This is a genomic window from Aliirhizobium cellulosilyticum, from assembly GCF_014198105.1.
Taxonomy (GTDB): domain Bacteria; phylum Pseudomonadota; class Alphaproteobacteria; order Rhizobiales; family Rhizobiaceae; genus Neorhizobium; species Neorhizobium cellulosilyticum.
In genome coordinates, this window is the sequence record NZ_JACIGW010000010.1 from 57,672 (window position 1) to 115,342 (window position 57,671).

The following is a 57,671-nucleotide window of genomic DNA, read 5'->3' on the forward strand; positions in this document are numbered from 1 at the left end:
CGCTGATCGTTGGCGTCTTTTCGCTCGGCCTGCGCCTGCTCGGCACCGATGTGCAATGGACCTATCTCCTGATCGGCGTCCTCATCATCGTCGCCGTCGCAGCCGACCAATGGATCAGAAAGGCTTCACGCTGATGACCGACACACGCAAACCCATCCTCACTGGTCGCAATCTCGTCAAGCGTTACGGTCGTGTCACCGCCATCGATAATGCCGATTTCGATCTCTATCCCGGCGAAATCCTCGCCGTGATCGGCGACAACGGCGCCGGAAAGTCGTCGCTGATCAAGGCGATTTCCGGTGCGATCCGCCCCGACGAGGGCGAGATCCGCATGGACGGAGAACTCGTCCATTTCGCCTCGCCGATCGAGGCCCGCAAAGCCGGTATCGAAACCGTCTACCAGAACCTCGCGCTGTCGCCGGCGCTTTCGATCGCCGACAACATGTTTCTCGGCCGCGAAATCCGCAAGCCCGGCTTCATGGGTAAGGTTCTGCGCAAACTCGACCACGGCGCCATGGAAAAGATGGCGCGTGAAAAGCTCTCCGAGCTTGGGCTGATGACCATCCAGAACATCAACCAGGCCGTGGAAACGCTGTCTGGCGGTCAGCGCCAGGGCGTGGCGGTGGCGCGGGCAGCGGCCTTCGGTTCCAAGGTCATCATCCTTGATGAGCCGACGGCAGCACTCGGCGTCAAGGAAAGCCGGCGTGTGCTGGAGCTGATCCTCGACGTGCGCTCGCGTGGCATTCCGATCGTGCTGATTTCCCACAACATGCCGCATGTCTTCGAGATCGCCGACCGCATCCACATCCATAGGCTGGGAAAACGTCTTACCGTCATCAATCCCAAGGATTATACGATGTCGGACGCCGTCGCCTTCATGACCGGCGCAAAGGCGCCGGAGCCGCTTGCCGCATGACAATGACCACCGAAGAGATCGCCCGCACACTCATCAACCGTGCGGGCGATAAGCGACGTTTTATCGTCGCGATTGCCGGCCCGCCGGGTGCCGGAAAATCCACGCTCGCCGACGCACTTGTAGTGGCGTTGCAGGCGCTTTGCGAAAGCGCCGAAGTCCTACCGATGGATGGCTTTCACATGGACAATGGTGTCCTGCAGGAAAAGGGCCTGCTCTCCCGTAAAGGCGCGCCTGAAACGTTCGACGTACGCGGCTTTCTCGACATCATTCGCTCGGTCAGGGTGGCGGAAGGAGAAGTGCTGGTGCCGGTATTCGATCGATCCCGGGAACTCGCCATCACCGCATCGCGCGTCATCGAAGTTTCGACGCGGTTCGTTCTTGTCGAGGGAAACTACCTGCTTCTCGATCGCGCTCCCTGGTCGGCGCTGGACGGCGAATTCGACTACGAGATCCTCATCTCTCCCCCCGTCGCGACACTCGAGGAACGGCTTATGGATCGCTGGCGCGGTTACGGATTGAGCGAAGAGGCGGCCCGGGCAAAAACGCAAGGGAACGACCTGAAAAACGGTGCCTTGGTCAGAGACCATTGCCGTGGAGCCGATATAATTCTGGCCGATTAAACGAAAAAGCCTGCCGCGGGAGGAGGTGCGGCAGGCTTTTCGAAAAGATTTGAACAGCGACTGGGAGGAGGAGTGTCGCTGCTCGATCAGGCGCCCTTGGGAGGAGGAGTAGGTCGCCTGAAAATCAGAGGTCTGCGGGAGGAGGAGCATCGCTCTGATGTAGTCATCATACAGGTGAACCGATTCTTTAGAAGCGATATTGCTGCAGCGGAGCTATGCGCTAAGCGCCTAGCTAACGACACTACGACTCTTCAATGCTCACAAATGTGGCAATAGCCAGAGCCGCCGCAGCATCGGTTCGCTTCCAGCACGACAAGACCAGCAAATTAAGGCCGATTTGCAGTATCGGTAGACGCGATCGACTACTCGATCGTGCTGTCTCAAAGAGCAGAACCAATTCCTCCGACAACCGGCATACCGATATCCAGACATGGAAAAGGGCGCGACGATGCGCACCCTTTTTTTTAAGAATGTCCCGATCGACTTGTACTATACGCTGAAAGCCGCGCCGATCAGCGCCTTCGTATAATCGGCCTTTGGGGCCTCGAAGATCGCATCCGTTTCGCCCTGTTCGACGATCTCGCCGTTTTTCATCACGATCACATAGTCCGAGATGGCTTTGACCACCGACAGGTCGTGACTTATGAAGACGTAGGAGAGATTGTGATCGGCCTGCAGCTTGCGCAGCAAATCGATCACCTGCCCCTGAACCGACCGGTCGAGAGCCGATGTCGGCTCATCGAGGATGACGACACGCGGCTTGAGGATCATCGCGCGGGCAATCGCAATACGCTGCCGCTGGCCGCCGGAGAATTCGTGCGGATAGCGGTTGCGTGCTGCCGGATCGAGGCCGACCTCCTGAAGCGCCGCGATGGCGCGCCGGTCGCGATCGGCCTTGCTCAAGCCAGGCTCGTGGACAAGCAGGCCTTCGGTGATAACCTCACCGACAGTCTGGCGCGGCGAAAGCGAACCGTAGGGATCCTGGAAGACGAGCTGCATCTCCTTGCGCAGCGAACGCATCTGGCGGCGATCGTGCCGCGAGATGTCCTGTTTGCCGAAGCGGTATGCACCGTCGCTCGGCAGGAGCCTTAAAAGCGCGCGCCCGAGCGTCGATTTTCCGGAACCCGATTCGCCGACGACACCGATCGTCTGGCCTTCCTGCAGTCTCACGGTGACGCCATTGACGGCACGGAAGGTACGCGGACCTTTGGACAGAAACCCTTTGCCGATATCGAAATCGACGACCACGTCCCGGCCCTCGAGAATTATCGGGGCATTGTCTGCCGGCGGCGCCTTGCGGCCATGCGGCTCGGCATCGATCAGCATGCGGGTATAGGAAGAGGTCGGGTTCTCGAAGATCTGCTCCGTCGTTCCCTGCTCCACCACTTCGCCGCGGCGCATGACGACGACGCGTTCGGCAAAATGGCGCACTATACCGAGATCGTGGGTGATCAGCACGATTGCCATGCCGAACCGCTCCTGCAGCGAGCGCAGGAGTTTCAGGATCTGCGCCTGGATCGTCACGTCCAGAGCGGTGGTCGGCTCATCTGCGATCAGCACGTCCGGCTCGTTGGCGAGTGCCATGGCGATCATCACGCGCTGGCGCTGGCCGCCGGAAAGCTCGTGCGGATAACTGTCGATCCGGCGCGCCGGATCGGGAATGCCGACCAGCTCCAGCAGTTCCAGCACGCGGGCGCGCGCCTGCGCCCCTGAGCCGCCACGGTGATAGAGGATCGGCTCGGCAATCTGCCGGCCGATCGTATAGAGCGGATCGAGCGAAGTCATCGGCTCCTGGAAGATCATGGTGATCTTGGCACCGCGCACCTTGTTCAGCTCGCTCTTCGGCAGACCGACAAGCTCCTTGCCGCGATATTTCGCCGAACCGGTCACGCCGCCGTTCTTGGCGAGCAGGCCCATGATACCCATCATGGTCTGGCTCTTGCCGGAACCGCTTTCGCCTACGACGGCGAGTGTTTCACCGGCCTTGATATCGAAACCGATGCCCTTGACCGCATTCACGGTCCCGTCCGGCGTCGAGAAATCGACTTTTAAATCGCGGATGGAAAGGATGTTTTCTTCTGTCCCGGTCATATCAGCGGTCCTTCGGGTCAAGTGCATCGCGCAGGCCATCGCCGATGAAGTTCAGCGAGAAGAGCGTTGCCACGAAGAAGATGGACGGGAAGATCAACAGCCACGGAGCCGACTGGATATTGCTTGCTCCTTCGGAGATCAGCGCCCCCCAGCTCGTCAGCGGCGCCTGAACCCCAAGGCCGAGGAAGGAAAGAAAACTCTCGAGAAGGATCACTTTCGGCACGACGACGGTAACGAAGACGATGACCGGGCCGATCGTGTTCGGAATGATATGCCGGCGGATGATCTGCCAGTCGCTCAATCCGAGTGCCTGGGCGGCACCGACGAATTCCCGACGCTTCAATGCCAGTGTCTGACCGCGCACGATACGGGCCATGTCCAGCCATTCCACCGCGCCGATGACGAGGAAGATGAGGATGAAGGAACGGCCGAAAAAGACGACGAGCACCACGACCAGAAAGACGAAAGGCAGCGAATAGAGGATCTCGACGAAGCGCATCATCACATTGTCGACGCGACCGCCGAGATAACCCGATGTCGCGCCATAGAGCACGCCGATGCCGAGCGAGACGAGACTGGCAAGCAGGCCGACAGCAATCGAAATCTGGCCGCCGAGCATGACGCGGGCAAGCATGTCACGACCGTTAGGGTCCGTGCCGAAGAAGAAATACTCGCGGCTGACATTGCCTTCGACCTTCAGCTCGCGCCCGTCGTTTTCGGTTGCGACGACCTTGGTGTTTTTGAACTCGTTGGCACGGTCGAAATAGCGGGTTGCGCGCGGATCGATCGGGTTTTCGGCGCTCAATGTTGCGGTAAATGTCTGTCCTTCAACATTGAACTCATCGAGATTGACGCGGGCGCGGGTGGCAACGCCACGCATCGCATCTTCCAGCGACGCCTCATCCGGCCGTGGCTCAAGGCTCGGGCCGACGGAGACGTAGGAGGAATAAACCTGGTCATAGCTGTGCGGCACGAAGAACGGGCCGATGTAGGAAAACAGCGCGATCAGCACCATCATCACGCAGCCGGCCATCGCAGCCTTGTTGCGACGGAAGCGAAGGGCTGCCAGCTGAAACAGGCTGCGGCTTTTGTTGTCCGGGCTTTCCGGCTGCGCGGGCGCAGGATTAGTGACGATATCAGTCATGGCGAACCCTCGGATCGAGCAGGCCGTAAATGAGATCGACCACGAGATTGAAAACGATGACGAAGATGGCGATCAGCACGACCGTGCCCATGACCAGCGTATAATCGCGGTTGAGCGCGCCGAGCACGAAATAGCGGCCGATGCCGGGAATGGTGAAGATCGTCTCGACCACGGCGGAACCGGTCATCAGCGCCGCAGCGCAGGGCGCGAGATAGGAGACGACCGGCAGAAGCGCGCCGCGCATGGCATGGGTGATGACGACGATCCGCGGCGGCAAACCGTAGGCCCGAGCTGTGCGGATATGGTCGGCATGCAGCGCCTCGATCATCGAGCCGCGGGTAAGACGAGCAAAAACGGCAAGCTGCGGCAGCGCCAAGGCGATCATCGGCAGGAGCAAATAACGGAACGAACCGTCACCCCAGCCGCCGGCCGGCAGCAGCGAGAAGACGATAGCGAAGATCAGCGTCAGAACCGGGCCAACGACGAAATTCGGAATTGTCGTGCCGACGGTCGCGAGGGACATGATGGAGAAATCGAGCACGCTGTTCTGGCGAAGGGCAGCAATCGTGCCAAGCGTGACGCCGCCGACCAGAGCCAGGAGAAGCGCGAAAAAGCCGAGTTCCATAGAATAGGGCAGGCCCTTGCTGATCAGTTCGGCGACCGTGTTGTCCTTGTAGATGTAGCTCGGGCCGAAATCGCCCTGAACGGCATTGGATATGTAGGTTACATATTGCCGCCACAGGGGCTGGTCGAGCTGATAGGTCCGCATGATGTTTTCCATCGTTGCGGGCGGAAGCGGGCGCTCCAGATTGAACGGGCCACCTGGCGCAAAGCGCATCAGGAAGAAGGAAATGGTGACGACGATAAACAGCGTCGGTACGGCGCTCGCAAGGCGGCGCAGGACAAAAGCCAGCATGCGGGTGTCTCCTGCAAAACGGCGCCCGCGGTTAGGCGGGCGCCGTCTCGGATGATGGATGTTATTCGGAAACGCTGAGGAAGCGGCTCAGGTGCTCGTTGGCAGCATTGTCCTCCCAGCCGGAAACGCGGTTGGACACGAGCCAGAGATCAGCCTGGGTAAGCAGAGGCGCGACCGGCTGGTCACGCGATAGAAGCGCTTCGGCTTCGTGCAGCAGCTTGGAGCGGGCTTCCGGGTTCTCTTCCGCATAGGACTTCTGCATCAGAGCGTCGAATTCCGGGTTGTTGTACTTGCCGTAATTGAAGGTCTTGTTGGTCGACAGGTTCAGCGCCAGGAAGTTTTCGGCATCCGCATAGTCGGCAACCCAGCCGGCGCGGGCAACGTTGAACTTGCCGCCTTCCTGCAGGTAAGCGTAGTGCGACGAGACGTCGAGATTGGTCATCGTCACCTTGGCTTTGAAAGTGTTCTTCCACATGTCGGCGACGGCGGTGGCGACACGCTCGTGGTTCGGGTTGGTATTGTAGCGGATCTCGATTTCGAGCGGCTTGCCGCCTTCACCGTAACCAGCTTCCTTCATCAGTTCGAGCGCCTTGTCCTCGCGATCAAGCTGCGAAAGTGTGGCGAAATCGGCCTTGGACGGCTCACCGTAGCTTGCCATGCCCGGGGGGACCAGCGAATAGGCCGGGATCTGCGAGCCGCTGTAGATTTCCTTGGCGAGAAAGTCACGATCGACAGCCATCGAAAGTGCCTGACGAACGCGCACGTCGTCATAGGGTGCCTGACTGCCGTCGAAGGCGTAGTAGTAGGTGGCCAGCGTCGGGGAAACGTGGACTTGATCCTTGTAGGTGCCGCGCAGGCGCTCGATCTGGTCGGCCGAGAAATTGAAGACGAGATCCATTTCCTTCGCTTCGAAGCGACGGACGGACGCAGCCTGGTCGTCGATCGGATAGAAGATCACCTTGTCGAGCTTGGTGTTGGCAGCGTCCCAATGGTTCTCGTTCTTCTCGACCACGAGGCTATCATTTGGCACATGGCTGACCAGCTTGAAGGCGCCGTTAGACACCATCACACCCGGCTTGACGAAGTCGGCACCGTTTTTCTCGACACTTGCTTTGGAAACGGGCAGCGCGGTCTGGTGGGCCAGCAGCTCAAGGAAGAACGGGGTCGGGCGCTCGAGCGTGATCTGGAAAGTCTTGTCGTCGACGGCCTTGACGCCGAGGGTAGCGACCTCAGCCTTGCCGTTGTTGATCGCTTCGGCATTCTTGATCGGGTAGAGAATATTGGCGTATTTCGCTGCCGTCTTCGGATCTTCTACACGCTTGAAGGAAAACTCAAAGTCCTGCGCAGTAACGGGTGTACCATCCGACCACTTTGCATTTTCGCGCAGCTTAAACGTGTAGGTTACACCGTCATCAGACAGTGTCCAGCTCTCGGCAGCGCCCGGGATAATCTTGCCAGCAGCATCGTAAATCGTCAGACCTTCGTAAAGATCCTTGAGGATGAAGGCTTCGATATTGATCGAGGTCTGCGCCTGATCGAGCGTCTGGGGCTCGCCGGCATTGCCGCGATGAAGCACTGCCTCGGCGAAGGCCGGAGCGCTGGCGAAGAGCACTGACCCCAGCAGCGCGGCCGCAGAAAGTTTGAGAAGACGAGAAGACATGATCGGTATCCTTTCCCAGTTTATTCCGGATCAGTTGCGGGAATGAATGACAGAAAGGCATGGACTGCAAGGCTTTTCTCATCGCGTCACAGTCGAAGGAGACAACTGTGGCACGCAAGAAAAACGTCAAGGTTGCATAAGAGAAATGTGAACTTGATGAAAGCCATCCGCCATATTCATCTCGTCCGATGAGCCGCCAGGACCATTAGAGACATCTTACGTACAGGGAAGATATGCCGAAGATAGCGTTTCTCTCGCATTGGGTGAGTTGGCGAAATTTTATTGCTCATGGGTGTATGCAGCGATCTTCGGCGGCGGCATTTGCAGTCAGCCAAAGGACACTTTTTGCGTGTGTACCGTACCTACATTGGCAACACAAAAAGAACCGTTACTCCACAATGTTATGATCTGGCGGAATGGCTTGATAGGTGTTCGCTATCGCGTAACCGATCTCGTTTATTGACGGGCAGGCTTCGTGTTGCGACATTTTCTCGCATCCCCCAATGATCTTACCATCGGGGAATGGATGCCGGAGACCGTCGAGGAGGACAGGTTTGCGGCATATGCCGGGAGGCCACGTCCATGACCATGCGAAATTCCGCTGGTGAGATCGCCCAGCGGTCACGCGACATCATCCGTGACCGGAAGCATCTGGAAGGGCCGATGCTGCCCATTCTGCACGCGCTTCAGGCGGAGTTCGGTTACATACCGGATATCGTCAAGCCAGTCATCGCCGATGAACTCAACCTCTCCCGTGCGGAAGTCCATGGCGTCGTCACCTTCTATCCCGAATTTCGTGAACATCCGGGTGGACGGCATGTTCTGAAAATCTGCCGAGCCGAAGCCTGTCAATCGGTGGGCTGTGATAATCTCGCGGATCGCGTTCGCCAGTTGCTGGGGATTGATTTTCACCAGACGACGCCTGACGGAGCGGTGATGCTCGAACCGGTCTATTGCTTGGGTCTGTGCGCCTGCGGTCCTGCCGCCATGCTGGATGGCGAGGTTTATGGCCGGGTCGACGAGCACTGTCTTTCCGAAATTGTTGGGAGGCTGGGCCGATGACGGTAACGATCTTCGTCCCTCGCGATGCCGCATCCCTGGCGCTCGGAGCCGAGAAGGTTGCAGCGGCAATCACAAGCGAAATCGCTGCCCGCAGTATTGACGCCAGGATCGTGCGCAACGGCTCTCGCGGCATGTTCTGGCTCGAACCGCTGGTGGAGGTGCGCACCGATCACGGTCGCGTCGCTTACGGGCCGGTGAAAGCCTCGGATATAAAAGACCTTTTCGACGCCGGTTTTCTCTCCGGCAAGGCCCATCCTCTCTGTCTTGGGCTGACGAAGGAAATCCCCTTCCTGCGTCAGCAGACCCGCCTGACCTTCTCCCGCTGCGGCGTGACCGATCCGCTGTCACTCGATGATTATCGCCATTATCAGGGGCTGAAGGGACTGGAACAGGCTATCGCGATGCCGCGGGCCGAGATTGGGGCTCAGGTCACCGAAAGCGGGCTGCGAGGGCGCGGCGGTGCCGGTTTCCCTACCGGCATCAAGTGGAAGACTGTGATGGAGGCGGTGGCGCCTCAAAAATATATCGTCTGCAATGCCGACGAGGGCGACAGCGCCACCTTTGCCGACCGGATGATCATGGAAGGCGATCCCTTTGTGCTGATCGAGGGCATGGTGATCGCCGGCATCGCGACCGGTGCGACCAGGGGATACATCTATACCCGCTCCGAATATCCGCATGCGATCACCACGATGAGCGAGGCAATCGGCATCGCCCGGGCAGCTGGCATTCTCGGTCTCTCGGTGCTTGGGTCTGATCATGCCTTCGACATCGAGATACGCGCAGGCGCAGGCGCCTATGTCTGCGGCGAGGAAACCGCACTGCTCAACTCGCTGGAGGGAAAACGCGGCATCGTTCGCGTAAAGCCGCCTTTGCCGGCCCTGCAAGGTTTTCTCGGTCGCCCGACGGTGGTCAACAACGTTATCTCGCTTGCCTCCATCCCGGTCATCATGCATCGCGGCGCTGCTTTCTATCGGGATTTCGGCATGGGACGCTCACGCGGCACGATCCCGATCCAGATCGCCGGCAATGTTAAATATGGGGGCCTGTTCGAGACAGCTTTCGGCCTGTCGCTCGGCGAGATCATCGATCATATCGGCGGCGGCACTGCGACGGGGCGACCGGTGAAAGCCGTGCAGGTGGGCGGCCCGCTCGGCGCCTATTTTCCGCGCGCACTATTCGACACACCGTTCGATTACGAAGCCTTTGCCGCGAAGGACGGGCTGATCGGCCATGCCGGCATCACCGTGTTCGACGATACCGTCGACATGCTGAAACAGGCGCGCTTCGCCATGGAATTCTGCGCCATCGAAAGCTGCGGCAAGTGCACGCCCTGCCGGATCGGCTCCACTCGTGGCGTCGAAACGATAGACAGGATCAGGCAGGGTATCGAGCCGGAAAAGAACAAGGCGCTGCTCGTCGATCTCTGCAACACGATGAAGTTCGGTTCGCTCTGCGCACTTGGCGGTTTCACTCCTTATCCGGTGATGAGCGCGATGACGCATTTCCCGGAGGATTTTTCGCCGGCTCCATTGGTGGAGGCCGCGGAGTGATGAGGTTGGACTTGTTCTTTTCAGCGTCGCTTACTCTCACCAGCTGGACATTAGGAATGCCTATTTCCAGCAAGGAGGCGCATCATGTCTCTCATCCATGAAATCGACTACGGCACGCCTGCATCCCGCTCTGAAAGACAGGTAACACTCACCATCGACGGCCGCGCCATAACCGTGCCGGAAGGCACGTCGATCATGCGGGCCTCGATGGAGGCGGGCATTCAGATCCCGAAACTCTGCGCTACCGACATGGTCGACGCCTTCGGTTCCTGCCGCCTCTGCCTGGTGGAGGTCGAGGGGCGCAACGGCACGCCGTCCTCCTGCACCACGCCTGTCGCACCGAACATGGTCGTCCATACCCAGACCAACCGCCTGAAGGATATCCGCCGCGGCGTGATGGAGCTTTATATCTCCGATCATCCGCTCGACTGCCTCACCTGTGCTGCCAATGGCGACTGCGAACTGCAGGACATGGCGGGTGCGGTCGGCCTACGCGACGTTCGTTACGGCTACGAGGGCGACAATCATGTACTCGCGCGCAACGACGGTGCCATCAACGCGAAATGGATGCCGAAGGACGAATCCAACCCCTATTTCACCTATGACCCGTCGAAATGTATCGTCTGTTCGCGTTGCGTACGCGCATGCGAGGAAGTGCAGGGCACGTTCGCACTGACGATCGAGGGGCGCGGTTTCGAAAGCCGTGTCTCGCCCGGTGCGCACGAGCATTTTCTCGAATCCGAATGCGTCTCCTGCGGCGCCTGCGTGCAGGCCTGTCCCACCGCGACGCTGACGGAAAAGTCGGTGATCGCAATCGGTCAGCCGGAGCATTCAGCCGTGACCACCTGCGCCTATTGCGGAGTTGGCTGCTCCTTCAAGGCGGAAATGCGCGGCGAGGAACTGGTGCGCATGGTGCCATGGAAGGAGGGTCAGGCCAATCGTGGCCACTCCTGCGTCAAGGGCCGGTTTGCCTATGGTTATGCCAGCCACAAAGACCGCATCCTCAACCCGATGATCCGCGAGAGGATTTCCGATCCATGGCGGGAGGTGACCTGGGAAGAGGCGTTTTCCCATATCGCCACCGAGTTCCGGCGTATCCAGTACCAGTATGGCCGTGACGCTATCGGCGGCATTACCTCGTCGCGTTGCACCAACGAGGAAACCTTTCTTGTCCAGAAACTGGTGCGCGCCGGTTTTGGCAACAACAATGTCGATACCTGCGCCCGCGTCTGCCATTCGCCGACGGGCTACGGTCTCGGACAGGCTTTCGGCACGTCCGCCGGCACGCAGAATTTCGATTCGATCGAGCAGTCCGATGTGGTGATCGTTATCGGCGCCAACCCCACCGACGGTCATCCGGTCTTCGGCTCGCGGCTGAAAAAGCGACTGCGGCAGGGTGCAAAGCTGATCGTCATCGATCCGCGCCGCATCGATCTGGTGAGGACGCCGCATGTGGAAGCGGCCTACCACCTGCCTCTCAAACCCGGCACCAATGTCGCAGTCATGACGGCACTGGCGCATGTCATCGTCACCGAGGGCCTGGCTGCGGAGGCGTTTATTCGTGAGCGCTGTGATTGGTCGGAATTCGAAGACTGGGCGGCCTTCGTTTCCGAAGAAAACCATAGCCCGGAAGCAACCGAAAGCTTTACCGGCGTTCCGGCCGATCTTCTGCGCGGTGCCGCCCGGCTGTTTGCCACCGGCGGCAATGGCGCGATCTATTACGGCCTAGGCGTTACCGAACACAGCCAGGGTTCGACGACCGTAATGGCGATCGCCAACCTTGCCATGGCAACGGGCAATATCGGCCGGCCGGGCGTCGGCGTGAACCCGCTGCGCGGCCAGAACAATGTTCAGGGTTCCTGCGACATGGGCTCGTTTCCGCATGAACTTCCGGGCTATCGCCATATATCGGACGATGCCACGCGCGACACATTCGAAAAACTCTGGGGTGTGACGCTAAACAACGAGCCCGGCCTGCGCATTCCCAACATGCTGGATGCAGCCGTCGAAGGCACGTTCAAGGGCATCTACATTCAGGGCGAGGATATTCTGCAGTCCGACCCTGATACCAGACATGTCTCGGCCGGGCTCGAAGCCATGGAATGCGTTGTTGTGCACGACCTTTTCCTCAACGAAACGGCCAATTACGCCCATGTCTTTCTGCCGGGCTCGACCTTCCTCGAGAAGGATGGAACCTTCACCAATGCCGAACGCCGCATCAACCGCGTACGCAGGGTGATGACCCCGAAGAACGGCCTTGCCGATTGGGAGGTGACCCAGAAGCTTGCACAGGCGATGGGGCTGAACTGGAACTATGCCCATCCATCCGAAATCATGGATGAGATCGCCGCAACGACGCCGAGCTTCGGGCTGGTTTCCTACGACTATCTCGACAAAATGGGCTCGGTACAGTGGCCGTGCAACGAGGCCCATCCTAAAGGTTCGCCGATCATGCATGTCGACGGTTTCGTGCGCGGCAAGGGCAAATTCATTCGCACCGAATATGTGGCGACCGACGAGCGCACCGGACCACGCTTCCCGCTGCTGCTCACCACCGGGCGTATCCTGTCCCAATACAATGTCGGGGCGCAGACGCGTCGGACAGAAAACGTCATCTGGCACGCAGAGGACCGGCTGGAGATCCATCCGCATGACGCAGAGCAACGCGGCATCAAGGATGGCGACTGGATCAAGCTTGCAAGCCGCTCGGGCGATACCACGCTTCGGGCACAGATTACCGACCGGGTCTCGCCGGGCGTCGTCTATACGACCTTCCACCACCCGGATACGCAGGCCAATGTCATCACGACCGATTTCTCCGATTGGGCAACCAACTGTCCTGAATATAAGGTGACGGCAGTACAGGTTTCCCCGTCCAACGGCCCGACGCAATGGCAGGAGGACTACAATGATCTGTCCAACCGCTCACGTCGCATCGCAGGCAAAATACAGGCAGCGGAGTAGAGCCGGTCAGGATCGCACCGAATCCCTGTCATAACCTCGGAAATCCTTCGCCTTGCGGATAAAAAGGAGCTCATCGATGTCGCATGATCAGGGGCGGGAAAAGCTGATCAGAATGGCAAATCAGATCGCCACTTTCTTCATGTCACAGCCGGAAACCGACAGAGCAAAAGGCGTTGCCACCCACATTAACAGGTTCTGGGAGCCACGGATGCGCAGGCATCTGTTCGAATGCCTGGATGAAGGTGCGGACGGACTGATGCCGCTGGTGATCGAAGCGTCAACCTTGATCCACCGACCATCTTCGCAGGCAAAACCCGGGACAAGCAGCGGCATTGCAAAGCCACTATAAGGCTGGATTGCGAGGTTGAAACGCTTTGCGCCATATCCATGGTGGCGAGGCTTGGCAATTTAGCAGCTCGTGATTAAGCAGAACAGGATTTTTCTTGACATCCCAGGTCTTCTTTTCCAAAAGAAGATAGCGTTGGTCATGTTTGACAGGTCTACCGGAAATGCTCGTCTGCAGCTGCAACTACATCACGGACAAGGAAATCAAGGACGTCATCGTCCAGCTTCTTGACGAAGACTGTTGGCAGCTCATCGTTCCGGCGAAAGTCTATCATGCCATGAGCAAACGCGGTCGCTGTTGCGGCTGTTTCCCCAACGTCGTGGATCTGATTATCCGCACGACGGAGGAATATCATGCCCTGCGTCACTCGACGGAGGACGAAGTCGTTATATATTTGTCTCGCTTGAAGCAGTTCCATGAGGAAAACAGGAGAGCGGACATTGAAAGGCGACAAAAGGGTCATCGAGCGGCTTAACGAGGCTTTGTTCCTCGAACTTGGGGCCGTTAATCAATACTGGCTTCACTATCGTCTTCTGAGCGACTGGGGTTTCACCAAGCTCGCAAAGAAGGAACGTGCCGAATCCATCGAGGAGATGCAGCATGCCGATCGTCTGATCGATCGCATCATCTTCCTTGAGGGCCATCCCAATCTCCAGACGGTTGCGCCGCTGCGTATCGGCCAGAATGTCAAGGAAGTATTGGAAGCCGATCTTGCCGGCGAATACGACGCCCGCACGGCCTACAAAGCCTCCCGTGATCTCTGTCATGAGGCAGGCGACTACGTTTCCATGAAGCTGTTCGAAGAACTGCTGATGGATGAGGAAGGTCATATCGACTTCCTCGAAACGCAGCTCGACCTGCTGACCAAGATCGGTGAGGAACGTTACGGCCAGCTCAACGCGGAATCGGCCGACGCTGCAGAGTGAATGATCAAAGACCCGGCTTTCGGGCCGGGTCTTCTCTCGTCATTTGTTGTTCGTGTTAGCGCCGGAACTCAGGCCGCTGCCAGATGTGAAAATTCCGCAACCACCTGATCATAGACCTGCCGTTTGAACGGCACGATCAGTCCGGGAAGGTCGGCCATCGGCTTCCAGTCCCAGGCGTCGAACTCCGGCGAATGACCGCCCGGCGGCGGATTGATGGCGATCTCGCTCTCATCACCCTCGAAGCGGAAGGCAAACCAGCGTTGGGTCTGCCCGCGATATTTGCCCTTGAGCCCGATACCGATCAGATGCGCCGGCAGATCGTAATTGATCCAGTCTTTCGATTGCGCAAGCAGGGTCACCGTCTTCATGCCGGTTTCTTCGTAAAGCTCGCGATAGGCAGCAGGAAGCGCGTCTTCTCCCTTGTCGATGCCGCCTTGCGGCATCTGCCAGAGCTGCGGCGAGCCGTCATATTCGCTGTTGCCCTCGGAGATCCGCCGGCCGGCCCAGACCAGTCCGTCACGGTTGAGCACCATGATGCCCACGCAGGGCCGATACGGCAGGTCTTCAGCCTTCACCGTACCACTCTTCCCGGCCCCGTCTTTCTTGGCCATGCTTCATTCTCCATCAGGGTTCGCTTTTATCGCGTACAATCGCTGATACGCCAACGATCTCGATGCCACGCTGCGTCGCTTCTTCGCTCCACTTCCTTACAGCATCGATGCTCTCGTCGTAAGCGGCGGCAATGCCGATTGCCGTCCCCTGCCGGTCCGCGATGCGGCCGAGTTCATCGAGCTTGCGAAGAATGGCCTGGGTCTGCACCTGTCCGTCGAGCACGACATCGGCAAAGGCATGAGGCAGCTTGACGGCATCGGATACGGAATTCGTCTTTGAAAGAGAAGACGTCCCGTCATCGAGGAAAAGGAGCCCACGCTTCGCCACGTCCTGCAGCACCGGCCGCAGCGCCTTTTCATCCGAAAGGTAACGTGCGCCCTGATAATTGACGATGCCGGTATAATTGGTGACCCGCGCCATGGCCTGGTGGAGGCGCGCGAGATTGTCCTTGGCGGAGTTCGCTGTCAGCAGAGTACCTGGCCCCGGATCGTTCGCCGGATAATCGAAAGGTTCGAACGGAACCTGCAGCAATATCTCATGCCCCTTGCGCCGCGCTTCCTGCATCCAGCGCTGCAGGCTGTTGCCGCTCGCTGCAAATGCAAGCGTCACACCCGCCGGCAGTTGCTGCACCGCCTTCTGGCTGCCGGTCTGGCTGAGGCCGAGGCCGCTGATGACGATGGCAACACGCGCGCCCCTCTCGCCTGACCATGGCCTTGCATATTGGTCCATCGGACGCAGACCGTCGGCGCCGATGATCGGCAGCTTTCCGTCCTCGGTTTCTTCGACAAGATCTGGGTTCGGCTGGCCTGCTACGCGCGGGTCCTGGCCCATCCGCTGGGCATCGATGACCTGCGGCCCGGACCGGTCACGCGGCGTATATTTGGTAACGTAGTTTCCGTCGCCCGTGGGGATGCGCTCGATATTGGCGCCTGACGGGGTCCGCTCGGACGATGTGCCCGATTGCGCGGAACGAGCCTCCGCCTCTGTCGAAGGTGCGGATTTATCGCCGGAAGGCGTTTGCTCGATATTGGCGGCAACCTGCCTGAGTCCGTCGTCTTCGCGAATGACATAGATGGAGAGAGCGATAACGCCGACAAGGACCACACCGCCGCAGAGAATGGCCTTGTAACCACTCAACGAACGTTTCGTTTTCGGCGGCCGCCCTTGTCCCAAGGGTGCATGGAGATCAGTACCCACGCTAATATCCGTGCTATCCCGCGGTCTTGAAAAATCCGGGAGAGCCGTTCAGGCTCCCCCGGCACTGTTCTTACTTCTTGACGGCTGCCGCAGCCTTGTCCGGGCTTGCCGGGAAGCTCGGATCCGTCTTGGTGCCATGGAGAAGATCCAGGGCATAGTTCAGCTGGATGTCATCCTTGGCTTCCGGCGGCACATAGGCTGCGGAACCGGAGCCTTCTTCCGTCTCGGCATTGCCCTGGATATGGCCCTTGAGGCTGGATTCGCCTTCTGCCTTCAACTTGCCCTGCAGTTCCGGCGGGAGCGGCTGCTCGACCTTGATGTCCGGGTTGATGCCCGTACCCTGGATCGATTTGCCGGACGGCGTGTAATAGAGCGCAGTCGTCAGACGCAGCGCACCGGCATCACCGAGCGGGATGATCGTCTGGACGGAGCCCTTGCCGAAGGACCGAGTACCGACGACGGTTGCACGCTTAAGATCCTGAAGTGCACCGGCAACGATTTCCGACGCAGAAGCCGAACCGCCATTGATCAGCACGATGACCGGCTTGCCGTCGGTCAGATCGCCCGGACCGGCGTTGAAGCGGCGGGTTTCGTCGGCATTGCGGCCGCGGGTGGAAACAACTTCGCCACGCTCCAAGAAGGCGTCCGATACATTGATCGCCTGATCCAGAAGACCGCCCGGGTTGAGACGCAGGTCGAGAACGTAACCCTTCAACTTGTCGGCCGGAACATCGGCCTTGATCTTCAGGATTGCCTTTTCGAGATCATCATATGTCTTTTCGGTGAAGGAAATGACGCGAACATAACCGACATCCCCGCCTTCCACGCGGGACTTGACCGCACGCACGGCGATAACGTCGCGAACCACGGTGATTTCGAGCGGCTTGTCGGCGCCCTGACGGATGACAGTGAGTTTGATCGGCGTATTGACCGCGCCGCGCATCTTCTCGACGGCATCCTCAAGCTTCAGGCCACGGATGGACTGACCATCGATTTCGGAGATGAAGTCACCGGCAAGAATGCCGGCCTTGGAAGCGGGCGTGTCGTCGATCGGCGCGATGACCTTGACCAGTTCGTTTTCCATCGTCACTTCGATGCCAAGACCGCCGAATTCTCCGCGGGTCTGTGTCCGCATGTCTTCGGCATCCTTGGCATTCATGAAGCTCGAATGCGGATCGAGCGAGGTCAGCATGCCGTTGATGGCGTTTTCGACCAGCTTTTCCTCATCCGGCGCCGTCACATATTGAGCGCGAACGCGTTCGAAGACGTCACCAAAAATCGAAAGTTCCTTATAGGTCGACGCTCCGGCTGCCTGGGCCGGCACGCCGGCCGAATAGATGACACTCATCGCTGTCGCACCCATGAGTGCACCGACGATGACAAGCGAAGCCCTACGAATCATTTCGCGCCCTTCCAGTTTCCTTGGCTGACCACCATGGCTTGGAATCAACCGTGGTGTTGCCGTTTCTAAATTCAATGTAAAGCGTTGGGCGATCCGTTTCCAGCGCCAACGCAGTTGCACTCGCCACTCTTTTCTCACCCATCACGGCGATCGGCTCACCGCTGAATACAAAGCTTCCCTGACGAACGTTCACATCCTTCATGCCAGTGAAGACCACGTAATACCCGTCACCGACATTAAGAATGATCGTTTGGCCGTAACTTCTGAACGCTCCGGCAAATACGATTGAACCATCCGCCGGCGCAGTCACGATGGCCCCGGCATTGGATGCGATGGTGATGCCGCGCGCCGTATGTCCTGTCCCGTCGGGATCGCCGAACCAACGTACGACATCGCCTGCCACCGGAAAGGCCAGCTTCTGCCTCAGGCTTGAAAACGCATATGCTGGCGCAATGCGGTTTTTGTCGGGCACACCGTTTTCGGCAAGCTCTCTCGCCTTCTCGCGCTCGACCTGCGTGAGGCGCTTCTGGCGCTCCTCTTCCGCCCTGGCGGCCTCCATCGCCTCCCGCACCGAGGATATTTCACTTTCCAGCGAAGAGATAAGCCCTTCGAGCGATGTCGCCCGGCCTGCAAGTTCCTCCGAGCGCCGCCGCTCTGCCTCGAGTTCCGCCGTATTCCGGCCGTTCAATTTTTCGTTTTCAGCCAGAAGAAGATCCATCCGCTTGTCTTCTTCAAGGCTCGCGGCAATCGTGTCCGACACGGCCTGCTTTTCACTCGCTGCGGCATTACGCGTCTCGCTCAGGGCCTTCAGATCGGCAACGAGGCGTTCGGCCTCCGCACGCATGCCCGGCACGACGGCACCGAGAAGAATGGCGCTGCGCACGGAAGCAAGCGCATCCTCCGGCTTCACCAGCAATGCCGGCGGCGGGTTGCGTCCCATGCGCTCAAGCGCGCCGAGCACTTCCGCAAGAACACCCCGGCGACTGCGAAGCGATGCGCGAATTCCGTCTTCCTGGACGCCGAGGGCAGCGATCTTCTTTTCGCTTTCCTGGATCTTACGCTCCAGATCCTGCCGCTTCTTCGCAGAATCGATCAGGGCCTGGCGGATATCGGCGCTATCCTTGTTGGTCTGCGCAATGCTTTTCTCGATATCGGCGATCTTGTCTCCCGACAGCTGCATCGTCTTGCCGAGCGCCTCGAGCTCCTTGCGCGTCTCTTCCTGCTTCTGCCTCAATTCAGCTGTCGGACCGGCAGCCTCGACCGGGGCTGCGTTTACCGCGCCATCGCCCGGCGGCGCGGCATCCTGCGCATATAGCGGCTGCGGAACGGCCAGCAGAAGACCGGCAATGGCCAGCGTGCTGGCCAAGCCTGATCCATATCTGGCAGGTCTTTTCCGACTGGCGTCCATATCCGCTCCGAGTGATAGAATGCGAAGGCTAGGCTGATTTGCTTAGGCCCGCCACAAACAACATCGTGTTTGCGCCTGAACGAAAGGTTAAACGCGGTGATAGGGATGGCCGGAAAGAATGGTAACAGCCCGGTATAACTGTTCTGCTATTAGAATGCGGACCAGTTGATGCGGCCAGGTCATCGTACCAAGGTTAAGAACGAGATCCGCCCTGGCGCGAAGCTCCGGATCAAGACCGTCTGCACCGCCGATAGCCAGCATCATGTCGCGCTTTCCATTGTCGCGATAACGGCCGACCGCATCCGAAAAAGCCTGGCTGTCGAGCGTCTTGCCGCGTTCGTCCAACAGAACGAGGATGGCGCCCTCGGGCAAGGCCTTTTCCAGGACGCCGGCTTCCTCGCGCTTGCGGGTATCGGCATTGGACGCGCGACTTTCCTGTACCTCCACCAGCTTCGCCAGCTCCAGGCCGACGGCGGGGCCGGCCTTGGCGAAACGGTCGAGATAGCGGGACGCAAGGTCCTTCTCCGGGCCGGCCTTGAGCCGTCCCACGGCAAAAAGGGTAATACGCATGTCCTGATCCGTCTAAATTCGAACAGCCGAAGAGTGCTGCACCGGCGCGTGACGCCAGTCTTGCTTTAACGGCTTTCGACGGTTCAGGCCAAGCCCAAACCGCTCAATGCAGCAGCGGTCCCTCTTCGATCTCCGGAGCTGCCCACATCTTTTCGATGTTGTAGAACTCGCGGATTTCGGGACGGAACACGTGAACGATCACATCACCCGTGTCGATCAGCACCCAGTCACCGCTTTCCTGACCTTCCACACGCGGGGATCCAAGCCCCTCGTCCTTCAGGTCGGTGACAAGATGGTCGCAGATCGCCATGACATGGCGGCTCGATCGCCCGGTGACCACAACCATGTAGTCGCCCAGCGCCGATTTTCCGGCAATATTGATGGTGACGATATCTTCTGCTTTGGAATCCTCAAGGCTATTGAGGATCAGTTCGAGAGCGCGAGCTGCGGCATCGGCGCCACGTTCGGAACTCTGCGGGAGGATGGAAACCATCTTTCCCTTGGCGTGTACTGTTGTCAGGGTTTGTCCTTTCTTACCAAGTAACAGCAACAAGCACTTCCAGCGAATCCGATCGAGGTCGGCCGCTTTGATGAAGTTGGCACCGAATGGTTAATCTTTCAAGGGAGGACCATCAGAAGTGAACGCATGACGCGAAACCGTCATGTGTAGACGCTCCTTCAGGTTCATGGTGAGTTCTTGCGGCCATTCGCCCTGAGCGCGGTCGAACTCAGCGTCGATCTGGGGCCATGAATGAAGGTCCAGGCAGGCGCCTGCCGCTTCCAGAGCGTACCGATATCATCCTCATCCACGCGCGCGTAGTCGAATGTGCGGGCCATTTTCGACGACAGGAATGACAGGGTCGCACCCGGCCGATCAACGACCGCGATCGGAAACATCGAGACAATTTCGCGCCATTTCTGCCAGAGATGGAAGGATTGCAGGCTGTCGGCCCCCATGATCCAGACAAAATGGGCCTGGGGATTTCTGGCTTTCACATGGGCAAGCGTATCGGCCGTATAGGAGCCGCCGAGTGTCTTTTCGAACGCAGTCACCTTGATGCGCGGATCACGGGCAAGATGCTCGCTCAGCGAAATTCGCTCGCTGAGAGGCGCAAGCTCGCTACGGCTTTTCAGCGGATTTCCCGGCGTCACCATCCACCAGAGCTGATCGAGACCGAGACGACGCAGCGCAATTTCGGCGACCAGCAGATGGCCTTCATGCGGCGGATTGAACGAACCGCCGAAAAGCCCGACGGCCATGCCGCGCTCGATATGCGGCATGGTAAGATATTGGCGATCGATCTTCTCTTCTTCCACGTCGGGCCGAAGCTCTATGGACGGATCTGGCCGGTGCCATGCACACGGTATTTGAACGAGGTCAGCTGCTCGACGCCGACCGGGCCGCGCGCATGCATCTTGCCGGTCGAAATGCCGATCTCGCCACCCATGCCGAATTCGCCGCCATCGGCAAACTGCGTGGACGCATTGTGCAACAGGATGGCGGAATCGATCTCGTTGAAGAAACGCGACACAACGGCTGGGTCTTCGGCAATTACCGCTTCCGTGTGACTGGAAGAGTAGGTGTTGATGTGCCGGATCGCGCCATCGATACCGTCAACGACCGCGACCGAAATCACCGCATCCAGATATTCCGTGTGCCAGTCTTCTTCCGTCGCCGCTGCCGCCGTCGGGCAGGCAAGCAGGACTTCTGCCGATCCGCGGATCTCGCAGCCGGCGTCCTTCAATGCTTGCAGAAGCGGCACGAGATGCGTGCCGGCAACGGCCTTGTCGACCAGCAGCGTTTCGGCCGCGCCGCAGACGCCGGTGCGCCGCATCTTGGCATTAACGACGATCTTCTTCGCCATCTCAAGATCGGCGGATGTGTCGACATAGATATGGCAGAGGCCTTCCAGATGCGCAAAGACCGGCACGCGCGCCTCGTTCTGCACACGGGCGACAAGGCTCTTGCCGCCGCGCGGGACGATAACGTCTATTGCACCATCGAGACCGGACAGCATGGCGCCGACAGCCGCACGATCGGTCGTCGGCACGATCTGGATCGCATGCTCCGGAAGATCGGCAGCCTTCAGGCCAGCAACAAGGCAATCATGGATAGCCTGAGATGATTGCGCCGAATCCGAACCGCCGCGCAGGATCACCGCATTGCCGGCTTTCAGGCACAATGCACCGGCGTCTGCAGTCACGTTGGGACGGCTTTCATAAATCACGCCGATGACGCCGAGCGGCGTGCGGACACGCTCGATATTCAATCCGTTCGGACGATCCCAGGCGGCAATCACCTCTCCGACCGGATCCTTGAATTCGGCGATCTCGCGTAAGCCCTGTGCCATTGCGGAAATACCCTTTTCCGTCAATGTCAGGCGATCGATGAAGGATGGTAGCAGACCCTTGCCTTCCACCTGCTTCAGGTCTTCGGCATTTGCCGCAAGAATCCTGGGCATGGCCGCGACGATCGCATCCGCCATGGCATGCAGCGCCATGTTCTTCGCCTGCGTCGACGCAATCGCAAGCTGACGCGCAGCCGCCTTGGCGTTGCGGCCGATTTCGGCCATGACCTTGTCGATATCGGCCGTCGAAACCTTATCCAGCATGGATAACCTCCTCCTTGCGGCCTGTCTTCGACCGAAGCCCACCCGTCATCACCAGGTCGCCGCGATGAACCATGGCGGCGCGGCCGGCATAACCCAATATCGCTTCGATCTCGGTAGATTTCCGCCCTGTGATCTGACGCGCCTCATCGGCATCGTAACTGACCAGACCGCGGGCAATCTCAAGCCCATCGGTACCGATGATGGCAACCGTATCGCCGCGGTGGAAATGACCTGCGATCCGGCGAACGCCTGCAGGGAGCAGGCTTTTACCCAGACCAAGCGCCTTTTCCGCACCATTATCGACATGCAGTTCGCCCGCGGGCTGCAATTGCCCGGCAATCCAGGTCTTGCGCGCAGTCACCGGCGCCTCGGATGGTGCAAACCATGAGGAGCGCGTGCCTTGCTCGATCGCCTGCAGGGGATGGTCCGTCTTGCCTGATGCAATGATCATCGCACAACCGGCGCCGGTCGCGATCTTGCCGGCATCGATCTTGGTGCGCATACCGCCGCGCGACAGTTCGGATGCGGCACCGCCAGCCATCGCCTCGATTTGAGGCGTAATCGCCGCGATCGTGTCGAGGAACTTAGCCTCGGGATCGAGATGCGGAGGAGCGGTGTAAAGCCCGTCGATATCCGACAGAAGCACCAAGAGATCGGCCCCCGTCATCGTCGCGACACGCGCAGCCAGCCTGTCATTGTCGCCATAGCGGATTTCCGATGTCGCGACGGTATCGTTTTCGTTGATGATCGGCACAGCGCCGATCTTCAGCAACTGCTTGATGGTTGCGCGGGCATTCAGATAACGGCGGCGTTCTTCCGTGTCGCCCAAAGTCAGCAGGATCTGGCCGGCGACGATCGCATCACGCGACAGGCTTTCCGACCAGGCGCGGGCAAGCGCAATCTGACCGACAGCCGCGGCCGCCTGGCTTTCTTCGAGTTTCAGAGCACCGGCGGAAAAGTCGAGAACGGTGCGACCCAGGGCGATTGCGCCCGAAGACACGACGAGCACATCGACACCCGCCGCCTTCAACGCCGCGATATCGCTGCAGATGGAATCGAGCCACGCGGATTTCAGCCCGGTCTTGCGATCGACAAGCAGCGCCGAGCCGATCTTGATGACGACCCGGCGATAGCTGGAAAGCGCCTTGCGGCTATTGGTACTGCCGCCGGTCATAGCTCCCCATCCTCGTCATAGTCCTGCACCGGTGCGGATTTGTCCGGCAGGGTCGTTTCGTCACCTTCGCTGGCTTCGAGAATGACGTCACGAAGGGCACGCAGGACTTCCGTCATGCCCTTGCCCGTCGCAGCCGAAATCAGGAACGGCGTCTGGCCGCAGGCCTTCTCCAGTTCCTTCGCCTTCTTCTTCAGTTCCTTTTCATCCAGGATATCGATCTGCGACAGTGCGACGATTTCCTGCTTGTCGGTCAGGCCGCCACCATAGGCCTCAAGTTCCGCCTTGACCGTCTTGTAGGACTGGCCGACCTTTTCTTCCATCGAAGAGACGAGATGAAGCAGCACGCGGGTGCGCTCAACATGGCCGAGGAAGCGGTCGCCGAGGCCGATCCCTTCATGCGCCCCTTCGATCAGGCCCGGAATATCGGCAAGCACAAATTCGCGCCCGTCGATCGCCGCAACGCCCAGATTGGGGTGGAGGGTCGTAAACGGATAATTGGCGATCTTAGGTCGAGCGCGGGTAACCGAAGCAAGGAAGGTCGACTTGCCGGCATTGGGAAGCCCCACGAGACCGGCATCGGCAATCAGCTTCAGCCGCAGCCAGACCGTCTTTTCCTCGCCTTCAAGACCTGGATTGGCCCAGTTCGGCGCCTGGTTGGTGGGGCTCTTGAAGTGGGTGTTGCCGAAACCACCATTGCCGCCCTTGGCCAGGCGGAACTTCTGGCCTTCCTTGATCATGTCCATGATCAAGGTTTCATTGTCTTCCTCGAAGATCTGCGTGCCGACAGGCACTTTCAACGTCACGCTTTCACCATTGGCGCCGGTGCGGTTACGGCCCATGCCATGGGTACCGATCTTGCCCTTGAAATGCTGCTGGAAGCGGAAATCGATCAGCGTGTTGAGACCGTTTACCGCCTCGACCCAGACGTCGCCGCCGCGTCCGCCATCGCCACCATCCGGCCCGCCGAACTCGACGAACTTTTCCCGCCGGAACGAGACTGCACCCGCGCCACCGTCACCGGAGCGAATATAGACTTTTGCTTCGTCGAGAAATTTCATCTTGCTGCCGTCAGTCTTGTGTTACGCAACGTCATCAGGGATTTCTGGACGCCTTCTTTAGCGTTTCGATACCGTTCGTTGCCTTTAAGGTCAAAGATTATCATGAAGTTCGTCAGCCATAAGCTGTAATGCGGCTCCAGCACGAGCGGGTCTGCGGCATGGAACGGATACCGCACGCCCCGATCAGGGTTTTCGATACCGCCAGCGGATCTCTCTGGCCAGATCAATCCCGTATCGCTTGAGACATGTTGATGGCCACCGGCAGACACCAATGGCCATCAGCATTTTTAGCAGGCCTGCGGCCGCACCAGATCGCCGGCCTCCAGCATCGTCTCGATATGCGGCGCCATGCGGTTGCGCGCAGTCGAGAAAACCTCTCCCGCATCGACAATCCTGAAACCGAGCTTTCGCTGCACATTGAGCGAAGCGAGGTTGTCGGCAAAGGCACCGGAATGCACCACGGCGTCCGGCATGCGCCGGAAGAAACGTTCCAGCACGGCGCCGGTAGCTTCTGTCATATAGCCATGATCCCAGTAATACCGGTTCAACCAATATCCCAGGTGCCAGCCGTCTCTGCGCAATTCCATGCCGACGACGCCGATATGGACGTCATCGCCCGTGGTGACTGCAAGGCTCCAATCCGGCATCAGCCCGGAGGTCTGGCGCACCAGCCAATCGATCGCGTCATCTCGATGATAAGGCTGCGGCACGCGAGAAAGCATGCGGGCAACCTTGAAATCGGCAAGCGATGCCGCGATAGCATCCGCATCGCCGATCCGGTGAGGACGCAGGGTCAACCGGTGGGACTGGATGATCGGGCACGGCCCCGGTGCCAGCCGAACTTCGACAGATCTTTCGACGATTGCGGCGTTCATCTCAGCTCTCCCCAGCTTCTCAACGATATCCAGGTCTTGCGATCCAGACGGAACCACTCAACCGGCACCATGGCACCTTCCGCAAGGCAATCGATCATGCCGGATCCCTGGAACTGGAAGCCGCACTTCTGGATCACCCGCTTGGATGGAATGTTGGTAACCCGGCACCGCGCATCGATCTGGTCGATTTCGCTTCTGGTACGAAAAGCCATATCGATCAGCGCATGGGCAGCTTCCGTGCCATAACCTTCGTTCCAATAGGGCTCGCCGAGCCAATAGCCGATTTCGAGCGTGCGTTCGTCTGCCTGCGGCTCCAGTGCGCAGCATCCCAGGAAGGCGCCGTCATTTCCTCGGGTAATGGCATAGACGCATTTGCCAATCTCGCCAGCATTCGTGCGTCGCACGAAATCGGCTGCGTCTGTCGCAGTATAGGGATGCGGCATGCGCGACACCATCGTTGCGATGGCGGCATTGTTGGCGAGATGGGCAAGTGCGTCGATGTCTTCTTTGTGGGGTGCGCGGAGAACCAGTCTCGGCGACAGTAAGACGGGGCACTCGCTTCTCGACCGATCCTCGGACCGGTCCGGCCGCAGCCGTTCTTCCGGCGGCCGGGATTGGCTCGCCCTCAACAATTCGATTTGCATGGTTCAGTCTCCTCTGGGGTAAAAAGAAAAAGGGAAGCTGGGGTAGCGCCCCATCTTCCCTTTTCTTTGACTGAACCTTGAACGTTCAACCGGGTCGATGAGACGCCGGTTGCATAACGCTTGCCGGCTTTATTCTGCGGCTTCCGCTTTCGGCATTACGGACACGTATACGCGGCCGTTCGCCTTCGTGCGGAAATCCACGTTGCCTGCGGTGAGCGCAAAAATCGTGTGGTCCTTGCCGAGGCCAACATTGGCGCCCGGATGCCACTGCGTACCGCGCTGACGCACGATAATGTTGCCCGGAATGACGACTTCGCCACCGAACTTCTTCACGCCAAGGCGCTTGGACTGAGAATCGCGACCGTTACGCGACGAACCGCCAGCTTTTTTATGTGCCATGGGAGTTCTCCTTTAACTTCGAAACCTGATTAGCCGAGAATGTCGGTGATACGGACGACCGTGTGATGCTGGCGATGACCGCGAATACGCTTGGAATTCTGACGGCGACGCTTCTTGAAGGAGATGACCTTCTTGCCACGGTTATGCTCGACAACTTCGGCCTTGACCGTCGCGCCCGAAACAAACGGTGCGCCGATCTTGGCATCGGCGCCAACGCCGACGACCAGAACTTCGTTGAATTCGATTACTGCACCAGCTTCGGCTTCCAGCTTTTCGATGGTCAGCACGTCGTTGGCGGCCACGCGGTACTGCTTACCGCCGGTCTTGATGACTGCGAACATTTTATATCCTTTCATGTTCGTTCCGGCTCTCTTCTCGACGAGAAGGGCCGTCTTTTTATCAGTCGGTCTTTAGCAGGGGGGGTCAGGAAAAGAGGTATCTTTTCAAAACTGATCTGCCGGTGAAATCGCACGAAAACCACCAGGATCTCTTGCGATCGTCAGGCGCGGACGCATTTCCACACCTGAACGCAGGCGGGCTTACGCGAGCGACAAAAAACTGTCAAGGTAAAAGGATATGAAGACTTGCATTTCGCCCCTTGCCAGCCTGATTTTTCGCCGCTATGAGACAGCCCGCGCAACATGCGCCGACCAGCAAAGCGGAGAGGTGGCTGAGTGGTCGAAAGCACCGCACTCGAAATGCGGCGTGCCTGCGAGGGCACCGTGGGTTCGAATCCCACCCTCTCCGCCATATTCGCCATTGGATCGTGATATCTGCTAGCACTGTGAGTTTTTGTCTTTACCGGCTCACTGCTCGCAGAGGATAAACACGCTCGAACATTCGAGAATGTGGCTTGGCAGACAATGAATGGTTTCCCGCACTGTTTTGCTGGACGGATGGCGAAAACCGGCGTGTGTGATCAAGCGAAGCACGGACGACACACCTTCAAAGGCTGCGCCCGATATCGCATGAGCTTGCAACATCGAACAGAGCTCACGCTCTTACCTCAAATACCATATTGAAAGGGGTTTCCGTTGCTCGGTGGAAGTGCGTAAATCCTGCATCGAGCGCAACCCTGCGAAGCCGTAACTCTCCAGCCTGTGCGCCGAGCCCAAGTCCGACCTCTTGAGAAAGCGAGGCCGGCGTGCAGATCATCGTTGATGCTCCGTAATAGACACGGCCCACCGGGTTGAGATTGTCCTTGAGGTGATCATGCGCGAAGGGTTCAACGATCATCCATGTTCCGCCCGTCGCAAGTGTTTCCCTGACATGCCGCCCTGCACCGACGGGATCTCCCATGTCGTGAAGGCAGTCGAACATCGCAATGAGGTCATAGTCACGACCCGGGAAAGCAGCAGCGGGTGACTGCTCGAAAGTTACCCGATCCGCCACTCCTGCACTCTCGGCGGTCGCTCTTGCTCTCTCGATCGATGGTCCATGGTAGTCGAACCCTATGAACCGCGAGGCCGGATATGCCTGCGCCATCAGAATGGTCGATGCGCCGTGGCCGCATCCGATGTCCGCAACACTGGCCCCAGCCTTGAGTTTTGCCTCTACGCCATCGAGAGCTGGGATCCAGTCGGCAACGAGGTAGCTGTTGTAACCGGGACGGAAAAACCGTTCAGTCCCTCGGAAGAGGCAATTGCTGTGCTCATGCCAACCGACGCCCTTACCCGTTCGAAACGCGTCGGCAATCTTCGGTTCATCCATCCACATGGATTGAACGACTTCGAACGCTCCGACGAAAAAGGCCGGGCTGTTTTCTTCGGCGAAAACCATGGCCTGTTCAGGCGACAGGCTGAAGCGATCCGTTCGCTCGTCGTAGCAGATATAGTCGGCAGCAGCCTGGGCACTTAGCCACTCCCTCAGATATCGCTCCTTCACACCTGTTTTAGCCGCCAGTTCAGCCGCCTGGACAGGCTCACCATCCGCCATTGCCCTGAAAATACCCACGTGGTCACCCAGCACGACCAGCGCTCCCGTCACGGCTGCACCGACATCACCAACAAGGCGGCTGACCAATGTGTCGAGTTTCTGCATATCCGGTTCACGCATCGAAGCCTCCCAGTTGCAAAGCACCGATTTAAATTAGCACATCGACACATATAAATCCAATCAAACGCAGTCCATTCAGACTGCTCGGCACGTCTTCGAAAAAGGATTCTGGATCGGCCTTTTATTTCGCAAGATCTGTTACGTTGAGGAATGCGGCAATGAGAGAATTTAATGAAAATTTCGCCCTTTAGGCATGACTTGCGCCGGATCGGTCCCTTGTGGATCTATGGGATCGGAAATTTGCTTAAGGGGCAAGCCAATGGAATGCGCCTTGGGTTTCCACGATCCACCGCCGGACTTGATAGCCTCATCGGATTTTGGGTCTCCGAAACGTCTGGCTTCCTTCTGCAGCAGGCCCAGCATCGGCGTCATATCCTCGATATGCTCGACGACCGTATGAATGACCCCGCTCTGGCTTTGCAGCCTCCCCCGGATCTTCACCAATCGTGCGCCCATGACAACGGAACGATATTTTTCAAAAGTCTTCGGCCAGACAATCGCATTGGCAACACCCGTTTCATCTTCGAGCGTTATGAAGATTACGCCTTTTGCCGATCCGGGGCGCTGTCTCACCAACACGATGCCGCCGATCGTTACCCGCTGGCCATTTCGGATGTTGAGAAGATCAACGCTTGGCACAATGCCCATAGAGCGGAATTCCTCGCGCATGAAGGAGACCGGATGGGCCTTGAGGGAAAGCGACAGATGACGATAATCCTCGATCACCTCTTCTCCCGGCAACATCAGGGGCAGATGAGCCTGGGGCTCTGGCCGAAGATCCGCAGGCCCGGCTCTCTCGAACAAGTTAGCATGGTTGAGAGCAGCTTTCATATCCAGCCCCCTCACCGCCCATAATGCCTGACGGCGGCTCAAGCCGATCGAACCGAAACCATCGGCATCGGCAAGCCGCTCGAGACTGGCCTTGTCCAGCCCGGACCGAAGCCAGAGGTCATGAATGCTCTGGTAGCCTTCATCGCGCCTGGCCGTAAGCTTGTCCCGCATATCATCTTCGCTCAGACCTTTGACCTGGCGAAAGCCGAGCCTTATTCCGTAGCGGATCTTGATGACATCCCGCATGCTCGCATGGCGCCGGTCTACCCTGACCGGATCAAATGGTGCCGCCTCCAGCGTACAGTCCCATTCCGACCGATTGATATCGACCGGAAACACACTCACGCCATGCTCACGCGCATCCCGGATCAGCTGCGCCGGCGCATAAAAGCCCATGGGCTGGGAGTTCAGCAAGGCCGCGCAGAAGACATCCGGATAATATGTCTTGATCCAAGAAGACGCATAGACGAGCAAAGCGAATGACGCCGCATGGCTTTCCGGAAATCCGTATTCGGCAAATCCCTTGATTTGCTCGAAGCACTGCTTCGCGAATTCTTCCCTGTATTTGTTTTTTCGCATGCCTGCGATGAAATCGCGCTCGAATTCACTCACACGTCCCGAACGCTTGAAGGTCGCCATTGATCGGCGCAACTGGTCAGCCTTCTCCGGCGGAAAACCGGCTGCCTTGATGGCGATTTGCATAGCCTGTTCCTGAAAGAGTGGCACGCCGAGCGTCCGTTCCAGAACCTCTTTCAACTCAGGTCGCTCATAGGGGATTTCTTTGCCGGCATTCCTCATCTCTCGGCGCTTCAGATAAGGATGAACCATATTGCCCTGGATCGGTCCCGGCCGCACAATCGCTACCTCGATCACAAGATCATAAAATTCTTTCGGCCGCAGTCGCGGCAACATGCTCATCTGCGCCCGGCTTTCGATCTGAAAGACACCGATCGTATCGGCCCGGCAGATCATCTCATAGACGTTCGAATCCTTATCCTTTTTCAGAAGGCCAGCCAGCGTTTCTTCGCGGTCGTAGTGATGCCGCAAAAGTTCAAAGGCTTTTCTCAGACAGGTCAGCATGCCCAGCGCCAGAACATCGATCTTCAGGAGATGAAGCGTATCGAGATCGTCCTTGTCCCATTCAATCATGTAGCGGCCCGGCATCGCCGTTTTCATGATCGGCACCACCTCGTCGAGCCTGTCACGCGTAATGAGAAATCCGCCGACATGCTGGGTCAGGTGTCGCGGAAAGCCCATCAATTCTTGGGCATGGGCAATGACCTTCTTCGTCAGAGGATCAGTGACATCGAGGCCGGCAACCTTGGCGTCACGCTCCGAAAGTCCGTCCTCCGACCAGCCCCAGACGGTGCTCGAAAGTGCGGCCTGAACATCTTCCGACAATCCAAAGGCCTTGGCGACTTCACGACCGGCCATACGGGTCCGGTAGCTTGTCACTGCTGCAGTCAGCCCAGCATGGCGATAACCGTAATGGCTGTAAATATACTGGATGACCTCTTCGCGCCGGCCGTGCTCGAAGTCGACATCGATATCCGGCGGCTCGTTCCGCTCTGTTGATATGAAGCGCTCGAACAGCAGGGGGGTTAAATTCGGATCAACTTCCGTGATCTCCAGACAGTAACAGACCGTCGAATTGGCAGCAGATCCCCGCCCCTGGCACAGGATTTTCAGCGCATAACGCGCATGCCACACGATATGGCGGACAGTCAGGAAATAAGGCTCGTATTGCATCTCCTTGATGAGATCGAGTTCGTACCGGATTTGCCCGGAAACCTTTTCTGGTATCTTCTGCCCATAACGACGTGTTGCCCCCTCCCATGTCAGCCGCTCGAGCGTTTCCGAAACGGTCTCTCCCGGCACGCTTTCGTCCGGATAATTATGCTCCAGTTCCTTGAGTGAGAAACTCAACCTGTCGAAAAATGCAGCCGTGTTCTCCACCGCATCCGGATAGGCATGGAAGAGCCGCGCCATCTCGTATGCCGGCTTGAGATGCCGATCTCCATGCGGAGCAAGCCGAAAGCCCGCTTCCTGTATCGTCACATGGTGACGAATGGCGGTCACCACATCTGCCAACGAGCGCCGGTAAGGCAGGCTAAAGATCGGGAGGTTCGTCGCAATTAGCGGCACGAGATTACTCCGCGCGATCCGGGAAAAAGCCGCAAAGACGAAGGGATCTCGCCCGTCATAGGTTGGCGACAGGGCAAGGTAGATGTTTTTGCGGAATCTTTTCTTATAAGAGCCAAGCCGCTCATCGATATGCGCCAGATAGGCCTTGTCTTCGGCGCGGGAAAAATCCGGCACGACCGCCAGCATCATCTCGTCACACCATTCCAGAAGATCCCACTCTTCCAGAATGCAGGCCCCCTTCTCCGCTCTCAGATTACCGGTACTGAGCAGCCGGCAAAGATTGGCCCAGCCCTTCCGGTTCTTCGGGTAGGCAAGAATATCCGGCGTAGCGTCTGCAAAAACGAGCCTGGCACCGGGCTGAAACCGACAGGGTGCGATGGCTTCGTCCTCACCGACTTCCGTGCCTTTTTCCTTCTGCCGCTCGAAAACTGCGGTCATTTCCTTGAACTGATTATAGGCCCGCACCACACCGGCAACGGAATTGCGATCGGCAATCCCCAATCCGGAAAGACCAAGAACGCTGGCGGATAAGACCATCTCTTCAGGTCTCGCCGCTCCTTCAAGAAAGGAGAAGTTCGTCTTGGCGCCGATCTCGAAAAATCTGGGTTCATCTATCATGCGAAGACCCCATGGATACGCCATGTCGGAGGCGGATCATCCCCGTAACGACCAAGCCGAAAAACCCAGAAAAGCCGTCCCAATTCGCTTTCGAGACGGAAATAGTCGCGTTCCTTTGCCTTCTCGTCGTCGATCCACCATTCCGGTGAGATCCGCTCCGGCCCCTCGGCTCGGGTGACAATGTGCATCACATGCCGCCAGCGGAATTGCTGCGGCGGACCATCGGGGACGAGGGCTGCAAAAGCCTCGACAGGCTCTGGGCTGCGCAAAAGCCGCAAGGGGCGATCGGCTTGCGGCAGGAATAGCATAGCTTCGCTGCGCTCAGGCGGCCTTTCCAGTGCTGCAATCGCCGGAAGGAAGATTTCGGCACGTTCCGGAATGTGGCTTTGTTGATGCTGATAGACTTGGAGACAACCTGCGCCGAACCGGGCGGAAACCCTGTCGATGAAATCCGCAAGCGATGTCTCCCGCCCCTCCTCTCCTGAAAAATCCGCTTGAAGCGCATCGAAAACATCATGTTGCAACACGTTGAGACGCAACAGTTCGAAGCCGAAACCTGCATCCAGATCGTCATGAATGGCATTGAGGCGCTCTGAAAACAGGCCGGAGATCCGCTTCGGATCTCTCAACGGACGGGAAGCGCCTGCCGAAATCCGAAATACCCGCCCGTCGACGCGGAAGAGAACAAGTTCGAACACCTTGCCGCCGGCACCACGATTTTCCAGGCTCAGCCTGAGGGATGATGCAATCTCGGCTGTCATCCCGAGAATATCCTCCTGCGTCTGGATCGGCTCGCCCAACCGGCGCTCGGCGGAAAGCGGCGCCACCGGACGTCGTGGCGATATGGCTTCCTCGTTCGTTCCCAGTGCCTGGTCGAGCCGCATCAGCAATTGCGCACCAAACCGGCGGACAAGCGGTGCCCTTGGCATGGACATCAGATTTGCAACACGTTTCAGGCCAAGCTTCAAAAGTGAAGCAACCGTTTTTTCATCGAGACGAAGCGCGTGCACGGGCAAGGCGCCCAGCGCGGACGCCATACCCTCCCTTGCGATCACTCCGCCGTGCCCAAACCGGCTGATCGCGCTGGACAGGCCCGGCGTGCTCGAAATCGATCCACGCACGTCGAAACCCATCTGAAAAAGCCGGGCAAGAATATCTCGAAGCATCGCATCCTCTCCTCCGAAAAGATGGGTGCAGCCGGTAATATCGAGGAAGAGCCCATCCTTTCCGTCCAAGGCAACAAGCGGCGTGTAACGATCACACCAGTCGGCTATCGCCTCCAGGAGAGCAAAATCGGCTCTTTCATCCTCGTCAAAGACATCGATGTCGGGGTACATCGCTCGCGCTTCGGCAAGCCCCTGCCCTCGCTTCAGGCTGCGTGTCTGCGCCACTTCATCGATTGCAACCAGCCGCAATGCGTTATCGCGCCTGCCGGCACAGATGATCGGAGGACGGTCAGGACGCCCTTTCGAACGCCACGACATCCCCCAGAGCTTTCGCGCGATCCTGTCGGTCGGCAGATACCGAAAGTGAAGCGCCAAGATGCGCTGGCAACTTGTGGAAAGAAGATTTTCCTCGATCTCGGGCAAGATGAAATTGGCGGTCATGAAGGTTCCACTCCAGACGAAAGCTGAGAGGGGCCGGATTTCGGCTCTTCTCCAGGGTGATGTTGAAAACTGGATGCCCGATGCTGCCGCCAAGCATGCTGCCATCCGGGAGGGGTCGCTCCAGAGCCGGAGCCGGCTCGACAAGGAGACGCACGGAAGCACTGCTGGTCTCCTCCTTCCCTGCATGCCGCAGCAGGAAAAGCGGCCGCCCTGCCGCCTTTGCCCGGAGACTGAGCCTTCGGCTTTCAGCCAAGCCAAAGGATTTGGGATTTGCATGAACTTCAAGGATCGTCGCCATAAACGCCTTGCTTTCAAGCGCGCCTTCCGCAAGCCACAGGGCATCCTCCAGCCTGCGAGGCGATGCATGAAATATCGTCCGGGAATCGATGCCGAACTGCCTGATGCCTCCAGCATAAGGAATACCCATTTCGCCAGCGGTAAACCCGTCAGCAATCCATAACATCGGACCTGTAGCGGCCTTGCGCGCCTTCATCAGCCCGACAAGCGAAAGGGAAAAGCCGGTTGCCGCGCCAGCATCGGAAAATGATCCGGAACGGATTTCGGTAATGCAATCGAGCGGCAGACCGCCGCTCAATGCATCATCGAGAGCCGCGATATCGAAGGACAATTTCTCTTCACCACCCGATCGGGCGGCAAAATTCTCCATCTTCGCCGCCGCCATTGCCGGCAGACTTCTGCCTTCCAATCTGGCGATCTGTTCGCGCAGGGCAAATAGCTTCTCCTGCGCCGCGGCTGCATGGGCCATGGCGTCAGCTCTCCGTCCTAAATGTTCACTTTATGTTCTTATAGATTCCAGAGCTCGGCAGGAGAGTCAATCATCACCGGAGAGGAATCTTTTCCTCATTTGCTATAGCGATGATTCTTATCTCGAAAAAAAGGATCATCGGCCTTATATGTCTCTCACAAAGGGAGAACCAATGGCTCGCATTGACCAAACCGACGACTGGCAGGATCGCCATGCGCCAACGATAAGCACGTTCGAGTCGCTTGCGATCGATGCCTATGGTCATCTTCCGGAAGAATTCAGGGCCCTCACCACCAATCTCACCATTGAGATCGAAGATTTCCCGGATGATGACGTTTTCGAGGACATGGCGCTTGAAACGCCGTTCGATCTGCTTGGCCTTTTCGAAGGGCGTGGAATTTCCGAACGGTTTACCGTGGAAACGGGAGAACTTCCGAACCGGATCCGGCTATACCGCCGCCCGATCCTAGACTACTGGGCTGAAAACGAGGAAACCCTGGGCGACATCATCACCCATGTCCTGATCCATGAAATCGGCCACCATTTCGGCCTGAGCGACGAGGACATGGAGCGGATCGAAGCCAGCGCCGAGAATGCGGCCCAGCGCTGACCAGCGGCATCTTATTGTTCGCCGAGCTTTATATCCGGATGATAATCCTTGCCCTCTACGGTCTTCGTCACCGCCTGACCGCACTGCATGATTCCGGTTGCAGCGTTGAAGGCATAGGTCGGCGAACCGTAAAGTTCCCATCCATTGTTCAGGGCGGCCGTCACCTTATGGCAGAATGAGGCATCGTCCGGAGCAGTCAGCAGTCGATAAAGTTTCATTGGGACTTCTTTCTTGCAAAAATCATGGCGGCCTGCGCCAGAAGTGTCTTAGCCTCCTCGAAGTGAAGGCGCTCGATCATTTTTCCATCAAGGTTGATAACGTTGAGGCCTTGCGCCTCCGGTCGTTCGAAAGCTGAAACGATCGCCTCCGCCTGAGCGATGGCTTGTGCGTCCGGTCCGAAATGCCGGTTGGCAATGTCGATCTGCGCCGGATGGATGAGCATTTTCCCTGAAAAGCCCATTGCCCTGCCCTGTGCACATTCGGCGGCAAATCCGGCATCGTCCTTGAAATCGTTGAACACGCTGTCGATTACATCGACGCCATGAGCACGGCCGGCAAGCACGATCTGCATCAGCCATGGCACCAGATAGGCCCGCCCCGGCTGCGCCGGAACCCCGGTCTCCTTGCGCAGGTCATTCGAGCCGACCACAAGGCATTCCGGGCCGTTCTCGGCCACCGCAATCGAAGCTGCATTCAAAACACCTTTCGGCGTCTCGATCATCGCCCACAAAGCGATCGATCTCGCCGGAGCAAACCTGGCAAGCATATCGCCCACCGCAGCGATTTCGTCGGCATGTTCGACCTTGGGAAGAGCAACCGCATCCGGCAGGATCTGCGCAACCAGTTTCAGATCATCCTCCCCGAACCCGCTTTCGAGCGGATTGATGCGGATGATCCGCTCCTGAAGCGACAGGTGCTGTTGCGAGAAAGCCTTCGCAAGATTGTCGCGCGCTTCCGCCTTTTTCTCGGGCGCAACGGAATCTTCGAGGTCGTAGATCACGCCATCGCAATCAAGGCCCGGCGCTTTTTCCAAGGCACGCTTATTGTAGGCAGGAACGCTGAGAAGCGAACGACGAACCGGCGCAATATGATTTTTCAAGAACTCCATCGCCTTCTTTTGCCAATATTTTGCGATCCCGGCAATCAAACCCGAATGAGCCTCTTGCAAGCGGGGATGACAAGGCCCACATTTTCATATGAAGAAAGGTTTGGACATGCAAAACATTCGGTCCTTTTTCGTTATCGTCACGGCAATTGCCCTGCTCGCTGCAGCAGCTCTTTTGACGGCATCGCTGACGATTGCATTCATGGGAACGCTTGCCATTCTTTCCATCGGAAAGATGCTCTCGAACAAACTGAAACCTGTGCCGGTTCGTGCCAAGAGCGGGCACAGTGAGATGCGCGTCTGGAACGACGGTCGCGGTACCATCATCGACATGTAAGCCCTGAAACCAAGCGGATCACGGTCGCCACCAAGCGGCGTACCGATTGGTACTGAATCGGACTTCAAATTCTCCCGAAAATACTTTATGGCAGCGCTATAAAGTCTTCGTGGAGGCCGATCATGGAAAAATTCGAAAAGCTGACGGGCGTTGCCGCCCCCCTTCCGGTTGTCAATGTCGACACCGACATGATCATTCCGAAGGACTATCTCAAGACGATCAAGCGCACTGGTCTTGGAAAGGGCCTGTTCGCCGAGGCTCGTTATCGCGAGGATGGTTCCGAGAATCCTGATTTCGTATTGAATAAACCGGCTTATCGCGATGCCAAAATCATCGTTGCCGGCGACAATTTCGGCTGTGGTTCGTCCCGCGAACACGCTCCCTGGGCATTGCTGGATTTCGGCATCCGCTGCGTGATTTCCACCAGCTTCGCCGATATTTTCTATAATAACTGTTTCAAGAACGGCATCCTGCCGATCGTCGTTAGCCCCGAAGATCTGGAAAAGCTGATGGATGACGCAGAGCGTGGCTCGAATGCCATCCTGACGGTCGATCTCGAAGCCCAGGAAATCACCGGCCCGGATGGTGGCCGTCTTCATTTCGATATCGACGCCGGTCGTCGCCAGATCCTTCTTGAAGGACTGGATGACATTGCCTCGACGCTGAAAAGCGATGCTGCAATCGCGAGCTTCGAGACGAAGAACCGCAGCGATCGTCCTTGGCTCTAATGGATAAGGCCCCTTGTCCTGCGGCAGGCTCGGATAAGGGGTTTTCCAGGCGCAGCAATGCTGCGTGAGGGATTGTGAGCCTGCAGAACCTGCAAGGACAGCAGACGAATGGCAAAGAACCTCTTCCTTCTTCCCGGTGACGGTATCGGCCCTGAAGCCATGGGCGAAGTGCGCAAAATCATCGCCTACATGAACTATGCGATGAAGGCCGATTTCTCGCTCGACGAAGGCCTTGTCGGCGGTAGCGCCTATGATGCACACGGCGTTGCGATTTCCGAAGAGGACATGGCCAAGGCAATGGCGGCGGATGCCGTTCTGTTCGGTGCCGTCGGTGGCCCGAAATGGGATGCGGTTCCTTATGAAGTTCGTCCGGAAGCCGGCCTCCTGCGCCTGCGCAAGGATATGGAGCTTTTCGCCAACCTGCGCCCGGCAATCTGCTACCCGGCACTGGCCTCCGCTTCGTCGCTGAAACCGGAACTCGTCGAAGGCCTCGACATCCTCATCGTTCGCGAGCTGACCGGCGGCGTTTATTTCGGTGAGCCGAAAGAAATCATCGATCTCGGCAACGGCCAGAAACGCGGTATCGACACCCAGATTTACGACACTTACGAGATCGAACGTATCGCCGGTGTTGCCTTCGAGCTTGCCCGCACGCGCAAGAATACCGTTTGCTCGATGGAAAAGCGCAATGTCATGAAGTCCGGCGTTCTGTGGAACCAGGTCGTGACCGAAACCCACAAGCGCTCCTATTCGGACGTCAAGCTGGAGCATATGCTGGCCGATGCCGGCGGCATGCAGCTGGTGCGCGCCCCAAAACAGTTTGACGTCATCGTCACCGACAATCTCTTCGGCGATATGCTGTCGGATGTGGCCGCCATGCTGACCGGTTCGCTCGGCATGCTGCCTTCCGCCTCGCTTGGTGCAGCGGATGCCAAGACCGGCCAGCGCAAGGCCATGTATGAACCCGTTCACGGTTCGGCACCGGACATCGCCGGAAAGGGAATCGCGAACCCGATCGCGATGATCGCGTCCTTCGCCATGTGCCTGCGTTATTCGTTCAACATGATTGCGGAAGCCGATCATCTCGAAAAGGCGATCGCCACGGTTCTCGACAAGGGCATCCGCACCGGCGACATCATGGGGGAAGGTTGCCGCCAGGTCGGCACGACCGAGATGGGCGATGCCATTCTCAAGGAATTCCAGGCTCTTACTGCCTGAACGGGCGAAATACAACTGGAAAAGGCCCGGCACATCGTGCCGGGCCTTTTTTCTGTCTGGTGGCCTCAATTCGCGAGATCGACGTCCCGTTTCTCGCGGACGAACAGGACGCCGATAACGACCGTCAAGAGCGCGAAGATAACCGGATACCAAAGACCTGCGAAGATATCGCCGGTGGAGGCGACGATCGCAAAGGAGGTGGCCGGCAGCAGGCCACCGAACCAGCCGTTACCAATGTGGTAAGGCAGTGACATGGCCGTATAGCGGATGCGGGTTGGGAAGAACTCGACAAGTGCAGCAGCGATCGGGCCGTAGACGATGGTCACATAGATGACCATGACCGTCAGGATTGCGATGATTTTCAGCGACTGACCGTTGGCAAGCGCAGCGAAGAACCCGTCGACCTTGACCTTTGCCGGGTCATTGGCTGCCGGATAGCCGGCCGCCACCATGGCAGGACCGAGCGCTGCACTGAAAGCCGGAGCATCCGTGAAGACGATCGGGGTACCGCCGTTGATGATGAGCTGGGCCGGCGAACCGGCAGGTGCGCTCACCTGTGTATAGCGGAAGGCCTGCTGCGACATGGTTCGGCGCATCACGTCGCAAGGTGTCGTGAAGGTGCGAATCCCGACCGGGTCGAACAGCGAGCCGCAAGTAGCGGGATCAGCCGATACCTCTGCCTTCACTGTCTCGATAGCGTTGGCATAGGTCGGATTGGCAGCCGTTGTTAGCGCACTGAACAGCGGAAAGTAAGTCGCTGCCGCAAGGATGCAGCCCGCCAGGATCACCGGTTTGCGTCCGATCCGGTCAGAGAGCGAACCGAACACCAGGAAGAAGGGGGTAGCGATGATCAGCGCCCAGGCGATCAGCACGTTGGCAGTGAGAAGATCGACCTTCAGCACGGTCTGCAGGAAGAACAGGGCATAGAACTGCCCCGTATACCAGACAACCGCCTGACCGATCACGAGGCCGAACAGCGCGATCAGCACGATCTTGCCGTTGTTCCAGGTGCCGAAAGCTTCAGAAAGCGGCGCCTTCGACTGGGTTCCTTCTTCCTTCATCTTTTTGAAGAGCGGTGATTCATGCATCTGCAGACGAATGTAGATCGAGATGATGAGCAGGATGATCGACAGGAGGAAGGGAATGCGCCATCCGCCCTGAAGGCCGAACAAGATCGGCTGCGTCGTCTGGAATGCCTCCTCACCGAGATTCATGCGCAAGGTCACGATCACGAACAGTGACAGAAGCAGGCCCAATGTGGCCGTGGTCTGGATCCAGGCAGTGTAGAAACCGCGCCTGTTGCGCGGCGAATGCTCGGCAACATAGACCACCGCACCGCCATATTCGCCACCCAGCGCCAGGCCTTGAGCCATGCGAAGCAGCACAAGAATGATGGGGGCAATGACACCGATCTGGTCATAGCTCGGCAGAAGACCGACAGCGAAGGTCGATAGGCCCATGATCAGGATGGTGAGAAGAAATGTGTATTTTCGGCCAACCAGGTCACCGAGGCGACCGAAGACCAGGGCGCCGAACGGCCGGACCAGGAAGCCTGCGGCAAATGTCAGGAGTGCGAAAATCGCCTGCGTCGCCGGTGGGAATTGCGAGAAGAACTGCTTGCCGATAATCGCAGCCAGCGTTCCGTAAAGATAGAAATCGTACCACTCGAACACAGTACCGAGCGAGGAGGCGATGATCACCTTCCTCTCTTCGGGCGTCATCGGCTTTGTTCTGCTATCAGCCGCCGTTGCGACATTTGCCATTGTCGTCCTCCCACAAGGTGAAACCACGCGCCCTAGTAACTGTTTTGGCCTTTCCTCCTTTGCCAAAACAACCGTAACGCGATGCTCTCAGATTGACAGAAATCAGGACATCCGGTGAGTGATGCTTTGGGATTATGACTTTCGTCTAAAGAGCAGCTTTCAAGCGAGGCCGCATGGATGCTCCACGCAGCTTGACTCCATTCCAAAATGTTCTAAACACATGCGCGAACGGGAAAACGCCCAAATGATCGCCTGCGACTTTGACATCGCTGCATCTTGCCTGCCGGCTGATCAAGCCGGACAGCGTTTTTTCGCTTTCTCCAAAACCATGGCCAAAACGACGACGAAAACCGTCTGACGTCTCTGGCCGCCGCTCTCTCCCCGGTAAGGCCGGGGACAAGGAACACCGTGCCAAATGGCTCGGCTTCCCCCTCACAAGACCGAGGAGAGACAGAAAGAGAGCATAGACATGGGTTTCAAGATTGCAGTCGCCGGTGCTACCGGCAATGTCGGCCGGGAAATGCTGAACATCCTGGCAGAGCGCGGCTTTCCGGCTTCTGAGGTTGTTGCGCTGGCTTCTGCCCGTTCACAGGGCACCGAGGTCTCCTTCGGCGACAAGACGCTCAAGGTTTCCAACCTGGAAAACTACGATTTTTCGACGACCGACATCTGCCTGATGTCCGCCGGCGGCGATGTTTCCAAGAAGTGGTCGCCGAAGATCGGAGCGCAGGGCTGCGTCGTCATCGATAACTCGTCCGCATGGCGTTATGATGCCGAAGTGCCGCTCATCGTTCCAGAAGTAAACCCGGATGCGGTCTCTGGCTTCACCAAGAAGAACATCATCGCAAACCCGAATTGCTCGACTGCCCAGCTCGTCGTGGCACTGAAGCCGCTGCATGATTTCGCCAAGATCAAGCGCGTCGTCGTCTCCACCTACCAGTCGGTCTCCGGCGCCGGCAAGGAAGGCATGGACGAACTCTTCACCCAGACGCGTGCCGTCTTCGTTGCCGATCCGATCGAATCGAAGAAGTTCACCAAGCGCATCGCCTTTAACGTCATCCCGCATATCGATGTCTTCATGGAAGACGGATATACGAAGGAAGAGTGGAAGGTTCTCGCCGAGACCAAGAAGATGCTCGACCCGAAGATCAAGGTAACCTGCACCGCAGTTCGCGTTCCGGTCTTCATCGGTCACTCCGAATCGGTCAACATCGAGTTCGAAAACGAGATCACTGCCGATCAGGCGCGTGACATCCTGCGCGAAGCACCAGGCTGCCTCGTCATCGACAAGCATGAGAATGGTGGCTACATCACACCGGTCGAATCCGCCGGCGAAGATGCGACCTACATCTCCCGTATTCGCGAGGATGCAACGGTTGAGAACGGCCTCAACATCTGGGTCGTCTCCGATAACCTGCGCAAGGGCGCTGCCTTGAACGCCATCCAGATCGCAGAATTGCTGGTCAACCGTGGCCTCATCAAGCCGCGCCAGGCTGCAGCCTGAAAAATCAGAAATTGTTAAGCATATCGATTTAGAAAATCCCGCCATTGGGCGGGGTTTTCTTTTCGTAAGGATGTCCTCACGAACTATTCATGGTGCCGGGGCGGTGTTTTCTTGCAACCGGCCGCGTTTGCAATGAATAGTGGGGTAGGGATGCACCGCCGCTGAACGGCAAACACGGATTAAAGCATGAAAAAGCTTCTACTCGCAGGACTGGCCTTCACTACATTGGCTATTGCAGGCCCAGCTGCTGCGCAGCAATGCGGCAATGATTCATCCGGCTTCGATCGCTGGGTGCAGGATTTCAAGAGCGTTGCTCCTTCAAACGGTATCAGCCCGGCTGTGCTTGATCGTGCGTTCGCCAACGTTTCCTACAATCGCCCGACCATCAGCGCCGATCGTGGCCAGAAGAGCTTCAAGCTTTCCTTCGACGAATTCCTGAAAAGGCGTGGCGCCACGACCATCATCTCGCAAGGCAAGAAGATGAAGGCGGCCAATGCGGGGCTCTTCGACCGCCTCGAACGCCGTTATGGCGTGCCCGCCGGTCCGATCATCGCCATCTGGGGCATGGAAACCGGCTTTGGCCGTTTCATGGGCAACCAGCACACACTGTCCGCCGTGGCAACGCTTGCTTATGATTGCCGTCGCTCGGATTATTTCACCGAACAGCTCTATGCTGCGCTCAAACTTGTCGCCCGCGGCGATCTGAGCACGACCGCCAAGGGCGCCGCCCATGGCGAAATCGGCCAGACCCAGTTCCTTCCACTCAACGTCATTCGTTACGGTGCCGATGGTGATGGCGACGGCCATATCGATATGGTTGGCTCGCGTGCCGATGCGCTTGCATCCACCGCGAACTTCCTGAAGGGCCATGGCTGGGTGAACGGCGCCGGCTACCAGCCAGGCGAACCGAGCTTCGTAGCCATCCAGGGCTGGAATGCAGCAACGGTCTATCAGCGCGCCATCGCCTATATGGGCGCGCAGATCGACGGTAAATAAGCATCAGGGGGCTGGCGCTTCGTCCTCCTGGAGGGGCGCCAGTTCTGCTTCGAGATCCGGGCGCATGAAGTCGCCCTTCTCATTCATCACCCAAAGTTCTCCACTCGATATGTCGAACCAGGCGCCGTGAACCGAGAGTTCACCCTTTTCGGTCAAAGTCTTGATAAACGGGAAACTCGCCAGATTGGCGATCGAATTGCGGATGGAGACCCGCTCGAGCGCCGTCTGACGCTCCGACGCCGTCATCAGGTCATTACTCTGGATCTGCGAGGCCGCGGGCCTGACAAGCCCGATCCACTTGCCTATGAAATCGCCGGGTGAAAGCGGCTCAAGCGTTGGGTCTAGTGCCGCCTGGATACCGCCGCAGCGACCATGGCCCATGACCACGATATCGCGGATCTTCAGAACCTGAATGGCGTATTCGAGCGCCGCAGACGTGCCATGGAACTGGCTGTCCGGCTCATAGGGCGGCACCATGTTGGCGATGTTGCGAACTACGAAAAGCTCTCCCGGACCACAATCGAAAATCGTTTCCGGCGCGGCGCGGGAGTCACAACAGGCAATCAGCAGCGTGTGAGGCTTTTGTCCATTTTCGGCGAGAACACGGTAACGCTCGCGCTCGTCAATATAGCGTCCGCTCATGAAGTTGCGGTAGCCCGCAAGCAGTTTGGCTGGGAAATAGGTCATGAGGGCTACGAATATTATGCCTTTGAACCAAGATCAACGGCCCGTTACGCGCAATCCGGTTGCTCAATAGCTTTGGCCTCATAGCCTTTTGAATTGGCCCTATTTACAGATCCTATGAGGGTATGTGGCGAGGAAGCGCTATATTCATGATCACATGCTGAAAAAATCGATTTTATTGTCGTGGCAACAATTCTTTGCCAATTCCTGTCAAGATTGATGAGCAAAACAGTGCTAATTGCTCCGATGTGGACGGATTCGCGCCGTTCTCTGCAGCATTCAGCCAGAAAAGGGAGAGATCATGGTCTGGAAGAATAGCCCCAAGCGCAGCAAGCAGATGGATGGGGCGCGTTCATTCGCGAGCAAGGTAGGCAAGGACTTTCTCGATCCAGCCATTCTGTTCGGGCGCGCAAGCGACGACGATCTTACAAGCTATACCCCGGAAATGCTCGGGATCGCCGCAGCGCATGCTGCAGCCCGCGTCAAAGCGTGGAACCGTGTCCGTGCCGATATCACCGTCACCCAGATACCCGGTGTCGAGCCGGACGGAATAGCCGTCTGGGTTCTGACCGTGATCGACCGGAACATGCCGTTCCTGTTCGATTCCGTGATGGGCGAAGTAACAGCCAGCCATCGTGGTATCGTCATGGCCGTGCACCCGATCTTGACGATCGAACCGGGCAAGGAGCCAGTGCTACGCAGCAATGACGAGCCGACCGATCCAGCCCATCAGGTCAGCCTCATCCAGCTGCATATCGCTCAGTTGAACGAGGAGCAGGCCAATCTTCTGATCGAGCGCATTCGCTTCATCCTCGATCAGGTGCATCTGTCGATCACCGATTGGTCCGCCATGCTCGACACCATGGATGGCGCCGCCAAGCAGCTTTTGAATGCCAAACCACGCAAGGGCGCCAATCGCGAAGAGGCATTGGCCTTCCTCGATTGGCTGCGGGACGACAATTTCACCTTCCTCGGAATGCGTGAATACGTCTACTCCGGCAAGGGATCCAAGGCGACCGTGGAACGCGGCAAGGGCAGGGGCCTCGGCATGCTCTCAGATCCGGATGTGCTGGTTTTGCGCCAAGGCAAGGATCAGGTAACGACCACGCCGGAAATTCTCGAATTTCTCGATGGGCCACAGTTTCTCATTGTCACCAAGGCCAACGTAAAATCCGTCGTCCATCGTCGCGCCTATATGGATTATATCGGTGTGAAACGCTTTGATGAGAACGGTCACGTCGTCGGGGAACTGCGGATTGTCGGCCTATTCACCGCAACAGCTTATACCCAGTCCGTGCGCGAAATTCCGCTGCTGAGAACAAAGGTCGAAGGCATCGACCAGCATTTCGGTTTCGATCCCTATAGTCATTCCGGCCGGATGCTGGAAAACACGCTCGAATCCTATCCGCGTGACGATCTCTTCCAGATCGATACCGACCTTCTGGCGAAATTCTGCGAACAGATCATGGAGCTGAGCGAGAGGCCGCGTGTTCGCGCTCTCGCCCGCATCGATCATTTCGACCGCTTCGTCTCGACCATCGTTTACGTGCCGCGCGAGGACTATAATTCACTGGTCCGGGAAAAGGTCGGCGCCTATCTGGCGCGCGTATTCGAGGGCCACGTATCGGCCTATTATCCCGCTTTCCCCGAAGGGGGTGTGGCACGCGTCCATTTCATCATCGGGCGCCGCGGCGGCAAGACGCCCCGCATAAGCCAGGCGAAGCTCGAGGAAGCGATCCGCCTGATCTCCACGCCATGGGAAGAGCAGTTCTCTCTCTTGGCCGAACATGGCCCCCGGCTTTCGGTGAACACTGCTTTCCAAGAGGCCTTCACGCCGGAGGAAACCTTTGCCGATCTGCCGGACATTGCCGCCTGCGCCTCTGGCGAAGCCATCCGTATCGAATTCTACAAGCGCCCGGCGGATGAGGCTAACAGCATTTCCCTCAAGATTTTCCACGGCGATCATCACCTGTCGCTGTCGCGCCGCGTGCCGCTTCTGGAAAACCTTGGCTTCCGGGTGGTCAGCGAGCAGACCTTCGAAATCCACGTCGGCCCGGACGCTAAATTGATCGTCCTGCATGACATGGAACTGCAGCTCCGTGATGGGCGCGAGATCGATCTTTCGCAGGAAGGCCCACTTCTTGAAGAGGCGTTTCTTCTGGCATTCGAGGGATCGGTCGACAATGACGGCTTCAACCGCCTCGTTCTGCTTGCCGGCCTCTCTGCCCGCGAAACCACGGTTTTGCGCGCTTATGCCCGTTATCTGCGCCAGACCGGCATCGTCTATTCCCAGGCCTATATCGCAGATACGCTGGTAAAATATCCCGAAGCGGCGGCGACCATCTTCAAGCTTTTCCAGACAAGTTTCGACCCGGATCTTGCCGAAAAGGCTCGGACGAAGAAACTGGTACAGCTTCATGGCGCTATCGAGATCGGCCTTTCGGCGGTTCCCAGCCTCGACGAGGATCGCACGCTGAGGCGCTTCGTCAACGCCATCGATTCGACGCTGCGCACCAACTACTTCCAGCGCGATGAAAACGGCGCACCGAAGAGAATGCTGGCCTTCAAGTTCGACCCCGAGCTTCTCGACGGCCTGCCGCAGCCTCGGCCCTTCCGTGAGATGTTCGTCTACGGCACCGAGGTCGAAGGCGTGCACCTGCGTTTTGGCAAGGTCGCCCGCGGCGGCCTGCGCTGGTCGGATCGCGGCGAAGATTACCGGACCGAAGTGCTTGGCCTGGTCAAGGCCCAGCAAGTGAAGAACGCCGTTATCGTGCCGGTCGGCGCCAAGGGTGGCTTCTTCCCGAAAATGCTGCCCGCCGGTGGCTCGCGCGACGAAGTCTTCAATGTCGGCAAGGAAGCCTACAAGACCTATATCCGCACGCTTCTGTCGATCACCGATAACATTATCGAGGGCGAGATCGTCGGACCGAAGGACACGATCCGCATCGATGGTGACGACCCCTATTTCGTCGTCGCCGCCGACAAAGGCACCGCAACCTTCTCCGACACCGCCAATGGGCTGGCGCAGGAAGCCGGCTTCTGGCTGGACGATGCATTCGCCTCCGGCGGATCGGCAGGTTACGATCACAAGAAGATGGGCATTACCGCCCGCGGTGCATGGGAAGCCGTCAAGCGGCATTTCCGTGAAATGGATGTCGACATCCAGACGACCCCCTTCAACGTCGTCGGCGTTGGCGACATGTCCGGTGACGTTTTTGGCAACGGCATGCTGCTCTCGCCAAAAATCCGCCTGATCGCCGCCTTCGATCACCGTGATATCTTCATCGATCCTGATCCGGATATCCAGAAATCCTTCAAGGAGCGAACCCGCATGTTCGCCCTGCTGCGCTCAAGCTGGCAGGATTATGATCGCAGCACGCTGTCCGAAGGTGCGATGATCATTTCACGCTCAGAAAAATCGGTAAAGCTGACCAAACAGGCGGCATCGGCGATCGGCCTCGACAAGACGACGGCCACGCCGTTCGAGATCATGACGGCGATCCTCAAGAGCGAAGCCGATCTCCTCTGGTTCGGCGGCATCGGCACCTATATCCGCGCAGCCGCCGAGACGGATACGGAGGTCGGCGATCGCGCTAACGACCCCATCCGCGTCACGGCTGGAGAAGTGCGCGCTAAGGTGATCGGCGAGGGCGCCAATCTCGGTGTCACCCAGAAGGGCCGCATTGCCTATTCGCTCGCTGGCGGACGATGCAACTCCGATGCGATCGACAATTCCGCCGGCGTCAACTCCTCCGACGTCGAGGTCAATATCAAGATCGCACTCAATGCGGCCATGCAGGACGGTCGCCTACCGCGTGACAAGCGCAACAAGCTTCTGGCCTCGATGACGGACGAAGTGGCGGAACTGGTACTTCGCAACAACTATCTCCAGCCTCTGTCGATCTCGCTGATCGAACGCAGGGGCATCGGCAACCGCGAACAGCTCTCCCGTATGATGTCCGTGCTGGAAGGCCAGGGCAAACTCAACCGCAAGGTCGAAACCCTGCCGGACGATGCGGAGCTGGCCGAGCGTTATGCGGCAGGCAAGCCGCTATCCCGCCCGGAAATCGGCGTTCTGCTCTCCTATTCGAAGATCGTTCTCTTCGATGCGCTTCTCGAAAGCGTAATTCCTGACGACCCGTATTTTGCGGCGATTCTCAAGGCCTATTTCCCGGCCAAGATGCAAAAACCCTATGCCGGCGATATCGAAAACCATCGCCTGCATCGCGAAATCGTCGCGACCGCACTTGCAAACGAAGCGGTGAACCGCGGCGGTCCCGGCTTCATCCAGATGATGAGCGACATGACCGGCGCAACCGCAGCGAATGTCGTGAAGGCGATCTTCCTGATCCGAGACGGCTTCGACCTGCCGCGCCTCTGGGCCGAGGTCGATACGCTGGACAATCGCATCCCCGGATCGGTTCAGAACGATCTGCATGCGCAGATCAACCGCATCATCACCATAGGCACCTATCTCGCGCTTCAGACGCAGATCAGCGCGGCTCCCCTGACCGAGGCCGTTGCAAGGCTGAAGTCTGCAATCAAGGGCCTGCATGGCACAATGACCGAGGAAGTGATTGCCGAAACGGCGCCGCTTGCAGCTGAACTTGAGGCTCAGGGCGCTCCGGCAAGCCTGATCGCCGAGATCCGCACGCTGTCCGCTCTCGTCATCGCTCCGGAAATCATGCTGATTGCCGACCGAACCGGCGAGAGCATGGCGCGCGCCGCCGAAAGCTATTTCGGCGTCACCAAGACCTTCCGTGTCAACCGTCTGATCGTTGCCGGTGAAAGGATCAGCACGTCGGACCACTACGAGAGCCTTGCGCTCTCCCGTGGTCTGCAGCAGCTTGCCTCCGCGCGGCGTGACATCGTCATTACGGCGCTCACGGAACATCGGAAGGACAAGAAGCCGGTACAGGCCTGGATTGCCGCCGATCGCGTGCGTGTGAACCGCATAGGAGCCGAACTGATGGCACTCAGCGATAGCGGCGACCTGACCTTGCCCAAGATCTCCGTCGCGGCCGGCCTGCTTGGAGACCTCGCGCACGGTCGTCTGGCATAGAGCAATTCCAGCAAAAGTGGAAACCGGTTTTGCGTCCGGAATTGCGGTGAAATAAAGAGATAGAGTAATTTCGCTTTTCAAAGAAAGGCGGAAGTACTCCAGCGCGAGGGACTGGATGGGAGGTCACGACATCGATAAAGCGCCGGCGAAAACGAGCCGGCGCGGTATCTGGGGCTGGATGCTGTTCGACTGGGCGGCGCAACCCTTCTTCACCGTTGTCACGACCTTCATCTTCGGCCCCTATTTCGTCGCGCGTCTGACCGACGACCCGATCTCGGCCCAGGCGGCATGGAGCAACATGGCGACGGTCTCTTCGATCGTCATCGCCATCCTGTCGCCGGTTCTCGGCTCGATCGCCGATCAGTCCGGTGCACGCAAGCCGTGGATCGCAAGCTTTGCCGCCGTGAAGATCGCGTGTCTGCTGATGTTGTGGTTCGCCGCACCCGGCTCCCCGCTGATCCTGCCGATCACCCTGATGATCTTCGCCTCGATCGCGGCGGAATTCTCCATCGTCTTCAACGATTCCATGATGCCGCGCCTCGTCTCCAGGGATAAGGTCGGCAGGATTTCCAACATCGCCTGGGGTCTCGGCTATCTCGGTGGCATGATCGTGCTGATCGCCGTCGTGACGCTGCTTGCCGCAAATCCCGAAACCGGCCTGACGCTGATCGGCATCCCCCCGCTTCTCGGCCTTGATCCGGCGCTCGGCGAGGATGCCCGCATCACCGGCCCGATTGCAGCGATCTGGTATCTCGTATTCATCCTGCCGATGTTCCTCTTCACGCCGGATGCGAAAAAGGGCCTACCCCTGGCAGCCGCCGTCCGCTCCGGCCTGACGGAGCTGCGCGGCACGCTTGGCGAGTTGCGGCGGCGTCGGGGCATCACCCGCTTCCTGATTGCCCGCATGCTCTATCAGGATGGCGTCAACGGCCTGCTCATCCTCGGCGGTGTCTTTGCCGCCGGCATGTTCGGCTGGGCGACGATCGAGATCGGCCTTTACGGCATCATCCTCAACGTCGTCGCCATCTTCGGCTGTATCGCGGCAGGTGCGCTGGACAGGGTGCTAGGGTCCAAGACCGTCGTGCTGATCAGCCTTGTCCTGTTGCTCATAGCAACGCTCGGCATCATCTCCACCAATCCGGGCAGTGTGCTTTTCGGGATGGTTCCATTATCTCTGGAAGACAATCAGGGCTGGTTCGGCACCGCGGCGGAAAAGGCTTATGTCCTGTTCGGCCTGTTGATCGGCATTGCCTTCGGCCCGGTACAGGCCTCGTCGCGCTCCTATCTGGCGCGGTCGATCGAACTTGATGAAGCCGGGCGCTATTTCGGCATCTATGCACTGTCGGGACGGGCGACGAGCTTTCTCGCCACCCTATCCTTCTCCATCGTCACCTATGCCACGGGCTCCGCCCATCTTGGCATGGCAACGCTGCTGATCTTCCTCGTGGCGGGGCTGGCGCTGCTGATTGCAACACCATACCCGGCCGACAAAGCCGGAGAGACTCCGGCTAAGTAAGTTGCCACTTTAATGCCGGAAGTGACGCATGCCGGTGAAGACCATGGCGACGTTATGCTCGTCGGCAGCGGCAATAACTTCCGCATCGCGCATCGAACCGCCCGGCTGGATGACGGCGGTAGCACCGGCCGAAATCGCCGAAAGCAGGCCGTCCGCGAACGGGAAGAAGGCTTCCGAAGCAACCGCCGAACCCTTGGTCATCGGCTCTGCCCAACCCATCGCCCTGGCCGCATCCTCAGCTTTCAGGCCGGCGATCCGGGCGGAATCGATACGGCTCATCTGGCCGGCGCCGATACCCGCCGTCTGGCCTTCCTTGGCATAGACGATAGCGTTCGACTTGACGTGCTTGGCAACCTTGTAGGCGAACTTCAGGTCTTCCATCTCGGTCACCGTCGGCGCGCGCTTGGTGACGACCTTCAGCTCGACATCTTCGATCACGCCGCTGTCGCGGCTCTGGACGAGAAGGCCGCCGGCAACCGTCTTTGCGGTAATGCCACGCGAACGCGGATCAGGCAGGCCGCCTGTAACGAGCAGGCGAAGGTTTGGCTTCTTGGCGATGATCGCCTTTGCCTCTTCGGAGACTTCCGGCGCGATGATGACTTCGGTGAACAGCTTGACGATCTCTCCCGCCGTCTCGCCATCGAGAAGCTGATTGAGCGCGATGATGCCGCCGAAGGCAGAGGTGCTGTCGCAGGCCAGTGCCCGCAGATAAGCGTCCTTCAGCGTCGAGCCAGTGGCAACACCACACGGATTGGCATGCTTGATGATCGCGCAGGCCGGCCCCTGATCGGCCGAAAACTCGCCGATCAGCTCGAAGGCGCCGTCGGTGTCGTTGATGTTGTTGTAGGAAAGCTGCTTGCCCTGCAGCAGCTGAGCTGTCGCAACACCCGGACGGTTCTCGCCCGTTACGTAGAAACCGGCACTCTGATGCGGGTTTTCGCCATAACGCATGGCTTCCTTCAGCACGCCGCCGATCGTCCGGTAAGCCGGCGTCTCGATTTCGAGCGCTTCGGCAAACCAGTTTGAAATCGCCGTGTCATAGGCCGCAGTGCGGGCATAGGCCTTGGCGGCCAGCTTCTGGCGGAAGGCATATTCCGTCTCGCCACCATTGGCCTTCAGCGCCTCGATCAGCGGCGCATAGTCGGCCGGATCGGTAACGATCGCAACATAGGCGTGGTTCTTGGCCGAGGCACGGATCATTGCCGGGCCACCAATATCGATGTTTTCAACCGTCGTCGGATAGTCGCCACCGGCAGCGTGCACTTCCTCGAACGGGTAAAGATTGATCACGGCAAGATCGATGCCCTCGATGCCATGCTGCTTCATCGCCGCGACATGTTCTTCATCGTCACGGATCGACAGCAGGCCGCCATGAACATTCGGATGCAGCGTCTTCACGCGGCCGTCCATGATTTCCGGAAAGCCGGTCACTTCGGAAACATCGGTGACGGCAAGCCCGGCTGCCGCGATAGCCTTGTGCGTGCCGCCGGTTGACAGCAGCCTGACGCCCTGTTCGGTAAGCGCCTTCGCCAGTTCGATGATGCCGGTCTTGTCCGACACGGAAAGCAGAGCGGTGCGGATTTTCACGCGGTCAGGGGCGGGGATTTTCTTGGAAGCAACGGCCATCGGTCTCTCCTGAAAGAGCTTGCCACAGAGGGGCGGGAAGGGGATGGGCCGCGGTTAGCACAGCTGGCGCAAAGAAGAAACGCCTATTCGCTCCGCCGCAGCATCCAGCGGATCTCCCGAAGCCCCTGAAGCGGCACTTCGATCGCCAATTGCTGGCTTGGCCTCATGCCGGAAACATCGGAGAAGAAGACGTCCTCATCGATCAGCACATGCAGGCCCGGTGCCGCAAAAATCCAGGTCTCGCCATCGGGGGCGCCCAGAACAATGCTTTCGCCATCCCTGCGGAACAGATTGATCGCCGGATGGATATGAAAACGCACGATTGCCGTCAGGCTATCCTTGCCTTGTCCCTCTTCGGGTATCAGCCGGTCGCATCCCTTGATCTTGTCGCCCGCAGCGCTGAGCGCGATCTCGCGCTCATGAGTGTAGCCGAAGCTTTCGACATAGCCGTCATGCCGTGCGCGCAGCCAGTCATTGCCGTGCTTGTCGTCCCAGCGCTCGACATCGATCTTCGAAACGCCAGGTAGCAGGATAGAGCCGGCAAAGGACGAGTTGATCACCCGGCTGGACGATCTTTCTTCGATGATGACGGTCGAGTGGGCTGCAGTTGACCGGGCAAGATGCTTGTAAAAGCGATTGGCGAATTTCGGCGAGCCGGAATTGACGATGAAGCGATTGCGGCCAGACGACATTTCGAACGAGAGGCAACCCGCATGCGCGCCCCTCGATGCCGCGATCGAACTCGGGCATCCGGTGTCTGCGATGATAATCGTATTGTCGGCGCTGAGCCGATGATAATTCATCTGCGGCAAAGCCTTGAATGGCTTCCCGGCGGATTCGTCGTAACGCAGGACCGACATCAGCTCACTGGCCGAAGTCGAACCGGCACCGTTGAACAATGCGAGATCGCCATCTTGGTGGCGGAAGAAGCGCAAAGCCGGATACATGCGGTCGATCGCCGGAATGAGCTTGTGGGGCACATCGTGGCCGAGATTGATATAGGTCTGCCTCAGCGGCAAAACGTCGATCAGGATGTCGAGGATCGCGCGCGGATTACGTGAAACATGCCCGCCATCGGCAAGGATCTGACGATCGAGTTCGCGGTCGAGAAGCATTGCTTCCCGCTTTATACCCGTAACGCGCGTCGGTACGGATAGGGACGCCATCGCTAGTGCAGTCCTGACTCTGAGCCGGCTTTCGGCATCCGGGCAGCTGCCGGCGATCTTTCTCAGATAACTGATCTGGTAGGCAAGGTTCTTCATGAACCGCCGGTAGAAACCCGCTTCAGCCGCATGCAGAATGATCGTCGAATGGGACAGCCAGGCAATCACCCGCGTCGCCACGACATTCGGCTCCCAAGCGATGCCACGGCGCCTACGGCCATGGATGTTGATCCAGTCCGACACAATATGCCGCGCGTGAGCGCAACCGGCTTCGGTCCTGTCAGCCCTGATATGCCGGAGCCAGCCGAAACCGTGCAGGCGCTCGGCAAAAGCGCGTGAAGGCAGTTCAAGCTCGAAAGGAGAATCCCCCAGCGTCTCGAGCACCCGCCCCGCCAGCGGAAAGCGCCCCTCGAGAATTTCATGCGCAATGAAGGGATCGACCGGACGCAGGTCGGTCGGGGCAACGATCAGGCGTTCGGGAACCGATGTCAGCGGAGCAGACAAGGCGACGCGATAAGGCGCTATGCGGAGGCGCAAACGCCGCCGCATTTCCTTCATACCGGAAGCCAGAAGCCTTCGGCGATCGGCGAGCCGCATGGTCACTCTGGTTTCTCCGCCGGAATGGTTGTCGCTAGATCAGCTGAATCAATTTTAGATGGATGGCAAGTATGCTGCCGGTATGGTGAATAAAACCTTACTCGACGCGCAACACGCTGGCAAAGAAACCATCCATGCCGCCGGCAAAACCATCCGAAGGCGGGATCATCGCCGGCGTCGTCCTGAAATCGCCCTGAGCCGTGATTGCGTTTTCAAGCCCAGGCCAGTTCACTGGGTCGACCGGCACCCGCTTCACGGACGGAGTATCGGCCAGAACCCGTTCGATCAGCTCTTCGCCCTCCAGCGGATCCAGCGAGCAGTTCGAAAAGACAATCATGCCGCCGCTTTTCACCAGAGTCACCGCATGTCGCAGCATCTTTTCCTGAAGCGCCGCTAGCTTTTCGATATCCTGCATGCCCTTGGTCCAGAGCACGTCCGGATGCCGGCGCGTCGTGCCAGTGGACGAGCAGGGCGCATCGAGAAGAATGCCGTCGAGCTTTTCTTCAGGCGAATATTTGAACAGGTCCCCTCCCACCAGCTCGGCACTCATGCCGAGACGGCCAAGGTTTTCCTTCAACCGCGCGAGACGGTTGGATGATTGTTCGACGGCCGTTACCACTGCACCGGCTGCAATCAGCTGGGCAGTCTTGCCGCCTGGCGCCGCGCAGAGATCCGCCACACGCTTGCCCTTCAGATCCCCGAACAGCTTTGCCGGAATGCTGGCTGCAGCGTCCTGAACCCACCAATCGCCTTGGTCGAAACCTTCGAGCGCGGTCACCGATCCTTCGAATTCTCCAAGACGGATACTGCCGGTCGGCAGGACCCTTGCCCCGAGCTTTTCCGCCCATGCCTGCGGATCACGCTTGACCGTCAGGTCGATAGCCGGCGGCGTAAGCTGCGCCTCGGCAATCCGGGTTGCTTCCGCTTTGCCATAGGCGCTCACGAGCCGTGCACGGAACCAGTCCGGCACCGGCGAAATGGAAGCGGTTGCCGCCAGAACCTCGTCCTTTTCGCGCGCCAGCCGACGCAAAACGGCATTGACGAGTTTGGCGAAACGGCGATTGCGCGGATCGCGATTGGCCTGTTCGACAGCAAGATCGACTGCGGCATGGGACGGCACATCCAGATGCAGGATCTGCGCGGCGGCAACCACCAGAACATGCTGGAGTGCACGCGCGCCTTCCGGCAGCGGCGTTTCGATCATCGAGGCAATGGCCGCTTCAAGCCGCGGCAGGTGGCGAAGCGCAGTGGTCAGGATGGCGCGTGTCAGCGCCCGGTCGGCATCGTTCAGTGCCTTGTAGGCGGGATTGCCATGGGTCAGGTCCAGCATGCCATCGAGCGACGTCTTGCGATCGACGGCGGCTGCAAGCAGCTTCGCGGCCGTCGCCCGAACTTCGAACCCGGGTTTTCTCGGCTCGGAACCTGTACGATCAGGTGCCGGCTTCCTGGGCGAGTTTTTGTGCGGTTTCTTGTTTTTTGGCTCGTTCAAGACCAGGGACCTTTGCGCGGTTCATCCGATCCGCGGCCCCAGGGGTTGTTTGCACCTGAATTCGGCACGGAGCGCGCGGTGCGCTGGGGTCTACCAGCCGAAAACGATCCCGTCGACCCACCACCGCGAGACTCACTCGCCATTTGCTGAAGCGCAGCGATGCGGTTTTCGGTATTCGGGTGCGTCGAGAACAGATTGTCCATGCGCTCGCCGGAAAGCGGATTGATAATGAACATATGCGCCGTCGCCGGATTGCGCTCAGCCTCGTAATTAGGGATCGAATGCGCGGAACCGGCAATCTTGGCAAGCGCGGAAGCAAGCCACATCGGGTTACCGCAGATTTCTGCACCACGACGGTCGGCTGAATATTCGCGCGTACGGCTGATCGCCATCTGCACCAGCATGGCAGCGAAGGGTGCCACGATCATCGCAACGAGCACGCCGATGAACCCGAACGGGTTGTTGTTGTTCTCGCGATTGCCACTGAACAGGAACGCGAAATTGCCGAGCATGGAAATCGCACCTGCCAGCGTTGCGGTAATGGTCATGATCAGCGTGTCGCGGTTCTGCACATGCGCCAGTTCATGCGCCATGACACCCGCGACTTCCTCATGCGTCAGGCGCTGCAAAAGCCCGGTCGAGGCCGCGACGGCAGCGTTTTCCGGATTACGGCCCGTCGCAAACGCATTCGGCTGCGGATTGTCGTAAATATAAACCTTCGGCATTGGCAAACCGGCATTGGCCGAAAGATCACGGATCATCCGGTAGAATTCCGGAGCCGTGCGCTCGTCCACCTCTTGGGCGTGATAGGCGCGCAGCACCATCTTGTCGGAATTCCAATAGGAAAACAGGTTCATGCCGGCTGCGATCACCAATGCGATCATCATGCCGCCCTTGCCGCCGATCAGAAACCCGATCCCCATGAACAGGGCGGTCATGAAGGCCAGAAGCATGGCGGTGCGCATCACATTCATCGTCATCTCTCCGTTGCCGATTTCGTCCCTTACGCGATACGAATAATCGCCCAAGGGTTTTCTAGCGGTTATGAACGCCCTATCATGTGGTCAATTCGACCTGATTTTTCAATAAACCTTGCGGTGATGCGGGACATGCAAAGCGCGGACAACGACAACATGGAAAACATCTCTGAGGATGGTGCAGCGAAAAAGCCGCTTTCACCCGCGGCACAGCGCGCGCTGAAGGAAGCGGAAGAACGCCGCCAGGCAGAGGCCAAGGCCAATATGCCGGAAGAATTCGGCGGCCGCGGCGGCGCGGATCCAGCCCGCTTCGGCGACTGGGAAATCAACGGCCGCGCCATCGACTTCTAGATCGTGGTCCGGGACATAAGATAAAATTCCTATTGACTTCGAATTATGATCGGAATTTATTCCTTTCATGATCAGGGCGCTATTTTCCATCGCAGTCATTCTGTCGGTCTTCGTGGCCGGGGCGCAGGCACGCGACGAAATCTCCGGCCCGGTCTCTGCGGAAATTCTCCGGGTCATCGATGGAGACACTCTGCTGGTCGAAGCCCAGCCATGGCCGCAGCAGAAAATGGAAGTCTATGTCCGCATTCGCGGCATAGACGCACCTGAACTTAAATCGAAATGCGAAGCGGTGCGAGCAGCGGGGCAGGATGCCCGACAATCCCTCGAAAGCATGGCCGCGCAATCACCCACCATCCAGCTGACGCGAATTGCCGGTGATAAATATTTCGGTCGCATCGTTGCCGATGTCATCCTGTCGGACGGTCATAGCGTGGCAGACGGCCTGCTGCTCGCCGGCCTTGTCCGCAGCTATGATGGCGGCCGCAAGCCAAGAGAGACTTGCGGCAGCTGAGGGTTCTCAAATCAAGCGTCGACCTTGTTCTGACGATTGGCGATCAGGTCATCCACCACTGCGGGGTCGGCAAGCGTCGATGTATCCCCAAGTGCTCCGAAATCGTCCTCGGCGATCTTGCGAAGGATACGGCGCATGATCTTGCCGGAACGGGTTTTCGGCAGGCCCGGCGAAAACTGGATCTTGTCTGGCGCCGCAATCGGACCGATCTCGTTGCGAACATGCTTGGTAAGCTCCTGCCGCAATTCATCAGTGCCGGCATTGCCGGCCATCAGAGTCACATAGCAATAGATGCCCTGACCCTTGATGCCATGCGGATAACCGACCACGGCCGCTTCCGATACGAGATGGTGCGAGACCAGCGCCGATTCCACTTCCGCCGTACCCAGACGATGGCCCGACACGTTAAGCACGTCATCGACGCGGCCGGTAATCCAGTAATAGCCATCCTCGTCGCGCCGGCAGCCGTCGCCGGTGAAATATTTCCCCTTGTAGGTGGAGAAATAGGTCTGAATGAAACGTTCGTGATCGCCGTAGACGGTGCGCATCTGACCCGGCCAGCTATCGGTGATGCAGAGGTTTCCATCGGCAGCCCCTTCGAGAACATTGCCCTCGTTATCGACGAGCTGCGGTTTCACCCCGAAGAACGGCTTGGTGGCCGATCCGGGTTTCAGGTCCGTGGCGCCGGGCAACGGCGTAATCATGTGACCGCCGGTTTCGGTCTGCCACCAGGTATCCACCACCGGGCAGCGCTTTTCGCCGACCACGTTGTAATACCATTCCCAGGCTTCCGGGTTGATCGGCTCGCCGACCGTGCCGAGCAGGCGAAGGCTTTCGCGCGACGAGCGCTTGACGAAATCGTCACCAGCCCCGATCAGTGATCGGATCGCAGTCGGTGCCGTGTAGAAGATGTTGACCTTATGCTTGTCGACGATTTCCCAGAACCGGCCCTGATCGGGAAAATTCGGCACGCCTTCGAACATCAGCGTCGTGGCGCAATTCGCCAGCGGCCCATAGACGAGATAGGAATGCCCAGTGACCCAGCCCACGTCGGCCGTGCACCAATAGATATCGCCATCCTGATAATCGAACGTATATTCATGGGTCATCGCCGCATAGACGAGATAACCGCCTGTCGTGTGCAGAACGCCTTTCGGCTTGCCGGTCGAACCGGACGTGTAGAGGATGAACAGCGGATCTTCCGCCCTCATCTTCGCCGGCTCGCAATGCCCCTTCACGGTGGCGATTTCCTGATGGTACCAG

Annotated in this window: 50 protein-coding genes and 1 tRNA gene (2 of these 51 cut by a window edge); 20 read left to right on the forward strand and 31 right to left on the reverse strand. The window is 58.5% G+C overall.

Translation table 11 applies throughout. The features are described from left to right. The 3 genes in view from GGE33_RS24940 to GGE33_RS24950 are tightly spaced (each overlapping or abutting the next) and all read left to right on the forward strand, a layout consistent with a single transcriptional unit that may run on beyond the window. Positions 1-134 carry the 3' portion of an ABC transporter permease gene (locus GGE33_RS24940; RefSeq protein ID WP_183829497.1) on the forward strand. It extends 946 nt beyond the left edge of the window, so 134 of the gene's 1,080 nt are visible here — the last part of the coding sequence; its start codon lies beyond the left edge, outside the window; the stop codon is at positions 132-134. After that, positions 110-916 carry an ATP-binding cassette domain-containing protein gene (locus tag GGE33_RS24945; RefSeq protein ID WP_148143757.1) on the forward strand — a complete coding sequence of 269 codons (807 nt, stop codon included), beginning with the start codon at positions 110-112 and terminating at the stop codon, positions 914-916. The genes GGE33_RS24940 and GGE33_RS24945 overlap by 25 nt, the downstream gene beginning before the upstream one ends. Next, positions 913-1,536 carry a nucleoside triphosphate hydrolase gene (locus GGE33_RS24950; protein ID WP_183829500.1) on the forward strand — a complete coding sequence of 208 codons (624 nt, stop codon included), beginning with the start codon at positions 913-915 and terminating at the stop codon, positions 1,534-1,536. The genes GGE33_RS24945 and GGE33_RS24950 overlap by 4 nt, the downstream gene beginning before the upstream one ends. A gap of 489 nt (positions 1,537-2,025) precedes the next feature. Here GGE33_RS24950 and GGE33_RS24955 read toward each other — a convergent pair whose 3' ends face one another. The 4 genes from GGE33_RS24955 to GGE33_RS24970 all read right to left on the reverse strand — a co-directional run bounded on the left by GGE33_RS24955 (position 2,026) and on the right by GGE33_RS24970 (position 7,347). Then, positions 2,026-3,627 carry an ABC transporter ATP-binding protein gene (locus GGE33_RS24955; RefSeq protein WP_183829503.1) on the reverse strand — a complete coding sequence of 534 codons (1,602 nt, stop codon included), beginning with the start codon at positions 3,625-3,627 and terminating at the stop codon, positions 2,026-2,028. Between the two features lies 1 nt (position 3,628). Then, positions 3,629-4,771, reverse strand: coding sequence for an ABC transporter permease (locus tag GGE33_RS24960; RefSeq protein ID WP_183829506.1), 1,143 nt, complete (start codon positions 4,769-4,771; stop codon positions 3,629-3,631). Further along, entirely contained in the window at positions 4,764-5,687 is a 924-nt protein-coding gene (gene oppB, locus GGE33_RS24965) for an oligopeptide ABC transporter permease OppB (protein WP_148143761.1), read from the reverse strand. Before oppB ends, GGE33_RS24960 begins: the two co-directional genes overlap by 8 nt. A 61-nt stretch (positions 5,688-5,748) precedes the next feature. After that, positions 5,749-7,347, reverse strand: coding sequence for a peptide ABC transporter substrate-binding protein (locus tag GGE33_RS24970; protein WP_148143762.1), 1,599 nt, complete (start codon positions 7,345-7,347; stop codon positions 5,749-5,751). Positions 7,348-7,929: 582 nt separating this feature from the next. Between GGE33_RS24970 and GGE33_RS24975 the strand changes: the two genes are divergently transcribed. The 6 genes from GGE33_RS24975 (at position 7,930) to bfr (ending at position 14,198) form a co-directional block, all read left to right on the forward strand. Beyond that, positions 7,930-8,409 (forward strand): formate dehydrogenase subunit gamma, encoded by a 480-nt coding sequence (locus GGE33_RS24975; protein ID WP_148143763.1) that lies wholly within the window; start codon positions 7,930-7,932, stop codon positions 8,407-8,409. Further along, a complete protein-coding gene (locus GGE33_RS24980; RefSeq protein WP_183829509.1) occupies positions 8,406-9,962 on the forward strand; it encodes a formate dehydrogenase beta subunit in 1,557 nt (518 codons plus the stop codon). The genes GGE33_RS24975 and GGE33_RS24980 overlap by 4 nt, the downstream gene beginning before the upstream one ends. An 84-nt stretch (positions 9,963-10,046) precedes the next feature. Beyond that, entirely contained in the window at positions 10,047-12,926 is a 2,880-nt protein-coding gene (gene fdhF, locus GGE33_RS24985) for a formate dehydrogenase subunit alpha (protein ID WP_183829512.1), read from the forward strand. Positions 12,927-13,002: 76 nt separating this feature from the next. Beyond that, positions 13,003-13,275: a formate dehydrogenase subunit delta gene (locus GGE33_RS24990; RefSeq protein ID WP_183829515.1), complete on the forward strand. Its 273-nt coding sequence runs from the start codon at positions 13,003-13,005 to the stop codon at positions 13,273-13,275. A gap of 142 nt (positions 13,276-13,417) precedes the next feature. After that, on the forward strand, positions 13,418-13,747 hold the full coding sequence (locus tag GGE33_RS27620) for a (2Fe-2S)-binding protein (protein ID WP_246436459.1): 330 nt from the start codon (positions 13,418-13,420) through the stop codon (positions 13,745-13,747). Then, complete coding sequence (gene bfr / locus GGE33_RS24995) at positions 13,713-14,198, forward strand: bacterioferritin (RefSeq protein ID WP_183829518.1); 486 nt, start codon at positions 13,713-13,715, stop codon at positions 14,196-14,198. The genes GGE33_RS27620 and bfr overlap by 35 nt, the downstream gene beginning before the upstream one ends. 68 nt (positions 14,199-14,266) lie before the next feature. On the opposite strand, the gene GGE33_RS25000 is transcribed toward bfr, so the two are convergent. The 14 genes from GGE33_RS25000 to rplU form a co-directional block, all read right to left on the reverse strand. Then, positions 14,267-14,809, reverse strand: coding sequence for an RNA pyrophosphohydrolase (locus GGE33_RS25000; protein WP_183829521.1), 543 nt, complete (start codon positions 14,807-14,809; stop codon positions 14,267-14,269). A 13-nt stretch (positions 14,810-14,822) separates the two neighbouring features. Continuing rightward, positions 14,823-16,007: a divergent polysaccharide deacetylase family protein gene (locus GGE33_RS25005; RefSeq protein WP_183829525.1), complete on the reverse strand. Its 1,185-nt coding sequence runs from the start codon at positions 16,005-16,007 to the stop codon at positions 14,823-14,825. Positions 16,008-16,077: 70 nt separating this feature from the next. Next, on the reverse strand, positions 16,078-17,409 hold the full coding sequence (locus GGE33_RS25010; RefSeq protein WP_183829528.1) for a S41 family peptidase: 1,332 nt from the start codon (positions 17,407-17,409) through the stop codon (positions 16,078-16,080). Further along, complete coding sequence (locus tag GGE33_RS25015; RefSeq protein WP_183829531.1) at positions 17,399-18,817, reverse strand: murein hydrolase activator EnvC family protein; 1,419 nt, start codon at positions 18,815-18,817, stop codon at positions 17,399-17,401. Before GGE33_RS25015 ends, GGE33_RS25010 begins: the two co-directional genes overlap by 11 nt. An 87-nt stretch (positions 18,818-18,904) precedes the next feature. Next, complete coding sequence (gene rlmH, locus GGE33_RS25020) at positions 18,905-19,387, reverse strand: 23S rRNA (pseudouridine(1915)-N(3))-methyltransferase RlmH (protein ID WP_183829534.1); 483 nt, start codon at positions 19,385-19,387, stop codon at positions 18,905-18,907. A 103-nt stretch (positions 19,388-19,490) separates the two neighbouring features. Further along, positions 19,491-19,880, reverse strand: a complete 390-nt coding sequence (gene rsfS, locus GGE33_RS25025) for a ribosome silencing factor (protein WP_148143774.1) — start codon at positions 19,878-19,880, stop codon at positions 19,491-19,493. Positions 19,881-20,071: 191 nt separating this feature from the next. Beyond that, the gene (locus GGE33_RS25030; protein WP_183686884.1) at positions 20,072-20,668 is read right to left on the reverse strand and encodes a nicotinate-nucleotide adenylyltransferase; all 597 of its coding nucleotides are present in this window, start codon (positions 20,666-20,668) and stop codon (positions 20,072-20,074) included. Positions 20,669-20,718: 50 nt separating this feature from the next. Further along, positions 20,719-21,999, reverse strand: coding sequence for a glutamate-5-semialdehyde dehydrogenase (locus GGE33_RS25035; protein WP_183829537.1), 1,281 nt, complete (start codon positions 21,997-21,999; stop codon positions 20,719-20,721). After that, entirely contained in the window at positions 21,989-23,173 is a 1,185-nt protein-coding gene (gene proB, locus GGE33_RS25040) for a glutamate 5-kinase (RefSeq protein WP_183829540.1), read from the reverse strand. Before proB ends, GGE33_RS25035 begins: the two co-directional genes overlap by 11 nt. Further along, a complete protein-coding gene (gene obgE / locus GGE33_RS25045; RefSeq protein WP_183829543.1) occupies positions 23,170-24,231 on the reverse strand; it encodes a GTPase ObgE in 1,062 nt (353 codons plus the stop codon). Before obgE ends, proB begins: the two co-directional genes overlap by 4 nt. Positions 24,232-24,518: 287 nt before the next feature. Continuing rightward, positions 24,519-25,106, reverse strand: coding sequence for a GNAT family N-acetyltransferase (locus tag GGE33_RS25050; protein ID WP_183829546.1), 588 nt, complete (start codon positions 25,104-25,106; stop codon positions 24,519-24,521). After that, a complete protein-coding gene (locus GGE33_RS25055) occupies positions 25,103-25,750 on the reverse strand; it encodes a GNAT family N-acetyltransferase (RefSeq protein WP_148143780.1) in 648 nt (215 codons plus the stop codon). The genes GGE33_RS25050 and GGE33_RS25055 overlap by 4 nt, the downstream gene beginning before the upstream one ends. A 129-nt stretch (positions 25,751-25,879) precedes the next feature. Next, entirely contained in the window at positions 25,880-26,149 is a 270-nt protein-coding gene (gene rpmA, locus GGE33_RS25060) for a 50S ribosomal protein L27 (protein WP_183829549.1), read from the reverse strand. 29 nt (positions 26,150-26,178) lie between these two features. Beyond that, on the reverse strand, positions 26,179-26,490 hold the full coding sequence (gene rplU / locus GGE33_RS25065) for a 50S ribosomal protein L21 (protein ID WP_183829552.1): 312 nt from the start codon (positions 26,488-26,490) through the stop codon (positions 26,179-26,181). Positions 26,491-26,809: 319 nt separating this feature from the next. Between rplU and GGE33_RS25070 the strand changes: the two genes are divergently transcribed. Further along, a tRNA-Ser gene (locus GGE33_RS25070) sits at positions 26,810-26,899 on the forward strand. A gap of 243 nt (positions 26,900-27,142) precedes the next feature. Here the strand turns inward: GGE33_RS25070 and GGE33_RS25075 are convergent. From GGE33_RS25075 to GGE33_RS25090, 4 genes are all read right to left on the reverse strand, one after another. Further along, positions 27,143-28,204, reverse strand: a complete 1,062-nt coding sequence (locus tag GGE33_RS25075) for a class I SAM-dependent methyltransferase (RefSeq protein ID WP_183829555.1) — start codon at positions 28,202-28,204, stop codon at positions 27,143-27,145. A 168-nt stretch (positions 28,205-28,372) separates the two neighbouring features. After that, the gene (locus GGE33_RS25080; protein WP_183829558.1) at positions 28,373-31,798 is read right to left on the reverse strand and encodes an error-prone DNA polymerase; all 3,426 of its coding nucleotides are present in this window, start codon (positions 31,796-31,798) and stop codon (positions 28,373-28,375) included. Then, on the reverse strand, positions 31,795-33,282 hold the full coding sequence (locus tag GGE33_RS25085; RefSeq protein WP_343062674.1) for a Y-family DNA polymerase: 1,488 nt from the start codon (positions 33,280-33,282) through the stop codon (positions 31,795-31,797). The genes GGE33_RS25080 and GGE33_RS25085 overlap by 4 nt, the downstream gene beginning before the upstream one ends. Next, on the reverse strand, positions 33,254-34,171 hold the full coding sequence (locus GGE33_RS25090) for an ImuA family protein (protein ID WP_183829561.1): 918 nt from the start codon (positions 34,169-34,171) through the stop codon (positions 33,254-33,256). Before GGE33_RS25090 ends, GGE33_RS25085 begins: the two co-directional genes overlap by 29 nt. A 172-nt stretch (positions 34,172-34,343) precedes the next feature. Between GGE33_RS25090 and GGE33_RS25095 the strand changes: the two genes are divergently transcribed. Beyond that, positions 34,344-34,781: a metallopeptidase family protein gene (locus tag GGE33_RS25095; RefSeq protein WP_148143786.1), complete on the forward strand. Its 438-nt coding sequence runs from the start codon at positions 34,344-34,346 to the stop codon at positions 34,779-34,781. Positions 34,782-34,792: 11 nt separating this feature from the next. Here GGE33_RS25095 and GGE33_RS25100 read toward each other — a convergent pair whose 3' ends face one another. Next, positions 34,793-34,999, reverse strand: a complete 207-nt coding sequence (locus GGE33_RS25100) for a DUF1737 domain-containing protein (RefSeq protein ID WP_183829564.1) — start codon at positions 34,997-34,999, stop codon at positions 34,793-34,795. Beyond that, positions 34,996-35,889 carry an HpcH/HpaI aldolase/citrate lyase family protein gene (locus GGE33_RS25105; RefSeq protein WP_183829567.1) on the reverse strand — a complete coding sequence of 298 codons (894 nt, stop codon included), beginning with the start codon at positions 35,887-35,889 and terminating at the stop codon, positions 34,996-34,998. Before GGE33_RS25105 ends, GGE33_RS25100 begins: the two co-directional genes overlap by 4 nt. 106 nt (positions 35,890-35,995) lie before the next feature. Here GGE33_RS25105 and GGE33_RS25110 point away from each other — a divergent pair, with 106 nt between their 5' ends. The 3 genes from GGE33_RS25110 (at position 35,996) to leuB (ending at position 38,169) form a co-directional block, all read left to right on the forward strand. Next, positions 35,996-36,223 (forward strand): hypothetical protein, encoded by a 228-nt coding sequence (locus GGE33_RS25110; protein ID WP_183829570.1) that lies wholly within the window; start codon positions 35,996-35,998, stop codon positions 36,221-36,223. Positions 36,224-36,345: 122 nt separating this feature from the next. Next, the gene (gene leuD, locus GGE33_RS25115; RefSeq protein WP_148143790.1) at positions 36,346-36,951 is read left to right on the forward strand and encodes a 3-isopropylmalate dehydratase small subunit; all 606 of its coding nucleotides are present in this window, start codon (positions 36,346-36,348) and stop codon (positions 36,949-36,951) included. A gap of 108 nt (positions 36,952-37,059) precedes the next feature. Beyond that, positions 37,060-38,169, forward strand: a complete 1,110-nt coding sequence (gene leuB, locus GGE33_RS25120; protein ID WP_183829573.1) for a 3-isopropylmalate dehydrogenase — start codon at positions 37,060-37,062, stop codon at positions 38,167-38,169. 65 nt (positions 38,170-38,234) lie between these two features. Here the strand turns inward: leuB and GGE33_RS25125 are convergent, their stop codons facing one another. After that, positions 38,235-39,932 (reverse strand): MFS transporter, encoded by a 1,698-nt coding sequence (locus GGE33_RS25125; protein WP_183829576.1) that lies wholly within the window; start codon positions 39,930-39,932, stop codon positions 38,235-38,237. Between the two features lie 469 nt (positions 39,933-40,401). On the opposite strand from GGE33_RS25125, the gene GGE33_RS25130 reads away from it, so the two are divergent. After that, positions 40,402-41,436: an aspartate-semialdehyde dehydrogenase gene (locus GGE33_RS25130; RefSeq protein ID WP_148143793.1), complete on the forward strand. Its 1,035-nt coding sequence runs from the start codon at positions 40,402-40,404 to the stop codon at positions 41,434-41,436. Positions 41,437-41,622: 186 nt separating this feature from the next. Beyond that, entirely contained in the window at positions 41,623-42,432 is an 810-nt protein-coding gene (locus GGE33_RS25135; RefSeq protein ID WP_183829580.1) for a lytic murein transglycosylase, read from the forward strand. 3 nt (positions 42,433-42,435) lie between these two features. Here the strand turns inward: GGE33_RS25135 and GGE33_RS25140 are convergent, their stop codons facing one another. Next, positions 42,436-43,119: a carbonic anhydrase gene (locus tag GGE33_RS25140; RefSeq protein ID WP_183829583.1), complete on the reverse strand. Its 684-nt coding sequence runs from the start codon at positions 43,117-43,119 to the stop codon at positions 42,436-42,438. Between the two features lie 298 nt (positions 43,120-43,417). On the opposite strand from GGE33_RS25140, the gene GGE33_RS25145 reads away from it, so the two are divergent. Together GGE33_RS25145 and GGE33_RS25150 are read left to right on the forward strand one after the other, a co-directional pair. Then, positions 43,418-48,178 carry an NAD-glutamate dehydrogenase gene (locus GGE33_RS25145; protein ID WP_183829586.1) on the forward strand — a complete coding sequence of 1,587 codons (4,761 nt, stop codon included), beginning with the start codon at positions 43,418-43,420 and terminating at the stop codon, positions 48,176-48,178. A gap of 115 nt (positions 48,179-48,293) precedes the next feature. Next, positions 48,294-49,694, forward strand: coding sequence for an MFS transporter (locus GGE33_RS25150; protein ID WP_183829589.1), 1,401 nt, complete (start codon positions 48,294-48,296; stop codon positions 49,692-49,694). A 9-nt stretch (positions 49,695-49,703) separates the two neighbouring features. Here GGE33_RS25150 and purH read toward each other — a convergent pair whose 3' ends face one another. The 4 genes from purH to htpX all read right to left on the reverse strand — a co-directional run bounded on the left by purH (position 49,704) and on the right by htpX (position 55,543). Beyond that, positions 49,704-51,320 (reverse strand): bifunctional phosphoribosylaminoimidazolecarboxamide formyltransferase/IMP cyclohydrolase, encoded by a 1,617-nt coding sequence (gene purH / locus GGE33_RS25155; protein WP_183829592.1) that lies wholly within the window; start codon positions 51,318-51,320, stop codon positions 49,704-49,706. Positions 51,321-51,403: 83 nt separating this feature from the next. After that, positions 51,404-53,080: a heparinase II/III family protein gene (locus GGE33_RS25160; protein ID WP_183829643.1), complete on the reverse strand. Its 1,677-nt coding sequence runs from the start codon at positions 53,078-53,080 to the stop codon at positions 51,404-51,406. Positions 53,081-53,177: 97 nt separating this feature from the next. Then, positions 53,178-54,575 carry an RsmB/NOP family class I SAM-dependent RNA methyltransferase gene (locus GGE33_RS25165; RefSeq protein WP_394353694.1) on the reverse strand — a complete coding sequence of 466 codons (1,398 nt, stop codon included), beginning with the start codon at positions 54,573-54,575 and terminating at the stop codon, positions 53,178-53,180. Further along, positions 54,566-55,543 (reverse strand): zinc metalloprotease HtpX, encoded by a 978-nt coding sequence (gene htpX / locus GGE33_RS25170; protein WP_183829598.1) that lies wholly within the window; start codon positions 55,541-55,543, stop codon positions 54,566-54,568. Before htpX ends, GGE33_RS25165 begins: the two co-directional genes overlap by 10 nt. 135 nt (positions 55,544-55,678) lie before the next feature. Between htpX and GGE33_RS25175 the strand changes: the two genes are divergently transcribed. Continuing rightward, the gene (locus GGE33_RS25175) at positions 55,679-55,897 is read left to right on the forward strand and encodes a DUF1674 domain-containing protein (protein WP_148143801.1); all 219 of its coding nucleotides are present in this window, start codon (positions 55,679-55,681) and stop codon (positions 55,895-55,897) included. A gap of 67 nt (positions 55,898-55,964) precedes the next feature. Further along, complete coding sequence (locus GGE33_RS25180; protein ID WP_183829601.1) at positions 55,965-56,408, forward strand: thermonuclease family protein; 444 nt, start codon at positions 55,965-55,967, stop codon at positions 56,406-56,408. A gap of 11 nt (positions 56,409-56,419) precedes the next feature. Here GGE33_RS25180 and acs read toward each other — a convergent pair whose 3' ends face one another. After that, positions 56,420-57,671, reverse strand: partial view of an acetate--CoA ligase gene (acs, locus tag GGE33_RS25185; protein WP_183829604.1) — the 3' portion only. The gene runs 704 nt beyond the window's last position; 1,252 of the gene's 1,956 nt are visible here — the last part of the coding sequence; its start codon lies beyond the right edge, outside the window; the stop codon is at positions 56,420-56,422.

Bases quoted from the DNA above. Each gene is read 5' to 3' on its own strand.
- GGE33_RS24945 (WP_148143757.1), top strand. From the start codon at position 110: ATGGATCAGAAAGGCTTCACGCTGATGACCGACACACGCAAACCCATC.
- GGE33_RS24950 (WP_183829500.1), top strand. From the start codon at position 913: ATGACAATGACCACCGAAGAGATCGCCCGCACACTCATCAACCGTGCG.
- GGE33_RS24955 (WP_183829503.1), bottom strand. From the start codon at position 3,627: ATGACCGGGACAGAAGAAAACATCCTTTCCATCCGCGATTTAAAAGTC.
- GGE33_RS24960 (WP_183829506.1), bottom strand. From the start codon at position 4,771: ATGACTGATATCGTCACTAATCCTGCGCCCGCGCAGCCGGAAAGCCCG.
- oppB (WP_148143761.1), bottom strand. From the start codon at position 5,687: ATGCTGGCTTTTGTCCTGCGCCGCCTTGCGAGCGCCGTACCGACGCTG.
- GGE33_RS24970 (WP_148143762.1), bottom strand. From the start codon at position 7,347: ATGTCTTCTCGTCTTCTCAAACTTTCTGCGGCCGCGCTGCTGGGGTCA.
- GGE33_RS24975 (WP_148143763.1), top strand. From the start codon at position 7,930: ATGACCATGCGAAATTCCGCTGGTGAGATCGCCCAGCGGTCACGCGAC.
- GGE33_RS24980 (WP_183829509.1), top strand. From the start codon at position 8,406: ATGACGGTAACGATCTTCGTCCCTCGCGATGCCGCATCCCTGGCGCTC.
- fdhF (WP_183829512.1), top strand. From the start codon at position 10,047: ATGTCTCTCATCCATGAAATCGACTACGGCACGCCTGCATCCCGCTCT.
- GGE33_RS24990 (WP_183829515.1), top strand. From the start codon at position 13,003: ATGTCGCATGATCAGGGGCGGGAAAAGCTGATCAGAATGGCAAATCAG.
- GGE33_RS25000 (WP_183829521.1), bottom strand. From the start codon at position 14,809: ATGGCCAAGAAAGACGGGGCCGGGAAGAGTGGTACGGTGAAGGCTGAA.
- GGE33_RS25010 (WP_183829528.1), bottom strand. From the start codon at position 17,409: ATGATTCGTAGGGCTTCGCTTGTCATCGTCGGTGCACTCATGGGTGCG.
- GGE33_RS25015 (WP_183829531.1), bottom strand. From the start codon at position 18,817: ATGGACGCCAGTCGGAAAAGACCTGCCAGATATGGATCAGGCTTGGCC.
- rlmH (WP_183829534.1), bottom strand. From the start codon at position 19,387: ATGCGTATTACCCTTTTTGCCGTGGGACGGCTCAAGGCCGGCCCGGAG.
- rsfS (WP_148143774.1), bottom strand. From the start codon at position 19,880: ATGGTTTCCATCCTCCCGCAGAGTTCCGAACGTGGCGCCGATGCCGCA.
- GGE33_RS25030 (WP_183686884.1), bottom strand. From the start codon at position 20,668: ATGCCGCATATCGAGCGCGGCATGGCCGTCGGGCTTTTCGGCGGTTCG.
- GGE33_RS25035 (WP_183829537.1), bottom strand. From the start codon at position 21,999: ATGCTGGATAAGGTTTCGACGGCCGATATCGACAAGGTCATGGCCGAA.
- proB (WP_183829540.1), bottom strand. From the start codon at position 23,173: ATGACCGGCGGCAGTACCAATAGCCGCAAGGCGCTTTCCAGCTATCGC.
- obgE (WP_183829543.1), bottom strand. From the start codon at position 24,231: ATGAAATTTCTCGACGAAGCAAAAGTCTATATTCGCTCCGGTGACGGT.
- GGE33_RS25050 (WP_183829546.1), bottom strand. From the start codon at position 25,106: ATGAACGCCGCAATCGTCGAAAGATCTGTCGAAGTTCGGCTGGCACCG.
- GGE33_RS25055 (WP_148143780.1), bottom strand. From the start codon at position 25,750: ATGCAAATCGAATTGTTGAGGGCGAGCCAATCCCGGCCGCCGGAAGAA.
- rpmA (WP_183829549.1), bottom strand. From the start codon at position 26,149: ATGGCACATAAAAAAGCTGGCGGTTCGTCGCGTAACGGTCGCGATTCT.
- rplU (WP_183829552.1), bottom strand. From the start codon at position 26,490: ATGTTCGCAGTCATCAAGACCGGCGGTAAGCAGTACCGCGTGGCCGCC.
- GGE33_RS25075 (WP_183829555.1), bottom strand. From the start codon at position 28,204: ATGCGTGAACCGGATATGCAGAAACTCGACACATTGGTCAGCCGCCTT.
- GGE33_RS25080 (WP_183829558.1), bottom strand. From the start codon at position 31,798: ATGATAGATGAACCCAGATTTTTCGAGATCGGCGCCAAGACGAACTTC.
- GGE33_RS25085 (WP_343062674.1), bottom strand. From the start codon at position 33,282: ATGTCGTGGCGTTCGAAAGGGCGTCCTGACCGTCCTCCGATCATCTGT.
- GGE33_RS25090 (WP_183829561.1), bottom strand. From the start codon at position 34,171: ATGGCCCATGCAGCCGCGGCGCAGGAGAAGCTATTTGCCCTGCGCGAA.
- GGE33_RS25095 (WP_148143786.1), top strand. From the start codon at position 34,344: ATGGCTCGCATTGACCAAACCGACGACTGGCAGGATCGCCATGCGCCA.
- GGE33_RS25100 (WP_183829564.1), bottom strand. From the start codon at position 34,999: ATGAAACTTTATCGACTGCTGACTGCTCCGGACGATGCCTCATTCTGC.
- GGE33_RS25105 (WP_183829567.1), bottom strand. From the start codon at position 35,889: ATGGAGTTCTTGAAAAATCATATTGCGCCGGTTCGTCGTTCGCTTCTC.
- GGE33_RS25110 (WP_183829570.1), top strand. From the start codon at position 35,996: ATGCAAAACATTCGGTCCTTTTTCGTTATCGTCACGGCAATTGCCCTG.
- leuD (WP_148143790.1), top strand. From the start codon at position 36,346: ATGGAAAAATTCGAAAAGCTGACGGGCGTTGCCGCCCCCCTTCCGGTT.
- leuB (WP_183829573.1), top strand. From the start codon at position 37,060: ATGGCAAAGAACCTCTTCCTTCTTCCCGGTGACGGTATCGGCCCTGAA.
- GGE33_RS25125 (WP_183829576.1), bottom strand. From the start codon at position 39,932: ATGGCAAATGTCGCAACGGCGGCTGATAGCAGAACAAAGCCGATGACG.
- GGE33_RS25130 (WP_148143793.1), top strand. From the start codon at position 40,402: ATGGGTTTCAAGATTGCAGTCGCCGGTGCTACCGGCAATGTCGGCCGG.
- GGE33_RS25135 (WP_183829580.1), top strand. From the start codon at position 41,623: ATGAAAAAGCTTCTACTCGCAGGACTGGCCTTCACTACATTGGCTATT.
- GGE33_RS25140 (WP_183829583.1), bottom strand. From the start codon at position 43,119: ATGACCTATTTCCCAGCCAAACTGCTTGCGGGCTACCGCAACTTCATG.
- GGE33_RS25145 (WP_183829586.1), top strand. From the start codon at position 43,418: ATGGTCTGGAAGAATAGCCCCAAGCGCAGCAAGCAGATGGATGGGGCG.
- GGE33_RS25150 (WP_183829589.1), top strand. From the start codon at position 48,294: ATGGGAGGTCACGACATCGATAAAGCGCCGGCGAAAACGAGCCGGCGC.
- purH (WP_183829592.1), bottom strand. From the start codon at position 51,320: ATGGCCGTTGCTTCCAAGAAAATCCCCGCCCCTGACCGCGTGAAAATC.
- GGE33_RS25160 (WP_183829643.1), bottom strand. From the start codon at position 53,080: ATGCGGCTCGCCGATCGCCGAAGGCTTCTGGCTTCCGGTATGAAGGAA.
- htpX (WP_183829598.1), bottom strand. From the start codon at position 55,543: ATGAATGTGATGCGCACCGCCATGCTTCTGGCCTTCATGACCGCCCTG.
- GGE33_RS25175 (WP_148143801.1), top strand. From the start codon at position 55,679: ATGCAAAGCGCGGACAACGACAACATGGAAAACATCTCTGAGGATGGT.
- GGE33_RS25180 (WP_183829601.1), top strand. From the start codon at position 55,965: ATGATCAGGGCGCTATTTTCCATCGCAGTCATTCTGTCGGTCTTCGTG.